The sequence below is a fragment of the Paracoccus sp. TOH genome, from assembly GCF_030388245.1.
Classification (GTDB): Bacteria; Pseudomonadota; Alphaproteobacteria; order Rhodobacterales; family Rhodobacteraceae; genus Paracoccus; species Paracoccus simplex.
Genome location: NZ_CP098360.1, coordinates 898,723 through 947,500 on the forward strand (window position 1 = coordinate 898,723; position 48,778 = coordinate 947,500).

54 protein-coding genes, 1 tRNA gene and 1 riboswitch (1 of these 56 cut by a window edge) are annotated in these 48,778 nt (G+C 68.3%); of the genes, 36 read left to right on the forward strand and 19 right to left on the reverse strand.

Annotation, left to right across the window (positions count from 1 at the left end):
• The 12 genes from NBE95_RS04375 to NBE95_RS04430 form a co-directional block, all read left to right on the forward strand.
• Positions 1 to 239: the 3' portion of a RidA family protein gene (locus NBE95_RS04375; protein ID WP_289894651.1), read on the forward strand. Its footprint begins 136 nt before the window's first position; the window shows 239 of its 375 coding nt (coding positions 137-375); its start codon lies beyond the left edge, outside the window; the stop codon is at positions 237 to 239.
• On the forward strand, positions 236 to 1,444 hold the full coding sequence (gene hemW / locus NBE95_RS04380) for a radical SAM family heme chaperone HemW (RefSeq protein ID WP_289894652.1): 1,209 nt from the start codon (positions 236 to 238) through the stop codon (positions 1,442 to 1,444). The genes NBE95_RS04375 and hemW overlap by 4 nt, the downstream gene beginning before the upstream one ends.
• A 4-nt stretch (positions 1,445 to 1,448) precedes the next feature.
• Entirely contained in the window at positions 1,449 to 1,802 is a 354-nt protein-coding gene (locus tag NBE95_RS04385) for a YbaN family protein (protein WP_289894653.1), read from the forward strand.
• A gap of 116 nt (positions 1,803 to 1,918) precedes the next feature.
• Positions 1,919 to 2,503, forward strand: a complete 585-nt coding sequence (gene gfa / locus NBE95_RS04390; RefSeq protein ID WP_289894654.1) for an S-(hydroxymethyl)glutathione synthase — start codon at positions 1,919 to 1,921, stop codon at positions 2,501 to 2,503.
• A 119-nt stretch (positions 2,504 to 2,622) separates the two neighbouring features.
• Entirely contained in the window at positions 2,623 to 3,750 is a 1,128-nt protein-coding gene (locus NBE95_RS04395) for an S-(hydroxymethyl)glutathione dehydrogenase/class III alcohol dehydrogenase (protein ID WP_289894655.1), read from the forward strand.
• Between the two features lie 75 nt (positions 3,751 to 3,825).
• Positions 3,826 to 4,464, forward strand: a complete 639-nt coding sequence (locus NBE95_RS04400) for an ATP-dependent Clp protease proteolytic subunit (RefSeq protein ID WP_289894656.1) — start codon at positions 3,826 to 3,828, stop codon at positions 4,462 to 4,464.
• 13 nt (positions 4,465 to 4,477) lie between these two features.
• Positions 4,478 to 4,996: a GNAT family N-acetyltransferase gene (locus NBE95_RS04405; RefSeq protein ID WP_289894657.1), complete on the forward strand. Its 519-nt coding sequence runs from the start codon at positions 4,478 to 4,480 to the stop codon at positions 4,994 to 4,996.
• Positions 4,993 to 5,832: an S-formylglutathione hydrolase gene (gene fghA / locus NBE95_RS04410; protein WP_289894658.1), complete on the forward strand. Its 840-nt coding sequence runs from the start codon at positions 4,993 to 4,995 to the stop codon at positions 5,830 to 5,832. Before NBE95_RS04405 ends, fghA begins: the two co-directional genes overlap by 4 nt.
• Before the next feature lie 233 nt (positions 5,833 to 6,065).
• A complete protein-coding gene (locus NBE95_RS04415; protein ID WP_289894833.1) occupies positions 6,066 to 7,811 on the forward strand; it encodes a methanol/ethanol family PQQ-dependent dehydrogenase in 1,746 nt (581 codons plus the stop codon).
• Positions 7,812 to 7,914: 103 nt separating this feature from the next.
• Positions 7,915 to 8,622 carry a c-type cytochrome, methanol metabolism-related gene (locus NBE95_RS22370; protein WP_354670356.1) on the forward strand — a complete coding sequence of 236 codons (708 nt, stop codon included), beginning with the start codon at positions 7,915 to 7,917 and terminating at the stop codon, positions 8,620 to 8,622.
• A gap of 5 nt (positions 8,623 to 8,627) precedes the next feature.
• Positions 8,628 to 9,440, forward strand: coding sequence for a substrate-binding domain-containing protein (locus NBE95_RS04425; RefSeq protein WP_289894659.1), 813 nt, complete (start codon positions 8,628 to 8,630; stop codon positions 9,438 to 9,440).
• Positions 9,437 to 9,979, forward strand: coding sequence for a PQQ-dependent catabolism-associated CXXCW motif protein (locus NBE95_RS04430; protein WP_289894660.1), 543 nt, complete (start codon positions 9,437 to 9,439; stop codon positions 9,977 to 9,979). The genes NBE95_RS04425 and NBE95_RS04430 overlap by 4 nt, the downstream gene beginning before the upstream one ends.
• On the opposite strand, the gene NBE95_RS04435 is transcribed toward NBE95_RS04430, so the two are convergent.
• Together NBE95_RS04435 and NBE95_RS04440 are read right to left on the reverse strand one after the other, a co-directional pair.
• The gene (locus NBE95_RS04435) at positions 9,960 to 10,877 is read right to left on the reverse strand and encodes a PQQ-binding-like beta-propeller repeat protein (protein WP_289894661.1); all 918 of its coding nucleotides are present in this window, start codon (positions 10,875 to 10,877) and stop codon (positions 9,960 to 9,962) included. The genes NBE95_RS04430 and NBE95_RS04435 overlap by 20 nt on opposite strands.
• A complete protein-coding gene (locus tag NBE95_RS04440) occupies positions 10,874 to 11,425 on the reverse strand; it encodes an SRPBCC family protein (RefSeq protein ID WP_289894662.1) in 552 nt (183 codons plus the stop codon). The genes NBE95_RS04435 and NBE95_RS04440 overlap by 4 nt, the downstream gene beginning before the upstream one ends.
• 201 nt (positions 11,426 to 11,626) lie before the next feature.
• On the opposite strand from NBE95_RS04440, the gene NBE95_RS04445 reads away from it, so the two are divergent.
• Genes NBE95_RS04445 through mobA form a run of 7 tightly spaced genes read left to right on the forward strand, consistent with a single transcriptional unit; the run spans position 11,627 to position 17,190 of the window.
• Positions 11,627 to 12,820, forward strand: coding sequence for an ABC transporter substrate-binding protein (locus NBE95_RS04445; RefSeq protein WP_289894663.1), 1,194 nt, complete (start codon positions 11,627 to 11,629; stop codon positions 12,818 to 12,820).
• 8 nt (positions 12,821 to 12,828) lie between these two features.
• A complete protein-coding gene (locus NBE95_RS04450) occupies positions 12,829 to 13,800 on the forward strand; it encodes a YVTN family beta-propeller repeat protein (protein ID WP_019352292.1) in 972 nt (323 codons plus the stop codon).
• A 27-nt stretch (positions 13,801 to 13,827) separates the two neighbouring features.
• Positions 13,828 to 14,406: a hypothetical protein gene (locus NBE95_RS04455; RefSeq protein WP_289894665.1), complete on the forward strand. Its 579-nt coding sequence runs from the start codon at positions 13,828 to 13,830 to the stop codon at positions 14,404 to 14,406.
• Positions 14,407 to 14,439: 33 nt separating this feature from the next.
• Complete coding sequence (locus tag NBE95_RS04460; RefSeq protein WP_289894666.1) at positions 14,440 to 15,159, forward strand: ABC transporter ATP-binding protein; 720 nt, start codon at positions 14,440 to 14,442, stop codon at positions 15,157 to 15,159.
• Positions 15,156 to 15,992, forward strand: coding sequence for an ABC transporter permease (locus tag NBE95_RS04465; protein ID WP_289894667.1), 837 nt, complete (start codon positions 15,156 to 15,158; stop codon positions 15,990 to 15,992). The genes NBE95_RS04460 and NBE95_RS04465 overlap by 4 nt, the downstream gene beginning before the upstream one ends.
• Positions 15,989 to 16,591, forward strand: coding sequence for a hypothetical protein (locus NBE95_RS04470; RefSeq protein ID WP_289894668.1), 603 nt, complete (start codon positions 15,989 to 15,991; stop codon positions 16,589 to 16,591). Before NBE95_RS04465 ends, NBE95_RS04470 begins: the two co-directional genes overlap by 4 nt.
• On the forward strand, positions 16,588 to 17,190 hold the full coding sequence (gene mobA, locus NBE95_RS04475) for a molybdenum cofactor guanylyltransferase MobA (RefSeq protein ID WP_289894669.1): 603 nt from the start codon (positions 16,588 to 16,590) through the stop codon (positions 17,188 to 17,190). Before NBE95_RS04470 ends, mobA begins: the two co-directional genes overlap by 4 nt.
• Here mobA and NBE95_RS04480 read toward each other — a convergent pair.
• The 11 genes from NBE95_RS04480 to NBE95_RS04530 form a co-directional block, all read right to left on the reverse strand.
• Entirely contained in the window at positions 17,187 to 17,918 is a 732-nt protein-coding gene (locus NBE95_RS04480; protein ID WP_289894670.1) for an ABC transporter permease, read from the reverse strand. The two genes, mobA and NBE95_RS04480, sit on opposite strands and share 4 nt — an antisense overlap.
• Positions 17,915 to 18,709, reverse strand: a complete 795-nt coding sequence (locus NBE95_RS04485) for an ATP-binding cassette domain-containing protein (RefSeq protein ID WP_289894671.1) — start codon at positions 18,707 to 18,709, stop codon at positions 17,915 to 17,917. Before NBE95_RS04485 ends, NBE95_RS04480 begins: the two co-directional genes overlap by 4 nt.
• The gene (locus tag NBE95_RS04490; RefSeq protein ID WP_289894672.1) at positions 18,706 to 19,380 is read right to left on the reverse strand and encodes a TenA family protein; all 675 of its coding nucleotides are present in this window, start codon (positions 19,378 to 19,380) and stop codon (positions 18,706 to 18,708) included. Before NBE95_RS04490 ends, NBE95_RS04485 begins: the two co-directional genes overlap by 4 nt.
• Positions 19,377 to 20,348 (reverse strand): ABC transporter substrate-binding protein, encoded by a 972-nt coding sequence (locus NBE95_RS04495; RefSeq protein ID WP_289894673.1) that lies wholly within the window; start codon positions 20,346 to 20,348, stop codon positions 19,377 to 19,379. Before NBE95_RS04495 ends, NBE95_RS04490 begins: the two co-directional genes overlap by 4 nt.
• Positions 20,345 to 21,322 (reverse strand): HesA/MoeB/ThiF family protein, encoded by a 978-nt coding sequence (locus NBE95_RS04500; RefSeq protein ID WP_289894674.1) that lies wholly within the window; start codon positions 21,320 to 21,322, stop codon positions 20,345 to 20,347. The genes NBE95_RS04495 and NBE95_RS04500 overlap by 4 nt, the downstream gene beginning before the upstream one ends.
• Entirely contained in the window at positions 21,319 to 21,915 is a 597-nt protein-coding gene (locus NBE95_RS04505) for a thiamine phosphate synthase (protein ID WP_289894675.1), read from the reverse strand. The genes NBE95_RS04500 and NBE95_RS04505 overlap by 4 nt, the downstream gene beginning before the upstream one ends.
• On the reverse strand, positions 21,912 to 22,676 hold the full coding sequence (locus NBE95_RS04510; protein ID WP_289894676.1) for a thiazole synthase: 765 nt from the start codon (positions 22,674 to 22,676) through the stop codon (positions 21,912 to 21,914). Before NBE95_RS04510 ends, NBE95_RS04505 begins: the two co-directional genes overlap by 4 nt.
• A 1-nt stretch (position 22,677) precedes the next feature.
• Entirely contained in the window at positions 22,678 to 22,875 is a 198-nt protein-coding gene (gene thiS / locus NBE95_RS04515; RefSeq protein WP_024842860.1) for a sulfur carrier protein ThiS, read from the reverse strand.
• Entirely contained in the window at positions 22,859 to 23,836 is a 978-nt protein-coding gene (locus NBE95_RS04520) for an FAD-dependent oxidoreductase (RefSeq protein ID WP_289894677.1), read from the reverse strand. Before NBE95_RS04520 ends, thiS begins: the two co-directional genes overlap by 17 nt.
• Positions 23,833 to 24,660: a bifunctional hydroxymethylpyrimidine kinase/phosphomethylpyrimidine kinase gene (gene thiD, locus NBE95_RS04525; RefSeq protein WP_289894678.1), complete on the reverse strand. Its 828-nt coding sequence runs from the start codon at positions 24,658 to 24,660 to the stop codon at positions 23,833 to 23,835. The genes NBE95_RS04520 and thiD overlap by 4 nt, the downstream gene beginning before the upstream one ends.
• A 72-nt stretch (positions 24,661 to 24,732) precedes the next feature.
• A riboswitch (TPP riboswitch) is annotated at positions 24,733 to 24,837 on the reverse strand.
• A 75-nt stretch (positions 24,838 to 24,912) separates the two neighbouring features.
• Positions 24,913 to 26,079: a nucleotide sugar dehydrogenase gene (locus NBE95_RS04530; protein WP_289894679.1), complete on the reverse strand. Its 1,167-nt coding sequence runs from the start codon at positions 26,077 to 26,079 to the stop codon at positions 24,913 to 24,915.
• A 159-nt stretch (positions 26,080 to 26,238) separates the two neighbouring features.
• On the opposite strand from NBE95_RS04530, the gene NBE95_RS04535 reads away from it, so the two are divergent.
• On the forward strand, positions 26,239 to 26,841 hold the full coding sequence (locus NBE95_RS04535; protein ID WP_289894680.1) for an HAD family phosphatase: 603 nt from the start codon (positions 26,239 to 26,241) through the stop codon (positions 26,839 to 26,841).
• 121 nt (positions 26,842 to 26,962) lie between these two features.
• A complete protein-coding gene (locus NBE95_RS04540; protein ID WP_289894681.1) occupies positions 26,963 to 27,766 on the forward strand; it encodes a glycosyltransferase family 2 protein in 804 nt (267 codons plus the stop codon).
• On the opposite strand, the gene aroQ is transcribed toward NBE95_RS04540, so the two are convergent.
• The 3 genes from aroQ to NBE95_RS04555 are packed head-to-tail and all read right to left on the reverse strand — an operon-like array spanning position 27,763 to position 30,799.
• Entirely contained in the window at positions 27,763 to 28,197 is a 435-nt protein-coding gene (gene aroQ, locus NBE95_RS04545; RefSeq protein WP_289894682.1) for a type II 3-dehydroquinate dehydratase, read from the reverse strand. The two genes, NBE95_RS04540 and aroQ, sit on opposite strands and share 4 nt — an antisense overlap.
• A gap of 27 nt (positions 28,198 to 28,224) precedes the next feature.
• Complete coding sequence (locus NBE95_RS04550) at positions 28,225 to 28,926, reverse strand: response regulator transcription factor (protein WP_289894683.1); 702 nt, start codon at positions 28,924 to 28,926, stop codon at positions 28,225 to 28,227.
• A complete protein-coding gene (locus tag NBE95_RS04555; protein WP_289894684.1) occupies positions 28,919 to 30,799 on the reverse strand; it encodes a PAS-domain containing protein in 1,881 nt (626 codons plus the stop codon). The genes NBE95_RS04550 and NBE95_RS04555 overlap by 8 nt, the downstream gene beginning before the upstream one ends.
• A gap of 112 nt (positions 30,800 to 30,911) precedes the next feature.
• Between NBE95_RS04555 and NBE95_RS04560 the strand changes: the two genes are divergently transcribed.
• The 9 genes from NBE95_RS04560 (at position 30,912) to NBE95_RS04600 (ending at position 41,551) form a co-directional block, all read left to right on the forward strand.
• Positions 30,912 to 32,888, forward strand: coding sequence for an AMP-binding protein (locus NBE95_RS04560; protein WP_289894685.1), 1,977 nt, complete (start codon positions 30,912 to 30,914; stop codon positions 32,886 to 32,888).
• Positions 32,885 to 33,694: an ABC transporter ATP-binding protein gene (locus tag NBE95_RS04565; protein ID WP_289894686.1), complete on the forward strand. Its 810-nt coding sequence runs from the start codon at positions 32,885 to 32,887 to the stop codon at positions 33,692 to 33,694. The genes NBE95_RS04560 and NBE95_RS04565 overlap by 4 nt, the downstream gene beginning before the upstream one ends.
• Before the next feature lie 9 nt (positions 33,695 to 33,703).
• On the forward strand, positions 33,704 to 34,684 hold the full coding sequence (locus NBE95_RS04570; RefSeq protein WP_289894687.1) for a branched-chain amino acid ABC transporter permease: 981 nt from the start codon (positions 33,704 to 33,706) through the stop codon (positions 34,682 to 34,684).
• Positions 34,685 to 34,789: 105 nt separating this feature from the next.
• Positions 34,790 to 35,866 carry a branched-chain amino acid ABC transporter permease gene (locus NBE95_RS04575; protein ID WP_289894688.1) on the forward strand — a complete coding sequence of 359 codons (1,077 nt, stop codon included), beginning with the start codon at positions 34,790 to 34,792 and terminating at the stop codon, positions 35,864 to 35,866.
• A 45-nt stretch (positions 35,867 to 35,911) separates the two neighbouring features.
• Positions 35,912 to 37,192, forward strand: a complete 1,281-nt coding sequence (locus NBE95_RS04580; RefSeq protein ID WP_019351309.1) for an ABC transporter substrate-binding protein — start codon at positions 35,912 to 35,914, stop codon at positions 37,190 to 37,192.
• Between the two features lie 53 nt (positions 37,193 to 37,245).
• The gene (locus NBE95_RS04585; RefSeq protein ID WP_019351308.1) at positions 37,246 to 38,070 is read left to right on the forward strand and encodes an ABC transporter ATP-binding protein; all 825 of its coding nucleotides are present in this window, start codon (positions 37,246 to 37,248) and stop codon (positions 38,068 to 38,070) included.
• 18 nt (positions 38,071 to 38,088) lie between these two features.
• Positions 38,089 to 39,306, forward strand: coding sequence for a phenylacetate--CoA ligase family protein (locus tag NBE95_RS04590; protein ID WP_289894689.1), 1,218 nt, complete (start codon positions 38,089 to 38,091; stop codon positions 39,304 to 39,306).
• Between the two features lie 29 nt (positions 39,307 to 39,335).
• Positions 39,336 to 41,087 (forward strand): peptidoglycan-binding domain-containing protein, encoded by a 1,752-nt coding sequence (locus NBE95_RS04595; protein ID WP_289894690.1) that lies wholly within the window; start codon positions 39,336 to 39,338, stop codon positions 41,085 to 41,087.
• Positions 41,088 to 41,107: 20 nt separating this feature from the next.
• On the forward strand, positions 41,108 to 41,551 hold the full coding sequence (locus NBE95_RS04600; protein ID WP_289894691.1) for a DMT family transporter: 444 nt from the start codon (positions 41,108 to 41,110) through the stop codon (positions 41,549 to 41,551).
• Positions 41,552 to 41,707: 156 nt separating this feature from the next.
• Here NBE95_RS04600 and ykgO read toward each other — a convergent pair whose 3' ends face one another.
• The gene (gene ykgO, locus NBE95_RS04605; RefSeq protein ID WP_017998967.1) at positions 41,708 to 41,833 is read right to left on the reverse strand and encodes a type B 50S ribosomal protein L36; all 126 of its coding nucleotides are present in this window, start codon (positions 41,831 to 41,833) and stop codon (positions 41,708 to 41,710) included.
• A gap of 82 nt (positions 41,834 to 41,915) precedes the next feature.
• Positions 41,916 to 41,990, reverse strand: a tRNA-Val gene (locus NBE95_RS04610).
• A gap of 180 nt (positions 41,991 to 42,170) precedes the next feature.
• On the opposite strand from NBE95_RS04610, the gene NBE95_RS04615 reads away from it, so the two are divergent.
• From NBE95_RS04615 to NBE95_RS04635, 5 genes are read left to right on the forward strand one after another with little or no spacing between them, the layout of a single operon-like run.
• The gene (locus NBE95_RS04615; protein WP_289894692.1) at positions 42,171 to 43,034 is read left to right on the forward strand and encodes an N-formylglutamate amidohydrolase; all 864 of its coding nucleotides are present in this window, start codon (positions 42,171 to 42,173) and stop codon (positions 43,032 to 43,034) included.
• 21 nt (positions 43,035 to 43,055) lie between these two features.
• On the forward strand, positions 43,056 to 43,946 hold the full coding sequence (locus tag NBE95_RS04620; protein ID WP_289894693.1) for an SPFH domain-containing protein: 891 nt from the start codon (positions 43,056 to 43,058) through the stop codon (positions 43,944 to 43,946).
• Entirely contained in the window at positions 43,943 to 44,209 is a 267-nt protein-coding gene (locus NBE95_RS04625) for a hypothetical protein (RefSeq protein ID WP_289894694.1), read from the forward strand. The genes NBE95_RS04620 and NBE95_RS04625 overlap by 4 nt, the downstream gene beginning before the upstream one ends.
• Before the next feature lie 20 nt (positions 44,210 to 44,229).
• The gene (locus NBE95_RS04630) at positions 44,230 to 44,625 is read left to right on the forward strand and encodes an NUDIX hydrolase (RefSeq protein ID WP_289894695.1); all 396 of its coding nucleotides are present in this window, start codon (positions 44,230 to 44,232) and stop codon (positions 44,623 to 44,625) included.
• 49 nt (positions 44,626 to 44,674) lie between these two features.
• Positions 44,675 to 45,304: a glutathione S-transferase family protein gene (locus NBE95_RS04635; RefSeq protein ID WP_289894696.1), complete on the forward strand. Its 630-nt coding sequence runs from the start codon at positions 44,675 to 44,677 to the stop codon at positions 45,302 to 45,304.
• Positions 45,305 to 45,306: 2 nt separating this feature from the next.
• Here the strand turns inward: NBE95_RS04635 and pyrF are convergent, their stop codons facing one another.
• Positions 45,307 to 45,999: an orotidine-5'-phosphate decarboxylase gene (gene pyrF / locus NBE95_RS04640; protein WP_289894697.1), complete on the reverse strand. Its 693-nt coding sequence runs from the start codon at positions 45,997 to 45,999 to the stop codon at positions 45,307 to 45,309.
• Between the two features lie 151 nt (positions 46,000 to 46,150).
• Here pyrF and clpB point away from each other — a divergent pair, with 151 nt between their 5' ends.
• Positions 46,151 to 48,778, forward strand: coding sequence for an ATP-dependent chaperone ClpB (gene clpB / locus NBE95_RS04645; protein ID WP_289894698.1), 2,628 nt, complete (start codon positions 46,151 to 46,153; stop codon positions 48,776 to 48,778).

Consider the following 48,778-nt stretch of genomic DNA (forward strand, 5'->3'; position numbering starts at 1 on the left):
CCGATCAGGCGCGCAACGCCTTCGCCACCATCTTCGCCACCCTGGCCGAGGCCGGATTCGCACCCGCCGACATCGTGCGGGTGCAGTACACCATCACCGACCCGGCGATCCTCGACGCGATCACGCCGGTTCTGGGCGAGGCGATGAAAGATGCGTTACCGGCCGCCACCATGGTTGTGGCCGGGCTGATCAGACCCGAGATGAAGATCGAAATCGAAGTCACCGCGCTGAAGGAATGACCCTGGACCTGCCAGCCGCCCCCCCGCCGGACCCGGCCACCGGCCCCAGCCTGTCCGACGACTGGCGGGCCGGGGGCTTCGCGCTTTACGTCCATTGGCCCTTCTGCGCCGCGAAATGCCCCTATTGCGATTTCAACAGCCATGTTACCGCCAGCATCGACCAGCCGCGCTGGCTGGCCGCCTATCGCGCCGAGATCGCCCGGCTGGGCCGCGAACTGCCCGGCCGGGTGTTGAACAGCATCTTCTTCGGCGGCGGCACCCCCAGCCTGATGGCGCCGGAAACCGTGGCCGGGGTGATCGAGGCCGCCCGCGCCGCCTGGCCCTTTGCCAATGACATCGAGATCACCCTGGAGGCCAACCCGACCAGCGTCGAGACGGGCCGTTTCCGCGCCTATGCCGACGGCGGGGTGAACCGCGTCTCGATGGGCGTGCAGGCGCTGAACGACGATGACCTGCGCCGGCTCGGGCGGATGCATTCGGCGGCCGAGGCCCGCGCCGCCTTCGACATCGCCCGCGACTGTTTCGCGCGCGTGAGCTTCGACCTGATCTATGCCCGCCAGGACCAGGACCGCGCCCATTGGCGGCGCGAGCTCAGCCAGGCGCTCGGCATGGCGGTCGATCACCTCTCGGCCTATCAGCTCACCATCGAGCCGGGCACCGCCTTCGGCGCCCGGCACGCCAAGGGCGGGCTGAAAGGCCTGCCCGACGACGACCTGTCCGCCGACCTGTATCTGGACACGCAAGAGATCTGCGCCACGGCCGGGATGCCAGCCTATGAGGTTTCGAACCACGCCCGGCCCGGGGCGGAAAGCCGGCACAACCTGGTCTATTGGCGGCAGGGGGACTGGGCGGCGGTGGGGCCGGGGGCGCATGGCCGGCTGACGCTGGCCTCGGGCCGCTGGGCGACCGAGGCGCATCCGGCGCCGGGCGCCTGGCTGGACGCCGTCGAGAGCCGCGGCCATGGCGACAGCCGGCGCGAATTGCTCGACCTGCCCGACCGGGCGCTGGAATATCTGCTGATGTCCATGCGGCTGGCCGAGGGCATGGAGATCGCCCGCTATCTCGCCCATGGCGCCCGGCTGCCGCGGCAGAGGGTCGAGGACCTGGCCGGGCTCGGCCTCGTGACCCTGGGGCCCGAGCGGCTGGCGGCGACGGCGGCCGGGCGCCCGGTGTTGAACGGTATCCTGCGTGAACTGGCGGAATAACAAGATGCGTTACCTTTGGCTCGCCACCGGCTGGCTGACCCTGTCGGTGGGGGTGATCGGGGTCTTCCTGCCGGTCATGCCCACCGTGCCCTTCCTGCTGGTCGCGGTCTGGGCCTTCGCCCGCTCCTCGCCGCGACTCGGGGCGCGGATCATGCGGCATCCGAAATTCGGCCCGCCGATCCGGGCCTGGCGCAAGGGTGGCATCATCAGCCGCACCGCCAAGATCTGGGCGGTCGGCGCCATGGCCTGCGGCGTCGGCTGGACGATCCTGCTGGGCCTTGATCCGCGGCTCATCGCCGTGCAGGCGGCGGCCTGCACCGCCGTCGGCATCTGGCTGGTCAGCCGTCCCGAAGCCTGACCCGCCGGGGCCGGCAGCGGCGCGGCGGACAGCGATTACAACCTTTTGCCCACTTGCGGGCGACCGGCCATGGCGCGAACCTCGCCCCATCTAGGTTCGCGGGGAGGATTAGGACCATGGTTGATACCTCTGGGGTGAAGATTCATCCTGCCGTCGATAACGGCATCAAGCCGGCGCAGCCCGGGTTTTCCGGCGGCACGCTGCATTGCAAATGCGCCTCGAACCCGGTTCGGGTCGCGGTGCGGGCGCAGACCGCGCATAATCACGTCTGCGGCTGCACCAAGTGCTGGAAGCCGGACGGCGCGATCTTCTCGCAGGTGGCGGTGGTCGGCCGCGACGCGGTCGAGGTGCTGGAAGGCGCCGGCAAGCTGGAGATCGTCAATGCCGAGGCGCCGATCCAGCGCCATCGCTGCAAGGATTGCGGCGTGCACATGTATGGCCGCATCGAGAACAAGGACCATCCCTTCTACGGGCTGGATTTCGTCCATACCGAACTGTCGGACGAGAATGGCTGGTCGGCGCCGGAATTCGCCGCCTTCGTCAGCTCGGTGATCGAATCGGGTGTCGATCCCAGCCGCATGGACGGCATCCGCGCCCGCCTGCGCGAACTGGGGCTCGAGCCCTACGATGCCCTGTCGCCGCCGCTGATGGACGCCATCGCGACGCATATCGCCAAGCGATCTGGCGCATTGCCGGCTTGACCGGGACCGCCTCGGCAGGGATCAACTTCGGGGGCCGGTTTACCGGCCCCTGTGCCATGAGACGACTGTGACATGAGAAGACCAAGGCCGTCGCGGCCCATATGCAAGGAGAGCAAGCCATGAGAACACGCGCCGCCGTCGCCCTGGAGGCCGGGAAGCCGCTCGAGGTCATGGAGGTCAACCTGGAAGGCCCCAAGGCCGGCGAGGTGATGATCGAGATCAAGGCCACCGGCATCTGCCACACCGACGATTTCACCCGCTCGGGCGCCGACCCCGAGGGCATCTTCCCCGCCATCCTGGGCCATGAGGGCGCCGGCGTGGTGGTCGAGGTCGGCCCCGGCGTCACCTCGGTCAAGCCGGGCGACCATGTCATCCCGCTTTACACCCCGGAATGCCGGCAGTGCCCGTCCTGCCTGTCGCGCAAGACCAACCTTTGCACCGCGATCCGCGCCACCCAGGGCCAGGGCCTGATGCCCGACGGCACCACGCGCTTCTCGATGCTCGACGGCACGCCGATCTATCACTACATGGGCTGCTCGACCTTCTCGAACTACACCGTGCTGCCGGAAATCGCGGTGGCCAAGGTGCGCGAGGACGCACCCTTCGACAAGATCTGCTATATCGGCTGCGGCGTCACCACCGGCATCGGCGCGGTGATCAACACCGCCAAGGTCGAGATCGGCGCCAAGGCGGTGGTCTTCGGCCTGGGCGGCATCGGGCTCAACGTGCTGCAGGGCCTGCGCATGGCCGGCGCCGACATGATCATCGGCGTTGACCTGAACGACGACAAGAAGCCGATGGCCGAGCATTTCGGCATGACGCATTTCATCAACCCGAAGAACTGCGAGAACGTGGTGCAGGAGATCGTGAACCTGACCAAGACCCCGTTCGACCAGATCGGCGGCGCCGATTACAGCTTCGACTGCACCGGCAACGTCAAGGTGATGCGCGACGCGCTGGAATGCACCCATCGCGGCTGGGGCCAGTCGGTGATCATCGGCGTGGCGGCGGCCGGGGCGGAAATCAGCACCCGGCCGTTCCAGCTGGTCACCGGCCGGGTCTGGAAGGGCACGGCCTTCGGCGGCGCCCGCGGCCGCACCGACGTGCCGCAGATCGTCGACTGGTACATGGACGGCAAGATCGAGATCGACCCGATGATCACCCACACCCTGACGCTGGACGAGATCAACAAGGGCTTCGACCTGATGCATTCGGGCGAATCCATCCGCTCGGTCGTCCTTTACTGATCGTAAAGGCCTGCTTAGTTAAAAGGACGGCGGGGGCGGGCGACCGTGCCCGCCGTCAACATGAAAGGACCGATCATGGCAAAGCATTTCCACCTGGACGACGATGACGACGACGATGACGACGAGCGCCGCCAGGAGGGCCAGAAGGACGAGGGGCTCGGCCTGCCCGAGGGGGACAAGATCGGCAAGCTCTATTTCAAGTCGCGCACGGTGATCGTCGCCGGGCCGATCACCGACAAGCTGGCGCAGCGCACCGTGGCGCATCTGCTGGCCCTGGCCGAGGACAGCGACGCCCCGATCAACATGCTGATCTCCTCGCCCGGCGGCCATGTCGAATCCGGCGACATGATCCATGACGTGATCAAGTTCATCCGTCCGACCGTGCGCACCATCGGTTCGGGCTGGGTCGCCTCGGCCGGGGCGCTGATCTTCGTCGGCGCTGAGAAGGAAAACCGCTACTGCCTGCCCAACACCCGCTTCCTGATCCACCAGCCCTCGGGCGGGATCGGCGGCACTTCGACCGACATGATGATCCAGGCCGAACAGGTCCGGCTGATGCGCGACCGGCTGAACCAGATCTTCGCCGAGGCCACCGGCCAGAGCGTCGAGCGGATCGAGAAGGACACCCAGCGCGACTTCTGGCTGAACACGCAGGAGGCGCTGGATTACGGCCTGCTGGGCAAGGTCATCCGCTCGGTGGACGAGCTGAAATGACGGGCCTGCGCTGATGGGGGGCGGGACAGGCACCCTGATCCGTCCCGCCACGCCTTCCGACCACGAGGCGATCTGGACGATCCTGGAACCCGTCTATCGTGCGGGCGAGACCTATTGCATCCCCCCCGACATCGCGCGGGACGAGGCGCTGGCCGACTGGTTCGCCGCGCCCTTCACCGTCTTCGTGGCCGAGTTGGACGGCCGGGTGCTGGGCACCAGCCATGTCGGCCGGAACCGCCCCGGCCCGGCGGCGCATGTCGCCAATGCCAGCTTCGCCACCCATCCCGACGCGCGCGGCCGCGGCATTGCCGGGCGGCTGGTCGCCCATGCCAAGGACTGGGCGCGGGCGCAGGGTTTCCGGGCGATGCAGTTCAATTTCGTCGTCTCGACCAATGCCGATGCCGTTCATTCGTGGCAGAAGGCCGGTTTCGATATTGTCGGCCGGCTGCCCGGCGCGTTTCTTCACCCCAGGCATGGCTATGTCGATGCGCTGGTCATGTTCCACGATCTGACGAAAGGGAATGAGCCATGAGTCTGGCCTATGAGACCGTATCCGAGAACCGCAGCTTCGGCGGCATGCAGGGCGTCTATCGCCACCAGTCGCAGGCCACCGGCACGCCGATGACCTTCGCCGTCTACCTGCCGCCGCAGGCCGAACACGGCAAGGTGCCGGTGCTGTGGTACCTGTCCGGCCTGACCTGCACGCATGAGAACGCCATGACCAAGGCCGGCGCGCAGGAATGGGCGGCGGAATACGGCATCGCGCTGATCTTTCCCGACACCTCGCCGCGCGGCGAGGGCGTGGCCAATGACGAGGCTTACGACCTCGGCCAGGGCGCCGGCTTCTATGTCGATGCGACCGAGGCGCCCTGGGCGCCGCATTTCCGCATGTGGCATTACATCACCCACGAGTTGCCCGAGCTGGTCTTCACCAATTTCCCGCTGGACCGCGACGCGCAGGGCATCACTGGCCATTCCATGGGCGGCCATGGCGCGCTGACCATCGCCATGACCTTCCCGGAACGCTACCGCTCGGTCTCGGCCTTCTCTCCGATCGCCAATCCGACCGAATCCGACTGGGGTCGCAAGCAGTTCCAGGCCTATCTGGGCGCCGACCGCTCGGCCTGGGAAAAGCACGATTCGACGCTGCTGATGCGCGAGAAGGGCTATCCGGGCGAGGTGCTGGTCGACCAGGGCGCCAATGATCAGTTCCTGGACCTGCTGAAGCCCGAATCCCTGGCCCATGCCATGGCCGAGCGTCGCCAGCCCGGCGAATTCCGCATGCATCAGGGCTATGACCACAGCTATTTCTTCGTGCAGACCTTCATGGCCGACCACCTGCGCTGGCACGCCGAGCGGCTGGCCTGACCGGCTGGGGTCGATCCGGGTGATCGACCCCATACCAATTGCCGATTTTCCCTAATACTTTCGTCTCAGCACCCGATCGCGCTCGTTGACGCAAATGCGGTCGGGTCCGAACCTTCCGACATGAAGGTGCGGGCGTGCGAGGAGTGGCGCCAGCACCGATATGGGAGGGAAAATCCATGAAAAAACTAATGAATGGCGCCTGTCTCGCGCTGCTCATGTGCGGTTCGGCGGCGATGGCCAACGAAAGCGTCCTGGCCGAGATCGCCAAGCCCCAGCAATGGGCGATCCAGACCGGCGATTACGCGAACACGCGCTACTCGACCTTGGACCAGATCAACAAGGACAATGTCAAGGACCTGCGCGTCGCCTGGACCTTCTCGACCGGCGTGCTGCGCGGCCATGAAGGCTCGCCGCTGGTGATCGGGGACGTGATGTATGTCCACACGCCGTTCCCGAACAATGTCTTCGCGCTGGACCTGAACGACAACGGCAAGATCCTGTGGCGCTATGAGCCGCAGCAGGATCCGAACGTCATCGCGGTGATGTGCTGCGACACGGTGAACCGCGGCCTCGCCTATGCCGACGGCATGATCCTGCTGTCGCAGGCCGACACCACCGTCGTGGCGCTGGACGCCAAGACCGGCGAGGCGAAATGGTCCGCCAAGGTCGGCGATCCCGCCATCGGCGAGACGCTGACCGCCACGGTCATGCCGGTCAAGGACAAGGTCATGGTCGGCATCTCGGGCGGCGAATACGGCGTGCGCGGCCGCATGACCGCGCTGAACCTCAAGGACGGCAGCGTGGCCTGGAAGGCCTATTCCACCGGCCCGGACGAGGAAATGCTGGTCGATCCGGAAAAGACCACCCATCTGGGCAAGCCGATCGGCAAGGACAGCTCGCTGCAAAGCTGGGAAGGCGACCAGTGGAAGATCGGCGGCGGCACGATCTGGGGCTGGTTCTCCTATGATCCCGACCTGAACCTGATCTATTACGGCACCGGCAACCCCTCGACCTGGAACCCGGCGCAGCGTCCGGGCGACAACAAATGGTCGATGACCATCATGGCCCGCGATGCCGATACCGGCATGGCGAAATGGTTCTATCAGATGACGCCGCATGACGAATGGGACTTCGACGGCGTCAACGAGATGATCCTGACCAACCAGCAGATCGACGGCAAGGACCGCAAGCTGCTGACCCATTTCGACCGCAACGGCCTGGGCTATACCATGGACCGCGAAACCGGCGAGCTGCTGGTGGCCGAGAAGTTCGATCCGGTGGTGAACTGGACCACTGGCGTCGACATGGACCCGAATTCGGAAACCTATGGCCGTCCTGCCGTGGTCGCCGAATACTCGACCGACCAGAACGGCGAGGACGAGAACACCACCGGCGTCTGCCCGGCGGCGCTCGGCTCCAAGGACCAGCAGCCGGCGGCCTTCTCGCCGCAGACCAACCTGTTCTATGTGCCGACCAACCATGTCTGCATGGATTACGAACCGTTCCGCGTCGCCTATACCGCCGGCCAGCCCTATGTCGGCGCCACCCTGTCCATGTATCCGGCGCCGAACAGCCATGGCGGCATGGGCAACTTCATCGCTTGGGACAACACCAAGGGCGAGATCAAGTGGTCGCTGCCCGAACAGTTCTCGGTCTGGTCGGGGGCCCTGGCCACCGCCGGCGGCGTGGTCTTCTACGGCACGCTGGAGGGCTATCTGAAGGCCGTGGACGCCGAGACCGGCAAGGAGCTTTACAAGTTCAAGACCCCGTCCGGCATCATCGGCAACGTGATGACCTATGAGCATGGCGGCAAGCAGTATATCGGCATCCTCTCGGGCGTCGGCGGCTGGGCGGGCATCGGCCTTGCGGCCGGTCTGACCAACCCGAACGAAGGCCTGGGCGCGGTGGGCGGCTATGCCTCGCTGTCGCAATACACCGAACTGGGCGGTCAGCTGACCGTGTTCGAGCTGCCGGGCTAATACTTTGGTGCAGAAATACGAACTGTGACCTCGAAACGTGCCGCCCAAGGGGTACCTTGGGCGGCGCCATCATCTTCGGGTGACAGCCCAGGGAGGAACATTCATGACCAGCAAGATGACCGCCAGTCTGATGGCGATCTGCATCGCCTGCGCGACGGGTGCCATCACCCAGACGGCCATTGCCCAGACCGCTGCTGAACCTGCCACCGAACCCGCAGCCGAAACTCCGCCCGCCCAGGCCGGGGCGGGGGCCGCTGCCGCCACCTCGGGCGACGCGGCGCCGCAAGCCGCGCCCGCAGCCGCCCCGGCCGCCGGCGAGGAGGATCTCGAGGTCAAGGCCGAGGGCGGCAAGCTCGTGCTGCCGAACGGCCAGGACATCACCCCCGATCGCATGGAGAACGGCCGCTGGTACACGGCCGAGGACATCCCGACCTTCAAGATCGCCGAGGACGGGACGGTGGATTACGCGACCTTCTCGGGTTACCGCCGCTATTCGGCGGAATGCCATGTCTGCCACGGTCCGGACGGCGAGGGCTCGACCTATGCGCCGGCGCTGAAGAATTCGGTGCTCAAGCTCGACTATTACGGGTTCCAGGAAATCGTGGCCTCGGGCAAGCAGGACGTGAACACGGCCGCGAACCTGGTCATGCCGGCCTTCGGGACAAACAAGAACGTCTGGTGCTATATCGACGACATCTATGTCTATCTGCTGGCGCGGGGCGTGGGCGACCTGCCGCGCGGCCGTCCGGCGAAGAAGGAAAGCAAGTCCGATGAATTCACGGCGCAGGAAGATTCCTGCATGAACGGATGAGGATGATGAAACGGGCGCTCACCCTTGCCGCCCTGCTGGCCTGTGCCGCGCTGCCCGCGCCGGCGCAGGTCGCCGACCTGCGCTCCACGACCGAGTTCCGGGTCTGCGCCGATCCCGCCGCCGTGCCGATGTCCTCCGAGGACGGGTCCGGCTTCGAGAACCGCATCGCCGAGCTTTTCGGAGAGAAGCTCGGCCTGCCGGTGGTCTATACCTGGTTTCCGCAAGGCTCGGGCTTCATCCGCAAGACCTTGCGGGCCGGGGTCTGCGATGTCGTCATCGGCTATGCCCAGGGTGATGAGCTGGTGCAGAACACCAACCATTATTACACCTCGGCCTATGGCATCGTGACGCGCAAGGACAGCCCGCTGGCCTCGGTCGACATGCTCGAGGATCCGGCGCTGAAGGGCCATCCGATCGGCGTGGTCGCGGGCACGCCGCCGGCGACCAACCTGGCGCGGGCGGGGCTGGCCAAGGACATGCGGGGCTGGGATCTGTTCGTGGACCGCCGGGTCGAGAATCCGGTGGGCGACATGCTGGCGCAGGTGAAGTCGGGCGACTTGGCGGCGGCGGTGATCTGGGGCCCGCTGGCCGGGCCGCTGGTCAAGCAGGACCCCGAGCTGCAATTCACCCCGCTGCTCAAGGAAACCACCGGGCCACGCATGTTCTACCGCATCACCATGGGCGTGCGCCTGGGCGAGGATGTCTGGAAGCGGCAGTTGAACAGCCTGATCCGCCGCCACCAGGACGAGATCGACGCGATCCTGCGCGACGCCGGGGTGCCGCTGCTGGACGATTACGGCAAGGCGCTGAAACCATGAAACGGCTGGGGGCGGTGCTGGCGTTGCTTCTGGCCGTCGCCGCCCCGGCCCAGACCTTGGCGCAGGTGCCCGAACCCAAGGGGTTCCGCGGCGAGCCCTATCGCGCCGAGACCCCGGCGACTCTGGCCGGCGCGCAGGTGATCGACGCGGCCGAGGCGATGCGGCTGCATGCCCGGGGCGTGCCCTTCATCGACGTGCTGCCGCGCCAGGCCCGCCCCGAGGGCCTGCCCGAGGGCACGCTGTGGAATGCGCCGCCGCATCTTTCCATCCCCGGCGCCACCTGGCTTTACGACACCGGCTACGACCGCATCGCCCCGGCCGAGGAGGCGCGGCTGCGCAACGGCCTGATCCGGCTGTCCGGCGGCGACAAGGCGGCGCCGATGGTGATCTTCTGCAAGCGCGCCTGCTGGATGAGCTGGAATGCCGGCAAGCGCGCCGTGGCCCTGGGCTATACCGGCGTGCTGTGGTTCCCCGACGGCGTCGAGGGCTGGCAGGAACAGGGCGGCAGCCTGGAGCCGGTCAGTCCTGCCGGCCCGTGAAGGCGCCGAAGGCGCGCGGGCCGTCCGGTAGCGCGATCTCGCGCGTGATCTCCAGGCTGGCGGCGTCGATCCAGACCAGTGTGTTGCTGTCCCAATGCGCCACCACCACGCCCGAGCCATCGGGCAGGGGGGCGATGCCCTCGGGATAGTCGCCGGTCTCCAGCCGGTCCACGACCTTCAGCGTGACGGGGTCGAAGACCGTCACCGTGCCGGCATATTGGTCGGTGACGAAACCGCGCCCGCCGGCAAAGGCGATGCCATAGGGGTGGCTGCCGGTCGGCACCTGGCCGATACGCTTGCCGGCCTGCGGGTCGATCACGCTGACCGTGTCGCCTTGCACATCCGCCGACCACAGCCGCCCGCCGTGAAAGGCCACCGCATAGGGATGCGTGCCGGTGGCGACGCGGGCCTGCAGCGCCCCGGTTTCGGCATCGTAGATCGAGACCCGGTCGTCGTCGCGATCCGCCACCGCGACCAGCCGGCCGTCGCTGGCCACCCCGGCCGGCGCGCGGCCTGTCGGCACCTGCCACAGCTCGCGCAGTTCGGCATCCAGCCGGATCAGCCGGCCCTGATACCATTCGGTGACGAAGAGCCCGCCATCGGACGCCAGCGCGATGCCGAAGGCGCCCTCGGGCAGGGCGCGGCCGCCGATCACCTTGCCGGTTTCGTCCAGCACCGTCAGCCCGCCGGTCTCGGCGGCGATGACATAGGCGCGGCCCTGCGCCGGGTCATAGGCCACCGGCGCCGGCGCGCCCGGCACCGCCGCCTCGGCCAGCACCGCGCCCGAACCCAGGTCCACGACCGAGACCGCATCGGCGTTCTGCGAGGTCACGAAGGCCAGATCGGCGGCGCCCGCCGGCGCCGCCGCCGCCAGCAACAGGATCAGCGGGCGGATCATTCCGCCTTGCCGAACCTTTCCGCCAGCGCGTCGAGCCCGGCCTGATAGACCCCGGTCACTGCCTTGATCGCCGCCTCGTCGTTCTGGTCGGCGGGCGGGTTGTTGTTGGGATAGCCGCGATAGAAGCCGCCCTTCCAGGTGACCAGCGCCTTGCCGCCCTCGTCCTTGACGCAAAGCGTCGAGGCATAGTTGGTCACCGGCAGCACCGATACCTCGACCTTCTCGATGCGATAGGCATAGCAGCGCTTCTCGGGCTGCCATTTCGACAAAAGCTCGGTGATGGTCGGGTCGCCGCTGTCGGCCTTCAGGTGCAGCACGCGCTCGGACTTCTCGGGCTGGTCGGTCGAGCCGTCGCCGGCGATCTCGGTCTTGGCGATGGCGGGATGCCAGCTCATGTCGTCGAACTTGCCGATCACCGCCCAGACCTCGTCGGGCGTCGCATCCAGTTTCTGGTCCAGCTCGAGCTTGAGCCGGACCGGGCCATGGGCCTGGGCCGCGCCGGCCAGCGCCATGGTGGCAGCCAGGGTCAGGGCCAGAACTCGGGTCATTATCGCTTTCCTCCTCGCGAGGGGCAGCCATGCCGACCTCCTCCGGGGTCGGTGCGCCCAGTATGGGGCGACCATGCGCCCAAGCCGGCGGCCGCGTCCATAAGACAAACGTATCGGGTGATTTTCCCCGCCCGGGCCCGGGTGCTTTGCCGGGTTGGCGCTGGCGCTTTTGCCCGCCATGATACCGGGGGGAGGAAAGCCATGAAAGGCAGAATCATCATACTTTCGGCTGGGTTGGCCTTGGCGGGCCCGGCGCTTGCGCAGGACTCCGCCGCCGGCGGGGCGCAGACCGTGCGCGCCGCGGTGCTGCGTGTGGACGCGCCGCGCCTGCCGCCGATCTCGCGGCTGGACACCCGCGCCGAGGATCTGGGTTTTGCCGGCGCCCGGCTTGCCATCGAGGACAACGACACCACCGGCCGCTTCATGGGCCAGGATTTCGAGGCGCTGGAGGTCGCCGCCACGCCCGAGACCGCCCCGGCCGAGATGGACAAGCTGCTGGCCCAGGGGGTTCCCTTCATCGTCACCCTGGCCGGCGATGCCGATACCCTGGCGCTGGCCGATCAGGCCGGCGACCGGGCGCTGGTGCTGAACGCCGGGGCGCGCGGCGATGCGCTGCGCGGCAAGGATTGCCGGATCAACGTCATCCATACCGCGCCCAGCCACGCCATGCTGGCCGATGCGCTAGCGCAGTTCCTGATGTGGAAGAAATGGCCGGACTGGTTCCTGATCGCCGGCAGCCACCCCGAGGACGTGGCCCTGGCCGATGCCTATCGCCGGGCCGCGACCAAGTTCGGCGCCAAAATCGTCGAGACCCGCACCTATGAGGATACCGGCGGCAGCCGGCGCAGCGACAGCGGCCATGTCCAGGTGCAAAAGCAGATGCCGGTCTTTACCCAGCGCGCGCCGGACCATGATGTGCTGATCGCCGCGGACGAGAACGACGTCTTCGCCAACTGGCTGCCCTATGAGACCTGGGATCCGCGCCCGGTCGCCGGCTCGGCCGGGCTGGTGCCGCGCAGCTGGGCGCCCTCGCTGGAAGCCTGGGGCGCGACGCAGTTCCAGAACCGTTTCGAGGAGCTTGCCGGCCGCCCGATGCGCGAGGAGGATTATCAGGTCTGGCTTGCCCTGCGCATGATCGGCGAAGCCGCGACGCGCACGCAAAGCACCGAACCCGCCAAGCTCAAGGAATTCATGCTGTCCGAGAATTTCGAGGTGGCGGGCTTCAAGGGCCAGAAGCTGACGATCCGCGACTGGGATCACCAGCTGCGCCAGCCAATCCTGCTGGCGACGCCGACCGTGACCGCCTCGGTCAGCCCGCAGGACCAGTATCTGCATCAAAGCTCGGCGCTGGATACCTTGGGCATCGACCGTCCCGAAACCGAATGCAAATTCTGAGGTGAACGATGAAAGCTGCAACCGCCGTCCTGACCTCGGCCCTGTGCCTGGGTTTCGCGCTGCCGGCCGCCGCCAACCGGGTCTTCGTCAGCAACGAAAAGGGCAATGACGTCACCGTGCTCGACAGCGAGACGCTGGAGGTGATCGGCACCTATCCGGTCGGCGCCCGCCCGCGCGGCATCACCATCAGCCCCGACGGGAAAGAGCTTTACGTCTGCGCCTCGGATGACGATCTGGTGCGGGTGTTCAACCCCGAGACCATGGAGGAAACCCACACCCTGCCCTCGGGCCCCGACCCCGAGCTGTTCGTGCTGCACCCCTCGGGCAACCCGCTCTATATCGCCAACGAGGACGACAACCTGGTCACCGTGGTCGACACCCAGACCCACAAGATGCTGGCCGAAATCCCGGTCGGCGTCGAACCCGAAGGCATGGGCGTCAGCCCCGACGGCAAGGTGGTGATCAACACGTCGGAAACCACCAACATGGCGCATTTCATCGACAGCGAGAGCTTCGAGATCTTCGCCAATGTGCTGGTCGATTCCCGCCCGCGCTTCGCGCAATACAACGATGCCGGGACCAAGCTCTATGTCAGCTCGGAAATCGGCGGCACGGTCAGCGTCATCGACCCGGCGAGCCAGCAGATCACCAGGAAGATCAGCTTCGAGATCCCCGGCGTCCTGCCCGAGGCGATCCAGCCGGTCGGCGTGCGGGTGACCAAGGACGGCAAGAAGGTCTTCGTCGCGCTGGGCCCGGCGAACCGCGTCGCGGTGATCAATGGCGAGACCGACGAGGTCGAGGACTACCTGCTGGTCGGCCAGCGCGTCTGGCAGATGGCCTTCACCCCGGACGAGAAATACCTGTTCACCACCAACGGCAATTCCAACGATGTCTCGGTGATCGACGTGGCCGCGAACAAGGTCGTCAAATCCGTCCCCGTGGGCCAGCAGCCCTGGGGCGTCGTCGTCGCGCCGAACTGACCGCATCCAGAGGGAGGAGAGAACCACATGGCCCGTTTGCTGACCGTCCTGCTGATCATCGCAGGCCTTGCCGCACCCGCCGCCGCGCAGGAGCAGAAACCCGAACCCAAGCCCGAGACCGCCGCCGAGGCGCCGGCTGACGCCCCGGCCGAGGCCGATGGCGACGAGGAAGGCGAGGAAGAGGAGGGGGGCGGGACCGCCACCGATGCAGGCGTGCACGAGGCCGGCGCCAAGTTCGACTACGGCTTCTCGGGGATGCTGGCGCGCGACAACCGCACCCAGCTGGCGCCGCTGACGCTGGCCTCGGGCAAGCCGGTGGCGACGGCGGAATACAAGCTGAAATCCGGCGGCTTCTACCGCATCGACATCAATGCGGACGGCAGCCAGGAGCTGGCGCTGTCGGGTGGCGACTTCTTCCGCGCCATCTGGATCAATGAGGTGGTGATCAACGATATCGAGATCCGGCCGATGGGCGTGCATTCGCTGGAATTCGACGATGCCGGCACCGCGACGATCAGCTTCGTCGCCATCGTTCCGGGCCGTTACACGCTGTCGATCCCCGGCTCGCACGGGGAAACCCAGCAGGCCGTGTTCAACATCCAGTAAGAAAGGGGGGCGGAGTCGGCTCCGCCCTGCCAGATGCCGCAGGACGCGCTTTCCATCCAGAATGTCAGCCACAGCTTCGGCCGCGTCGCCGCGCTGAAGGACGTGTCGCTGGCCGTGCCGCGCGGCGGCTTTACCGCGCTTCTGGGCGTGAACGGCGCCGGCAAGACCACGCTGTTTTCGCTGATCACCCGGCTTTACGACAACACCTCGGGCCGGATCGAGGTCGCCGGCCACGACCTGCGGCGCGAGCCGGGCGCGGCGCTGGCGCGGCTGGGGGTGGTGTTCCAGTCCCGGGCGCTGGATGCCGACCTGACCGTGGCGCAGAACCTGGACTATCACGCCGCGCTGCACGGCATTCCCCGGCGCGAGGCCCGGGCCCGCGCCGCCGAGGTGCTGGCTCAGGTCGGCCTGTCGGACCGGCTGGACGCGCGGGTCTCGGCGCTGTCGGGCGGCCAGAGCCGCCGGGCCGAGATCGCCCGCGCCCTGATCCACCGCCCCGAGATCCTGCTTCTGGACGAGCCGACCGTCGGCCTTGACGTGAAATCCCGCGCCGAGGTGGTGGCGCTGACCCGCGCGCTGACGCGCGGCGGGGTCTCGGCGCTTTGGGCCACGCATATCCTGGACGAGATCCGCCCCGAGGACGGGCTGGTGATCCTGCACAAGGGCCAGGTGCTGGCCAGCGGCCCTGCCGGCGCCATCGGCGGCGACGACCTGACCGCCGCTTTCCTGCGCCTGACCGGAGAGCAGGCATGAGCGCGCCTGATCCCACCGGGCCCCGCCTGACGCCGCGCATGTGGCTGACCGCCTTCCTGGGCATCGCCCGGCGCGAGACCCTGCGCTTCGTCAACCAGCGCGGCCGTTTCCTGGCGGCGCTGGTCCGGCCGCTGGTCTGGCTTTTCATCTTCGCCGCCGGGTTCCGGGCGGTGCTGGGCCTGTCGATCACGCCGCCCTACCAGACCTATGTGCTTTACGAGGTCTATGTGACCCCCGGCCTTTGCGCGATGATCCAGCTGTTCAACGGCATGCAGTCGTCGCTGTCGATGGTCTACGACCGCGAGACCGGGGCGATGCGCACCCTGCTGGTCAGCCCGTTTCCGCGCTGGTTCCTTTTGGCCAGCAAGCTGGTGGCGGGGGTGATCGTCTCGATCATCCAGGTCTATACCTTCCTGGCCATCGCCTGGTTCTGGGATGTCGAGCCGCCGCCCATCGGCTATCTGGCCGTGCTGCCGGCGCTGCTGCTTTCGGGGCTGATGCTGGGGGCGATGGGGCTGTTCCTGTCTTCGGCCATCCGGCAGCTGGAGAATTTCGCCGGGGTGATGAATTTCGTGATCTTCCCGATGTTCTTCGCCTCGACGGCGCTTTACCCGCTGTGGCGGATGAACGAAAGCTCGACGCTGCTGCACGACATCTGCGCGGCCAATCCCTTCACCCATGCGGTTGAGTTGATCCGATTTGCCCTTTACGGACGCTTCGATCTTCTGTCCTTTTCGGTGGTGTCGGGTTGCCTGATCCTGTTCTTTGCGGGGGCCGTATTCATGTATGATCCGGCCAAGGGGCTCTGGGCCCGGCGAAAGGGGGGAGCATGAGATACCTGGTTCTGGCGCTTTGCCTTGCCGTGACGGCGACGGCGACGGCGGCGCGGGCGGAAAGCGGCACCGATCCCGACTGGCCCTGCGTGCAGCGCAAGCAGCCGCATCTGTCGCTGGGCCAGATGTGGTCCGGGCCCGAGCCGGACGAGGCCGCGCGCGAACTGGCCCGCACGCCCGAGATCGCGGCGCTGGCCGACCGGCTGGAACAGCGCCGCCTGCCGCTGGCCGAGGCCGAGGCCGAGATCGCCGAATTCGCCAAGAGCGCCGACAACCGGCAGTTGACCGCGCTGATGGTGGCGATCTTCGACCGGATCGACCCGCATCGCGCCGCGCTGATCGCGGGGATCGCGCGCTATGGCAACAAGCAGGTGGATCTGGCAAAGCGCATCCAGGGTCACCGCGACAAGATGGAGACGATGCAGAAGGCCGAGAAGCCCGATTTCGATGCCATCGACGCCGAGGAACAGCAGCTCGACTGGGATACCCGCATTTTCCAGGACCGCCAGCAGGCGCTGACCTATGTCTGCGAGACGCCGGTGATCCTGGAGCAGCGGGTCTTTGCCCTGGCCCGCGCCATCGCCGCGGGGCTGCAATGACCCTGCCGCCCGCCGTGATCCTGGCCGGGGGGCTGTCCACCCGCATGGGCGGCGGCAACAAGGCGCTGCGGATGCTGGCGGGCGAGACCCTGCTGGCGCGGGTGATCGCGCGCATCGGCCCGCAATGCGGCGCGCTGGCGATCAACGCCAATGGCGACCCGGAACAGTTCGCCGCCTATGGCCTGCCGGTGATCGCAGACGGTTTCGCGGGCTTTGCCGGGCCGCTGGCCGGCGTGCTGGCCGGCATGGACTGGGCGGCGGCCGCGGGCGCCGAAAGCGTGGTCAGCGTCAGCGTCGACACGCCCTTCCTGCCCGAGGATCTGGTGCACCGGCTGCGCGAGGCCAGGGGCCGCAGCGGCCTTGCCATCGCCGCCAGCCCCGACGAAAGCGGGCGGCTGCGCGACCATCCGACCTGCGGGCTGTGGCCGGTGGCGCTGGCCGGCGCGTTGCGGGCGGCGCTGGAATCCGGCCTGCACCGCATCGGCCAGTTCGCCGCCGCCTATGATCCGGGCCGGGCGGTCTTCGACAGCCGGCCGGTGGACCCGTTCCTGAACCTGAACACGCCCGAGGATCTGGCCCGCGCCGCCCGGCTGGCCTAGACGCCGTAGCGGCGCAGCAGCCGGTGCAGGGCCATCGCGACCGCCCGGGCAAAGATCACCGTCATCACCGACAGCACCAGCAGCGCGGCGAAGACCAGGTCGGTCTTCATCCGGCCATTGGCATGGATCATCAGCGCGCCCAGGCCGCGGGCGCCGCCGACCCATTCGCCGATCACCGCGCCGATCGGCGCATAGACCGCCGCCAGCCGCAGCCCGGTGGCGAGGCCCGGCAGCGCTGCCGGGATGCGCAGGTGGCGCATGATGCGGATGCGGCCGGCGCCCATGATCCGGGCCAGGTCCAGCGCCGCCTGCGGCGTGCGCATCAACCCGTCCAGAAAGGCGCTGGCCACCGGGAAGAACACGATCAACACCGTCATGGCGATCTTGGGCGCCATGCCGAAGCCCAGCCACAGCGTCAGGATCGGCGCCAGGGCGAAGACCGGGATGGTCTGGCTGAAGGTCAGGATCGGCCGCAAGACGCCGGTCAGCTTCTGCGAAAACCCCATCGCCACCGCCAGGCCCGCGCCGAGGGCCGAGCCGAGCGCGAAGCCCAGCACCACCTCGGCCAGGGTGAAGCCGGCATGGCGGGCGATCTCGGCCCGGTTCAGCCACAGCGATTCCGCCACCGCGGCGGGCGAGGGCAGCAGAAAGGGCGGCATGTCCGCTAGCCAGATCACGCCCTGCCAAAGCGCCAGCACGGTCAGGATCAGCGCGGCAACGGTCCTCATGCCATCATCCCCCGCATCAGCTCGGCCTGCAGCGCCAGGACTTCGGGCGCGTCATAGGGGCGGGCGGCGGCTTGCGGGCGCGGTATCGGGACCGGCCATTCGCTCAGCCCCTGTTCGCGCAGCAGCAGGATGCGGTCGCCCAGCCGCGCCGCCTCGGCCGGGTCGTGGGTGACCAGCAGCACCGTGCGGCCTTCCAGCAGCCTTGCCGCCAGATCCTGCATCTGCGCCCGGGTGCGGGCGTCGAGCGCCGAGAACGGCTCGTCGAGCAGCACCAGCGGCCGGTCCTCGAACAGGGTGCGGGCCAGGGCGGCGCGCTGGCGCTGGCCGCCGGACAGGTTGGCGGGCAGGTGATGGGCGCGGTCGGCCAGGCCCACGGCCGCGATCAGCGCCGCGGCGCGGGCGGCGGGGTCGGCCGGGGGCTCCGTCCCGCGCCGCGGCGTCCCATCGACGGGGCTGCCGCGGCGTCCCCCGGGGTATTGCGGCAACGAAGACGCCCGCAACGTGCCGCGCAGCCGCGCGCCCAGGGTGACATTGCCGGTCACGTCCAGCCAGGGGATCAGGCCGGGATCCTGCGCCATCAGCGCCACGGGCTGGTCGCGCGTCACTTCGCCCTGGAAGCGGGCGCCGGTCTCCAGCCCGGCGATCAGCCGCAGGATGGTGGATTTTCCGACACCCGAAGGGCCCAGCAGGCAGGTCCAGCCCGCGCCGTCCAGCCGCAGGTCGACCGGGGCGAAAAGCGGCGCCCCGCCGACCCAGGCGCGGCCGCGGACCGAGGCCGCGGCGGCGGTCATGTGCCGCCCAGTTCCCAGAAGGCGACCTCGAGCCGGGTGGCGGTGGCGAAACGATCCGACAGCGCGGCCCAGCGGGGGCTTTCCTCGGGGGTCGCACCCAGCCGCTTGCGGATGGCGCTGTCCAGAAGCGCCCCGGCCGAGACGCAGGCGGCCTGGTATTCGGCACCGGCATAGGTGTCGATCCATTCGCGATAGGGCGTGTCCGGCGCCGCCTCGGCCGCCAGCCGCAGCCCGATCTCGCCATAGCCCAGCACGCAGGGCATCAGCGCCGCCAGCAGGTCGAGGAAATCGCCGGAATAGCCGGATTCGAGCACATAGCGGGTATAGGCGATGTTGGTGATCGCCTCTTGCGCATTGGCCAGCACCTCGGGGCCCATGCCGGCGCGGGCGCAGGTCTGCACATGCAGGCCCATCTCGTGATCCAGAAGCGTGTGGACGGTGGCGGAACAGGCCCGCATCTCGTCGAGATCGCCGGCCTTGACCACCGCGAGCGCCCAGGCGCGCGAGAAGTTCTGCAGGAACAGGTAATCCTGCACCAGATAGGTCAGGAAGCCGGATTGCGGCAGCGTACCGTCGCGCAGACCCTCGACGAAGGCGTGGCGGGTATAGGCGTCCCAGTCGGGCTGGGCCGCCGCCCGCCAAACCGCGAAGGCGTGGCCATAGTCGCTCATTCCGCCGCTCCCATGTCCGCCGCTCCCATGTCCGCCGCTCCCACGTCCAGCGCCAGATCCGAGACCGGCAGCACGCTGTCGATCAGCCCGGCGTCATGCAGGAATTGCTCGAACCGGGCATAGCGGCCCTGGTCGAGCGCCGCCGGCGATTGCGAGAAGCGCGGCAGGGTCTCCTTCCAGGCCTCGGCGTTCAGCTCGTCCTTCAGGTCGGGCGCGGTGGCCGAGAACAGCGCCCAGGATTCCTCGGGATGGTTGACCATGTATTGCGCGCCGCGTTCGACCGCATGCAGCAGCCGGCGGGTGCGGTCCAGGTCCAGATTGGCCGGGTTGGCGATGAAGATGAGCTCGTCATAGGTCGGCACGCCCTGTTCCTCGACGAAGAAGCATTTGCCCTCGGCCCCTTCCAGCCGCATCTGCGTCAGCTCGAAATTGCGATAGGCGCCGATGGTGGCATCGACCTGGCCGGCGATCAGTGCCGGCGAAAGCGACCAGTTCACGTTGATCATCTCGACATCGTCCATGGTCAGGCCGGCGGTCCCGAGGATCTGGCCGACCAGCGCCTCTTCGACGCCCGAGACGGAATAGCCGATCTTCTTGCCCTTGAGGTCGGCGATCTCTTGCACCGGGCCGTCGGCCTTGACCATCAGGCAGTTCAGCGGCGTCGCGACCAGCGTGCCGACGCGCTTCAGCGGCAGGCCCTCATGCACCTGCAGATGCAGTTGCGGCTGGTAGCTGATGGCGTAATCGGCCTTGCCGGCGGCGACCAGTTTCGGCGGGTCCGAGGGATCGGCGGGGGCGACGACCTCGACCTCCAGCCCCTCGTCCTTGAAGAAGCCCTTTTCCTGGGCGACGATGATCGGGGCATGGTCGGGGTTCACGAACCAGTCCAGGATCAGCGTGACCTTGTCCTGGGCCAGGGCGGGCTGGGCCAGCAGGGCGAAGGCGGCGGCAAGGGTCAGATGTTTCATCGGTCGTCGTCTCCAAGGGCTAGAAGGGTGATCTCGCCGTCCCAGCGGCGGGAAAGCGCGTCGGCGGCACGCCAGGAGCGCAGGCCGGAACGGCAGGCCAGCACCACGCGCTGGCCGGGTTCGGGCAGGGGGCCGGTGGCGCCGTAGCCGGGGATGCGCAGCGCCTGCGGCGTGGCCTTGCGCGGCGCCTCGTCCTCGGGGCGCAGGTCGATGACCAGATCGGCCGCGCCGATCTCGTCGCGGGCGATGAAGCGCGGGCCGGTCGCCTCGGGCGCGGCGTCGAAGCGGAACTGGGTGAAGCGGCCATTGTCGAAGCGGATGAACTCGCCCAGCGGCGAGGGGGTGGTGCCCAGAAGCAGCCGCAGCGCCATCTGCGCCTGGATGCAACCGAGCATCCCCACCACCGGGCCCAGCACGCCGGCGGTGGCGCAGGTCTGGCCGCTGTCGGGCGGGTCGGGGAACAGCGCGCGCAGGCTGGGGGCGCCCCCGCGCCGCCTGTCACCGCAGAAGCCGCCGACATAGCCCGCAAGCCCCAGCGCCGAGGCCGAGACCAGCGGCTTGCCCGCCGCCAGGCAGGCATCCGAAAGCGTATAGCTGGCGGCGTAGCTGTCGGCGCAATCCAGAACCACATCCGCCGCCGCCGCCAGCGCCGGCGCGTTCAGGGGGGTCAGGCGGTCGGCCAGCGCCTCGATCTCCACCGCAGGGTTCAGCCGGGCCACGGCCTGCGCGGCGGCGCGGACCTTGGGCAGGCCGACATCCTTCATGCGGTAAAGCGGCTGGCGGTGCAGGTTGGTTTCCTCGACCGTGTCGGGATCGACCAGGGTGATGCGGCCGATGCCGCTGCCTGCCAGGTATTGCAGCACCGGCACGCCCAGCCCACCGGCGCCGACGATCAGCGCATGGGCGGCACCGATGCGTTCCTGCCCCTCGGCGCCGATCTCGGGCAGGACCATCTGCCGGACATAGCGGTTCATGCCACCACCCGCAGCCATTCGCGAATCCGGCCCTCGGGGTCGGGGTTGAGCGTGATGTCGGTCACCGCCGAGGCCAGATCGGCGCCGGCGGCGAAGGCTTCGCGGGCGCGCTCGGGGGTGACGCCGCCGATGGCGACCAGGGGCGTCGCGCCGACCAGCTTGCGCCATTCGCGCACCCGGTCCAGCCCCTGCTGTTCCCATTTCATCTTCTTCAGGATCGTCGGCCAGACCGGCCCCAGCGCGATGTAATCCGGCTTCAGCGCCAGCGCCCGGTCCAGCTCGGCATGGTCGTGGGTCGAGACGCCCAGCCGCAGCCCCGCCCGGCGGATCGCCGGCAGGTCGGCCGTGTCCAGATCCTCCTGCCCCAGATGGATGAAGTCGCAGCCCAGGTCGATGGCGGCCTGCCAGTGGTCGTTGACGACCAGCGTGGCGCCGTGTTCGCGGCACAGTTCCTGGCACAGCGCCAGCTCGCCCAGAAGCCGGGCCGGCGGCTGATCCTTGATGCGGATCTGCACCAGCTTCACGCCCAGCGGCAGGGCGCGGTGCAGCCAGTCGCTGCTGTCGAAGATCGGGTAAAAGCGCGGCAATCTCATCCCAGCACCGCCATGCCGAAAAGGGGGGTCGAGGGCGCGGCCATGTCGCGGGCCTCGATCGGGTTGGCGCCATGCGCCAGTTGCCCGGCCTCGATCGCCAGGGCCATGGCCCGGGCCATCGCCACCGGATCGCCGGCCTTGGCGACGGCGGTGTTCAGCAGCACCGCGTCATAGCCCAGCTCCATCGCCTGCGCCGCGTGGCTGGGCAGGCCGATGCCGGCATCCACCACCAGCGGCACATCGGGGAAATGCGCCCTGAGGCTGCGGAGGCCATAGGGGTTGTTCAGCCCCCGGCCCGAGCCGATGGGCGCGCCCCAGGGCATCAGCACCGCGCAGCCCGCATCCAGCAGCCGGCCGCAGACCGACAGGTCCTCGGTGCAATAGGGAAAGACCTGGAAGCCGTCTTCGGACAGCAGCCGCGCCGCCTCGACCAGCGCCATCACGTCGGGACAGAGCGTGTCGTCGTCGCGGATGACTTCCAGCTTGATCCAGGGCGTCCCGAACAGCTCGCGCGCCATCTGCGCGGTCGTCACCGCCTCGCGCACCGAATGGCAGCCGGCGGTATTGGGCAGGACGGGGATGCCCAGCTCCTTGATCAGCCGGTGGAAATCCTGCCCGGCGCCGCCTTCGCGCCGCAGGCTGACCGTGGCGATGCCGGCGCCCGAGGCGCGGAACGCTTGCGCCATGATGGCGGGCGACGGGTATTGCGCCGTGCCCAGCATCAGCGGGCTTGCGACTTCGGTTCCGTAAAAGACCGGCATTTCAGCCCCCCTGCATCGGCGCCACGACTTCCAGCGCGTCGCCATCCTTCAGCGTGGTTGCGGGCCGGGCGGCGGCGGGCAGGAAGGCGCCGTTCAGCGCCGTCGCCACCTTGGCCGCGCCCAGACCGATCTCGGCCAGCGCGTCCTGCACGGTCGGGCCGGTCAGGTCGCGCGCCGCTCCGTTAAGGGTGATCTTCATCCATGAACTCCGGTTTCCGGCCCTCGATAAGGTAGTCGGCGGCCATGCGGGCCACGGCGGGGGCCAGAAGATAGCCGTGGCGGTAAAGGCCGTTTGCGTAAAGCGTGTCGCCGCGCCGGCGCAGGCGGGGCAGGTTGTCGGGAAAGGCCGGTCGCGCATCCGAGCCGAGCTCCAGGATCTCGGCCTCGGCAAAGCCGGGATGCAGGGCATAGGCGGCAGAGAGCATCTCGACCGCCGAGCGGGCGGTGACGCGATACTTGCCGCCCGTCTCCAGCATGGTGGCGCCGATCATGTAGACGCCATCCCCTCGCGGAACAAGATATAGGGGGATGCGCGGATGCAGCAGGCGGATGGTGCGGGTCAGCGTCACCTCGGGGCAGCGGATCACCAGCATCTCGCCGCGCACGCCGCGCAGGTCGGGAAGCTGGTCGCGGGCGGCCAGGCCGCGGGCATCGACCACCATGCCGGCGGGCGTGCCCTCGGTTTCGATGCGGATGCCCTGCGCCTCGAGCCGGTCGCGCAGGGCCAGCAGCGCGGCGCGCGGGTTCAGATGCGCCTCGGTGGCGAAATGCAGCCCGCGCGGGAAGCGGCCGGCCAGTTCCGGCTCGAGCGTCGCGATGTCGTCGCCGCTCACCGGCCGATGCGTCTGGGTCAGGCGGGCGAAGCGGTCGAGTTCCGCCCGATCGCGCGACGGCGCCAGCACCAGCGTGCCGCGGCGGATGACCTCGGCGCCCTGCGCCTGCCACCAATCGGCGGCGTCGAGGCCGAGCCGCAGCACCACCGGTTCGGCGCTTTCGGCCTCGCAATAGGGCGCCAGCATGCCGCCGGCGCGCCAGCTGCAGGCCTGCGAGCCGGGTTTGCCGGCCGGGTCGATGATCCGGGGCAGGGTGCCGCGCGCCGCCAGTTCGGTGGCGATACACAGCCCCATCACCCCGGCGCCCAGAATGGTGATCGCAGTCATGTCCGTCTCCAGAGCGCGTGGAAATGATGCACCGGGCCATGGCCCAGCCCCACCGACAGCTCATCGGCGGCGGCGATGGCGCCTTGCAGCCAGCCATGAGCGCGGGTCACGGCATCGGGCACCGTCATGCCCTGCGCCAGCCCCGCCGCGATGGCCGAGGACAGCGAGCAGCCGGTGCCGTGGGTGTTGTGGGTCTGCTGGCGCGGCGCGGTCAGGACCAGCGGCTGCGGCCCGACCAGCAGGTCGGTGCAGGTATCCTCGGTCGCGTGGCCGCCCTTCATCAGCACATGGGCCGCACCGAGGGCGCGGAGCGCCTCGCCCTGCCGGCGCATCGCTTCGGGCGTCGCGGCGGGATCGCGCCCCAGAAGCTGCGCCGCCTCGGGCAGGTTCGGGGTCAGCACCGTCGCCAGCGGGATCAGCTGCTCGCGCAGCGCCGCGACCGCTGCCTCGGCCAAGAGCGCGTCGCCGGATTTCGCCACCATCACCGGGTCCAGCACCACCGGCACCGGGTTGTCGGCCAGCAGCGCCGCCAGCCGGTCGGCGACGACTGTGATCACATCCGCGCCGCCGACCATGCCGATCTTGACGGCGCGCACCTCGAGATCGCCGAAAACCGCGTCGATCTGCGCCGCGACCATGGCGGGGCTGACCGCCTCGACCGCCGCGACGGTGCGGGTGTTCTGCGCGGTGATCGCTGTGATCACAGAGGCGCCATAGACGCCGAGGGCCGAGAAGCTTTTCAGGTCGGCCTGGATTCCGGCGCCGCCGCCGCTGTCCGAGCCGGCGATGGTCAGCGCGATGGGATAGGGCTGCAATCCCGACATGGCCCGCCTTTCATGCGCCGGGCTGCCGGGCGTCGGGAAAGGGGACGGGTGGCGGCCGATGCACGGGTTCTGCCGCGACACTCTACCCTTCCCTCCGCCGGCATGACCCGGATCAGGTTCGATGGGTCGGTGCCCGGCACCTCTCAGCCCCGTCGCGGGACTCCCCAAGTGTATAAGTCGTGCGCGGGACACTAGGCCTTGGCCGCCGGCTTTGCAAGGGCCGGTTCCGGTCGGCCGGTTCCAGTCGGCGGGTCAGTCGCGGCCGAACAGGTCGCGGGTGTAAACCTTGTCCCGCACGTCGGCCAGCTCGGGCGACTGGCGGTTGGCGATGATCAGGTCGGCCCGGGCCTTGAAGGCGTCCAGGTCGCGCACCACCGGGCTGTTGAAGAAATCCTCGCCGGTCAGCACGGGTTCGTAGACGATGCAGGGGATGCCCCTGGCCTTGATCCGCTTCATGATGCCCTGGATCGAGCTGTCGCGGTAATTGTCGGAACCCGCCTTCATCACCAGCCGATAGACGCCGACCAGCCGGGGCTTGCGGGCGATGATCTGCTCGGCGATGAAATCCTTGCGGGTGCGGTTGCTGTCCACCACCGCCGCGATCAGGCTTTGCGGCACCTGGTCGTAATTGGCCAGCAATTGCTTGGTGTCCTTGGGCAGGCAGTAGCCGCCATAGCCGAAGCTGGGATTGTTGTAATGGTCGCCGATGCGCGGGTCGAGGCCGACGCCCTCGATGATCTCGCGCGGGTCGAGACCGCGCGCCACGGCATAGCTGTCCAGCTCGTTGAAATAGGCGACGCGCATGGCAAGGTAGGTGTTCGAGAACAGCTTGATCGCCTCGGCTTCGGTCGAGCCGGTGAACAGCACCGGCATGTCCTTGCGGATCGCGCCCTCGGCCAGCAGCTCGGCCAGCCGCTGCGCCGCCGGGCCGTGGTCGCCGACCACGATGCGCGAGGGATGCAGGTTGTCGTAAAGCGCCCGCCCCTCGCGCAGGAATTCGGGCGAGAACAGGATGCCCGCATGGCCGGTCTCGTCCCGCATGCGCTGGGTGAAGCCCACCGGCACGGTGGACTTGACGACGATGGTGGCTTGCGGCGCGTGGCGGCGGGCCAGTGCGATCACGCTTTCGACGCTGGAAGTGTCGAAGCGGTTCGAGCGCGAATCGTAATTCGTCGGCGTGGCGATGATGACGAATTCCGCCCCCGCCAGCGCCTCGGCCGCGTCGTCGGTCGCGCGCAGCTTCAGCGGTTTCCCGGCCAGCCAGGCCGAGATGTCGGCATCCTCGATGGGCGAGCGGCCCCCGTTCACCTGGGCCACCCGGGCGGCGTCCACATCCAGCGCCATGACCTGGTGGTGCTGCGCCAGCAGCACGGCGACCGACATGCCCACATAGCCCAGCCCGGCAACCGCAATCGTCATCTGTTCCGCCTTCCTGCGTTTCGGACCGGCTTAGCACGGGTTACGGCCCTGCAGAAGCGGGTGCGTGCCCGGCCGGCAGATCGGCGCCTTTGTCATGGATCGTGCGGCCTTTCCCGATTAGATGGCGGCAGCAGAGCCGAAGGCGAGGAAAGGCAAGCGATGAAACATGTGATCTTCGACCTGGGCGGGGTGCTGATCGACTGGGATCCGGCCCTGGCCTTTGCCGATGTCTTCACCGACCGGGCGGCGGCCGAGACCTGGATGGAGCGCATCGGCTTCCCGGCCTGGAACCGGCTGCAGGATGGCGGGCGCAGTTTTGCCGCGGGGCTGGCCGCCGCCCGCGCCGAACATGGCGACGCGGCACGGCATCTCGAAGGCTATCTGGCGGGATTCCCCCTGACCATCGAGAAGACCATCCCGGGCAGCTGGGAGATCGCCGAGGCGTTGCTGGCGCGCAATGTCGCGCTTTACGCCATCACCAACTGGGCGGCCGAAACCTGGCCCCATGCGCTGGAGCTGCATCCGCGCCTAGGCAGCCTTTTCGCCGATATCGTGGTGTCGGGGCAGGTCGGCGCCCTGAAGCCAGCGCCGGCGATCTTTCGGTTGCTGATGGACCGAAACGGGCTGCTGCCGGCGGACTGCATCTTTGTCGATGACAGCCCCGCCAATGTCGAGGGCGCCCGGGCGCTGGGCATGGACGGCATCCATTTCACCGACGCCGAGGCGCTGGGCGCCGAACTGGCCCGACGCGGGCTGTTCTAGGCGCCGCGGCCGCTGTCAGCGAACTGTAAGCCAGGGGCCTATAAGTCGCCGGGACCGCGCTGTCCCGGCAGCCGCGGCCTGCCTGCGGGCGGAAAAGACGACCAACTGAGGGAAACCCCGCGTGACGCTTGTCATAACCCTGTCCTCGATCCCGTCTCGCTTCGCCGAGCTGGGGCCCACCCTGCGCTCGGTGCTGAACCAGCAGGTGCCGCCCGACCAGGTGCGGCTGTACATTCCCCGGCGCTATCGCCGCTTTCCGGACTGGGACGGCGCCTTGCCCGAGGTGCCGCGCGGCGTCAGCATCCACCGCACCGACGAGGATTTCGGCCCGGCCACCAAGATCCTGCCGGCGGTGCGCGATTTCGCCGGCCAGGATTGCGAGCTGCTGCTTTGCGATGACGACCGCATCTATGACCGCGGCTGGACCGCACGCTTCCTGGCCGCGCGGCGCGCGCATCCCGATTGCGTCATCGCCGAGGCGGGCGGCTTCGTTCCCGGCCATGAAGGCACGGTCCAGCCCCGCGCCCTGCCGCGCCGCAAGGGTTGGGGATACCGGCTGCTGCGGCTGGCGACGCTGGGCCTGCACAAGCCCGCGCCCTGGCTGGGCTCGGGTCATGTCGATATCTTCAAGGGCTATGGCGGCGCCATGCTGCGCCCGGCATTCATGCCCGACAGCGCCTTCGACATTCCCGAGTTGCTGTGGACCGTCGACGATCCCTGGCTGTCGGGCAACCTGGCGCTGAACGGGGTCAGGATCTGGCTGAACGCCGAGGGCATCACCCCCGGCGAGCGCCGGGTGGCCCGTTGCGACGCGCTGCTGCATTTTTCCTGGCAGGGCAAGGGCCGCGGCCCGGCCAATGGCGCCTGCTACGACTGGTTCCGCCAGAATCGCGGCATCTGGGGGCCGGCGGGCGCCGCCCCCTAGCCGACCAGCTTGGCGACGTGGCGCAGCGCCAGCAGGTAGCCGTGGCTGCCGAAGCCGGCGATCACCCCCTCGGCGCGCAGGCTGACATAGGAATGGTGCCGGAAGCTTTCGCGCTTGTGGACGTTCGAGATATGCACCTCGATCACCGGCCCGTCGAAGGTGTTCAGCGCGTCGAGGATCGCGACCGAAGTATGGGTGAAGGCGGCCGGGTTGATGACGATGGCCTGGGCCTTCAGCCGCGCCTGGTGGATCAGGTCGATGATGGCCCCTTCGTGGTTCGACTGGTGGAAGGCGATGTCGAGCCCCAGCTCGGCCCCCAGCGCCTTGCAGTCGCGCTCCACGTCGGCCAGCGTGGTGCTGCCGTAGATCTCGGGCTGGCGCTGGCCCAAGAGGTTCAGGTTCGGGCCGTTCAGGACAAAGACGGTGGGCATGGCATTCTCCGCAAGGATCGGGGCAATCTAGCCCAGTTCGGCCAGAAAGATATAGCCCGCGCCGTAGATCGTCTTGATCAGGCGCGGGTTTTTCGGATCCTCGCCCAGCTTGGTGCGCAGGCGCGAGATGCGCACGTCCATCGCCCGGTCGAAACTTTCGCCCGCCGTGCCGCCCAGCGTCTCCAGCATCTGCGCGCGCGAGATCAGCCGGCGCGGATTGTCGAGAAACAGCCGCAGCACCTCGGCCTCGGCATGGGAGATCGGGGTCTCGGCGCCCTCGGGCGAGGTCAGGGTGTAGCGGTCGAAATCCGCCGCCCAGCCGGCAAAGCGGATCTGCTGGCGGCCGGGGCCGGTCTCGCGCTGCGGCTTGCGCAGCCGGGCGCGGATGCGGGCCACCACCTCGGCCGGCTCGAAGGGCTTGATGATGTAGTCGTCGGCGCCCAGTTCAAGGCCCGTCACCCGGTCCTGCACCTGCGCCCGGCCCGAGATGATGATGATCGCCGCGCCGGATTCGCTGGCCAGCCGGTGCACCAGCGCCAGCCCGTCGCGGTCGGGCAGCCCCAGGTCGATCAGGCAGGCATCGGGCTGGATGCGGCGCAGCGCCGCCTCGAATTCGGTGGCGCGGGCGAAGCCCACGGTGCGGAAGCCCGCCTCCTCCAGCGCGGCGGACAGCAGGCGGCGGATTTCGGGCTCGTCGTCGAGGATGGCGATCAGGGGGGCGTCAGTCATCGGTCTCTGCCATGGCCACGGCCAGTTCGGTGTCGCCAAAGGGCTTGGTCAGGACCGGCCCGTCAAGCCCCGATCTGCGCGGATCGCCCGGCGGCAGCGCCGTCATCAGGATCAGCGGCAGGCCGCGGCCCCGCAGATCGGCGCCCGAACCGTCGCCCAGTTGCAGGTCGGACAGGATCAGCGTCAGGCCGGGAAGATCGGTCAACCCGCGCGCCTCGGACAGCGAGCCGGCCTCGATCACCGAATGGCCCTGGGCGGTCAGCATCTCGCGGATATGGGCGCGGATGGCGTCGTCATCCTCGACCAGCAACACCAGATGCGGGCGGACGGCGCGCAGCGGCAGGCGGATGGTGACCCGCGCGCCACCGGCCTCGGCGTTGGACAGCCGCAATGTGCCGCCCGACAGTTTGATCTGGTCATAGACCATCGACAGGCCCAGGCCGGTGCCGCGGCTGCCCTTGGTGGTGAAGAAGGGCTCGGTGGCCCGCGCCAGCGCCACGGCCGAGAAGCCGGGGCCGGTATCGGTGACCGCGATTTCCAGCCAGCGCCCGGCGGGGCGGATCTCGACGGTGATCCGGCCCCGGCCCTGCATGGCGTCGCGGGCGTTCAGGATCAGGTTGAGCAGCGCGTCCTGCAGCGCGCCGGGATCCAGCATCACCCGTGCCGGCAGCTCGCCGATGCGGCTGTCCAGCGCCACGCCCGCGCCCAGCGTCGGCCGGGTCATCGCCGCCAGATCGTCCAGCATGGCGCGCAGCCCGACCGGCTGCGGCTGGTGCTCGCGCCGTCCGGTCAGCGCCGCCATGCCGTCGAGCAGCCGCACCCCGCGCCGGGCAGCGGCCAGCGTCGCCTGCACGTCCTCGGCCTGCTCCGGCGGCAGCTCGGCGCGGGCCAGCCGGCCCTGCAGGCCCAGGATGATGGTCAGCAGGTTGCCGAAATCATGCGCCAGCCCCGAGGTCATCTGCGCCGCCACCGCACGCTTCGCCGCATGGGTCAGCGCCTCGCGCGCCTGCACCTCGGCGGTGACGTCGGTGGACAGGATATAGACGCCGCGGCCGTTCTGGTCCGGGGTCAGCGCGATGCGGATGCGCCGGCCCGATGGCGGGTGGGTGATCTCGAACACCTGCGGCTGGCCGGCGATGGCGCGATCCAGATGCGGGCGGATGCGGGCGAAGGTCTCGGCCCCCAGCACCGTTTCGCATTGCCGGCCGATGATCGAGGCGTCCGAGCCGGGAAACACCATCGAGATCTGGTTGTTCGAGAAGGTATAGCGATAGTCGCGATCCATATGCGCGATATGGGCCGGGACCATGGCGGTGACATGGCGGGTGCGCGCCTCGGATTCGGTCAGGATGCGCTTGGCCTCCTCCAGCGCGGCATTGGTCGCGGCCAGCGCCCGGTTCGCGGCCGACAGCCGCTCGGCATGGTCCAGCACCAGTTCCGACAGCTCCTCGGAGCGGGCGCGCAGCAGTTCCTCCTGCCGCTTGATCTGGGTGATGTCGGTATAGACCGCGATCCAGCCGCCCTGCGACAGCGGCGCCCCCTCGACCGAGATCCAGCGGCCGTCGGCGCGCTTCCTTTCCATGTAATGCGGCTGGAAGGTGCGGGCCTGGTCGACGCGCTCGCGGATCGCGGTCTCGGGGTCGTCCTGCGGCCCGTATTCGCCGCGATGCACCAGGTAGCGGATGGTGTCCTGGAAGCTGGCGCCGGGCCGGGTCAGTTCGTCCGGCAGGCCGAACATCGCCTGATAGGGACGGTTGCAGACCGCCAGTCGCAACTCGGCGTCGAAGATCGAGATCGCCTGCTGGATCAGGTTCAGCCCCGAACGCGTCAGTTCGGCGTGCCGGTCGTTCGAGGGCATCTCCAATCCTGGCATTGCGCGGTCCCTGTAACAATTCGTAGGATTCGGGAAAAACTGACGCAAGAATTGCCGCTGTAAGCTGTGATTGCCAGAGGGAAGAGGAGTCCGGACGGCAAGGGGAGGAACCATGCAGAACGCTGAGGCGGCCCAGGCCGGTTTGCAGTCTATCCCAGCGTTGCTGGCGCGCAATGCCGAACGGTTCGGCAACCGGCCGGCCTATCGGGAAAAGGAATTCGGGATCTGGCAAAGCTGGACCTGGGCCGAGGCCGCGGCCGAGATCCGCGATCTGGCGCTGGGCTTCCTGGTGCTGGGGCTGAACCGGGGCGATCATGTCGCCATCATCGGCCGCAACCGCCCGGCGCATTACTGGGCCATGGTCGCGGCGCAGATGTGCGGCGCGGTGCCGGTGCCGCTGTATCAGGACGCGGTGGCCGACGAGATGGCCTATGTGCTGGACCATTGCGGCGCCCGCTTCGTCATCTGCGGCGACCAGGAACAGGTGGACAAGGTGCTGGAGGTGGGCGAACGCGCCCCCTCGGTCGAGCATATCGTCTATACCGACAAGCGCGGCATGCGGAAATACGACCATTCCCACATGAACGCGCTGACCGACGTGCAGGCCGAAGGCCGCGCCGCCGCGCAGCGCCTGGGCCATGAGGTGGACGCGCGCACCGCCGCGCTGGGCTATGACGATACCTGCGTGATGCTGTATACCTCGGGCACCACCGGCAAGCCCAAGGGCGTGGTGCTGTCGAACCGCAACATCATCGAGACCGGCCGCAACACCGCCACCTTCGACCATCTGACCGAGCGCGAGGAGGTGCTGGCCTATCTGCCGATGGCCTGGGTCGGCGATTTCATCTTCTCGGTCGGGCAGGCCTATTGGGCCGGCTTCACCGTGAACTGCCCCGAAGGCGCGCATACGATGATGACCGACCTGCGCGAGATCGGCCCGACCTATTTCTTCGCCCCGCCCCGCGTCTTCGAGGGCCAGCTGACCTCGGTGATGATCCGCATGGAGGATGCCGGCCGCATCAAGCGCTGGCTGTTCCGGCATTTCATGGAGGTCGCGCGCCGCGTCGGCCCGGCGCTGCTGGACGGCCGGCCGGTCGGCGGACCGGACCGGCTGCGCTATGCCTTGGGCAATCTGCTGGTCTATGGCCCGCTGAAGAACACCCTGGGCTATTCCCGCATCCGAGTGGGCTATACGGCGGGCGAGGCGATCGGTCCCGAGATCTTCGATTTCTACCGCAGCCTCGGCATCAACCTGAAGCAGCTCTACGGCCAGACCGAGGCCTCGGTCTTTATCACCCAGCAGCCGGACGGGCAGGTGCGCTCGGACACCGTCGGTGTGCCCTCGCCCGGGGTGGAGCTGAGGATCGCCGAGAATGGCGAGGTCTTCTATCGCTCGCCCGGCACTTTTGTGGAATATTACAACAATCCCGACAGCACCGCCTCGACCAAGGATGCCGAGGGCTGGGTGGCGACCGGCGACGCCGGCTTCTTCGAGGAAGGCTCGGGCCATCTGCGCATCATCGACCGCGCCAAGGACGTGGGCCGCATGGCGGACGGCCGGATGTTCGCGCCGAAATATGTCGAGAACAAGCTGAAGTTCTATCCCAACATCCTGGAGGCGGTGGTCTTCGGCGCCGGCCGCGACATGTGCACCGCCTTCATCAACATCGACCTGACCGCGGTCGGCAACTGGGCCGAGCGCAACAACATCGCCTATGCCAGCTATCAGGAACTGGCCGGCCATCCGCAGGTCTATGCCACGATCAAGGACCATGTCGAGGCGGTGAATGAATCCATCGCCCAGGATCCGATGCTCTCGGGTTGCCAGATCAGCCGCTTCCTGGTGCTGCACAAGGAACTGGACCCCGATGATGGCGAGATGACCCGCACCCGCAAGGTGCGCCGCAACATCATCGCCGAGAAATATGCCGACCTGATCGCGGCGCTTTATGACGGGCGCGACACGGTCAGCACCCGCACCGAGGTGACCTACGAGGACGGCCGCAAGGGCGAGATCCGCGCGGTGGTGAAGATCGAGGACGCCCGGACCTTCCCGACCCAAACCATGCAGAAGGTGGCCGCGGAATGACCCAGACGACGACCACTTCCGATGGCCGCCAGATCGGCGGCGTGCTGATGGACCTGAAGAACATCACCCTGCGCTTCGGCGGCGTCACGGCGATCAAGGACATCAGCTTCGACATCCGCGAGGGCGAGATCCGCGCCATCATCGGCCCGAACGGCGCCGGGAAATCCTCGATGCTGAACGTGATCTCGGGCTTCTACGTCCCGCAGGAGGGCGAGATCTGGTTCCGCGGCGCACGGCGCGGTCCGATGAAGCCCTATGAGGTGGCGCGGCTGGGCATCGCCCGCACCTTCCAGAACATCGCGCTGTTCGACGGCATGTCGGTGCTCGACAACATCATGACCGGGCGGCTGAACATGATGAAGGCGCCGATCTGGAGCCAGGCGCTGTGGTGGGGCCGGGCCGAGCGCGAGGAGGTCGCCAACCGCGAGCAGGTCGAGAAGATCATCGACTTCCTCGAGATCCAGAACATCCGCAAGACCCCGGTCGGCCGGCTGCCCTATGGGCTGAAGAAGCGCGTGGAACTGGCCCGGGCGCTGGCGGCCGAGCCGAAGATCCTGCTGCTCGACGAGCCGATGGCCGGCATGAACGTCGAGGAGAAGGAGGACATGTGCCGCTTCATCCTGGACGTGAACGACGAATTCGGCACCACCATCGCGCTGATCGAGCATGACATGGGCGTGGTCATGGACCTGTCGGACCGGGTGGTGGTGATGGATTACGGCCGCAAGATCGGCGACGGCACCCCGGACGAGGTGCGCAGCAATCCCGAGGTCATCAGCGCCTATCTGGGCGTGGAACACGCATAGAGGGCGGGAATGGAGTTTCTTTACGCAAGCGAGATCCTGCTGAACGGCCTGATGGCCGGGGTGATGTATTCGCTGGTCGCCCTGGGCTTCGTGCTGATCTACAAGGCCTCGGGCGTCTTCAACTATGCCCAGGGGGTGATGGCGCTGTTCGCCGCCATGACGCTGGTGGGCATCATGGAGGGCCGGGTGCCTTTCGCGCATCTGATCAACGCCACCTTCGGCGTGCATGTCAGCAGCTTCGGCTGGACCGTGCCGGGGCTGTTCGCCATCGCGCTGACCGCGCTGATCATGGTCGGTCTTGCCATCGCCATCGAGAAGCTGGTGCTGAAGCACCTGGTCGGGCAGGAGCCGATCATCCTGTTCATGGCCACCATCGGCCTGGCCTGGTTCCTGGAGGGCCTGGGCGACGTGATGTGGGGGGCCGACGTCAAGGTGCTGGACGTGGGCCTGCCGCAGGGCATTTCCGAAACCGTCGAGACGGCGACGAACAACTGGCTGGGCTACGGCTTCTTCATCGACCGGCTGGACATCTGGGCCACCCTGATCGCGGCGGTGCTGGTGGCGGCGCTGGTCGGCTTCTCGCAATATACCAAGCAGGGCCGGGCGATGCGCGCCGTGGCCGACGACCACCAGGCGGCGCTGTCGGTGGGCATCAGCCTGCGCTTCATCTGGATCATGGTCTGGTCGATCGCCGGCTTCGTGGCGCTGGTCGCGGGCATCATGTGGGGCACGAAATCGGGGGTGCAGTTCAGCCTGTCGCTGATCGCGCTGAAGGCGCTGCCGGTGCTGATGCTCGGCGGGTTCACCTCGATCCCCGGTGCCATCGTCGGCGGGCTGATCATCGGCATGGGCGAGAAGCTGTTCGAATATTTCGTCGGCCCGATGGTCGGCGGCGCGACCGAGAACTGGTTCGCCTATGTGCTGGCGCTGCTCTTCCTCGTGTTCCGGCCGCAGGGCCTGTTCGGCGAGCGCATCATCGAAAGGGTCTGACCATGGCGCGGGTCGAGGACTCGGGATCGGGTATTTGGAAAACGGTGACACATTCACCGTTTCACAAATACCCGAATGTCGGAACGCACAAGCCGGGAGGGGCGGATGTTTTACCGTGAGGCGGGCGACTTCAAGACGAGCTATCGCGACGATGGCCAGACCTTTCCGATCAGGCTGGATCGCTGGGGCTATTACGCGATCCTGGCCGTGGCCTTCCTGGTCGTGCCCTTGGTCATCGACAGCTACTGGGCCAACGCGGTGCTGGTGCCCTTCCTGATCTATGCCATCGCCGCCATCGGGCTGAACATCCTGACCGGCTATGCCGGGCAGGTCAGCCTGGGCACCGGCGGCTTCATGGCGGTGGGCGCCTATGCGGTCTACAAGCTGATGACCGCCTTTCCCGGCGTGCCGATCGTGATCCATGTCCTGCTGGCCGGGGCGATCACCGCGGTGGTGGGCATGCTTTTCGGCCTGCCCAGCCTGCGGATCAAGGGCTTCTACCTGGCGGTGGCGACGCTGGCGGCGCAGTTCTTCCTGGTCTGGCTGTTCAACAAGGTGCCGTGGTTCTACAACTATTCGGCTTCGGGACAGATCAACGCGCCGGAACGCACCATGTTCGGCTGGGCGGTGACCGGGCCCGCCACCACGGCTTCGGCGAAATACCTGGTCTGCCTGTGTTTCGCCGTGGCCCTGGCCTGGGTGGCGCGCAACCTGACCCGCGGCAGCGTGGGCCGCAAATGGATGGCGATCCGCGACATGGACATCGCGGCCGAGATCATCGGCGTGAACCCGCTGACCGCCAAGCTCTCGGCCTTTGCCGTTTCCAGTTTCTTCGTCGGCATCGCCGGGGCGCTGCTCTTCGCCGTCTATCTGGGCGCGGCCGAGGCCAGCGAGGCCTTCGGCATCAACAAGAGCTTCCTGATCCTGTTCATGGTCATCATCGGCGGCCTGGGCAGCATCTTCGGCAGCTTTGCCGGCGCCGCCTTCCTGGTGCTGCTGCCGGTGTTCCTGAAGAACGTGCTGGTGGCGCAGTTCGGCTGGCCGACCGATCTGGCCGCCCATATCGAGCTGATGATCGTCGGCGCGCTGATCGTCTTCTTCCTGATCGTCGAGCCGCACGGGCTGGCGCGTCTGTGGGCGCTGACGAAGGAGAAGCTGCGGCTCTGGCCGTTCCCGCATTAACGACCGGACAACCGGCGCAACGAAACCCTTGGGGAGGAGACCAAGATGAAACTGAAACTTGCAACTGTCGCGCTGGGCGCCTTCATGGCGGCGGCGCCGGCCATGGCCGATCTGGTGGTGCCGAACCTCAGCTATCGTACCGGGCCCTATGGCGCCAACGGCACGCAGTATGCCGACGGGTTCAACGACTATTTCACCCTGCTGAACGAGCGCGACGGCGGCATCGGCGGCGAGAAGATCCAGACCCCGGAATGCGAGACCGCCTACAATACCGAGAAGGGCGTCGAGTGCTACGAATCGACCAAGGGCTCGGGCGCGCTGGTCTATAACCCGCTGTCCACCGGCATCACCTATCAGCTGATCCCCAAGGTCTCGGCCGACAAGATCCCGCTTTACACGCCGGGCTATGGCCGCACCTCGGCCAAGAACGGCAAGGTCTTCGAATGGGTGTTCAACGCCCCGGCGAACTATTGGGACGGCGCCTCGGTGGCGATCAAGTATCTGCTGGAGCAGAACGGCGGCGATCTGAACGGCAAGAAGATCGCGCTGGTCTATCACAACTCGGCCTATGGCAAGGAGCCGATCCGCACCCTGCAGGACCTGTCGAAGAAACATGGCTTCACCCTGACCGAGCTGCCGGTCGACCCGCCGGGTCAGGAGCAGAAGAGCCAGTGGCTGCAGATCCGCCGCGACAAGCCGGATTACGTGCTGATGTGGGGCTGGGGCGTGATGAACCAGACCGCCATCCAGGAGGCCGCGAACATCCGCTTCCCGATGGAGAATTTCATCGGCATCTGGTGGTCCGGCTCCGAGGTTGACGTGCTGCCGGTGGGCGCCGTCGCCAACGGCTACAAATCGCTGACCTTCAACGGCGTCGGCACCGATTACCCGCTTTACGCCGACATGCAGAAATATGTCGTCGAGCCGGGCAAGGCCTCGCAGGACGGGCAGTTCGTCGGCTCGGCGCTGTATTCGCGCGGCATGTATGCCGCCGTGGTCATCGCCGAGGCGATCAGGAAGGCGCAGGAGCTGGCCGGCACCCCGAAGATCACCGCCGCGCAGCTGCGCGACGGCTTCGAGGCGCTGGACATCACCCCCGCGCGCCTGACCGAGATCGGGCTGCCGGACTTCGGCCCCGAGATCAAGATGAGCTGCGACAACCACGGCGGCAGCGGCATGGCCCGCCTGCAGCAATGGGACGCCTCGGCCAAGAAATGGAGCCTGATCACCGAATTCACCGCCCCCGATCAGGAAATCCTCGATCCGCTGATCCTCGAGGACAGCGAGGCCTATGCCAAGGAAGCCGGCATCACGCCGCGCTGCTGAACCCTTGCCCCGGCGGTGCGCTGCCGGGGCCCATCGACCCGGAGGGAAAGCCCATGTTCGACGCTGCGCCCCAACGCGAGACCCTGCTCGAGGTCAACAATATCGAGGTGATCTACAACCACGTCATCCTGGTGCTGAAGGGCGTCAGCCTGTCGGTGCCCAAGGGCGGCATCACCGCGCTGCTGGGCGGCAACGGCGCGGGCAAGACCACGACGCTGAAGGCGATCTCGAACCTGCTGCATTCCGAGCGCGGCGAGGTCACCAAGGGCACGATCAGCTATCGCGGCGAGCGGGTGCAGGACATGGACCCGGCCAGCCTGGTCAAGAAGGGGGTGATCCAGGTGATGGAGGGCCGCCATTGCTTCGAGCACCTGACCATCGAGGAGAACCTGCTGACCGGCGCCTATACGCGCAGCGACGGCGGCGCGGCGATCCGGCAGGATCTGGAGATGGTCTACAACTATTTCCCCCGCCTCAAGGAGCGGCGGAAAAGCCAGGCCGGCTATACCTCGGGCGGCGAGCAGCAGATGTGCGCCATGGGCCGCGCGCTGATGTCGCGCCCCGAGACCATCCTGCTGGACGAGCCCTCGATGGGGCTGGCGCCGCAGCTGGTCGAGCAGATCTTCGAGATCGTCAAGGCGGTGAACGAGGGCGAGGGCGTGACCTTCCTGCTGGCCGAGCAGAACACCAATGTCGCGCTGCGCTATGCGCATTACGGCTATATCCTGGAAAGCGGCCGGGTGGTGATGGACGGGCCGGCCGAGGCGCTGCGCGAGAACCCGGACGTCAAGGAATTCTATCTCGGCATGTCCGACCAGGGCCGCAAGAGCTTTCGCGACGTGCGGTCCTATCGCCGGCGCAAGCGCTGGCTGGCCTGAGCGCAGAAAGGCATCCCCATGACATTCTATGACGAGCTTGAAACCCGCAGCGCCGACGAGCGGGCACTGTGGCTGGCGGCCGAACTGCCGGCCGCGCTGGCGCGGGCGCGCTCGGCCCCGGCGCTGGCCCGCATCCTGGCCGAGATCGAGCCGGAGGAGATCGCCACGCGCGAGGCGCTGGCCCGGCTGCCGGTGATTCGCAAATCCGAGCTGTCCGAGGCGCAGAAGAAGAAGCCGCCCTTCGGCGGCTTCACCACCCGCCATCCGCACGAGTTCGAGAACATCTACCAAAGCCCCGGCCCGATCTATGAGCCCGGCCGCCGCGGCGAGGACTGGTGGCGCCTCGGTCGCTTCCTGCACGCTGCCGGCGTGGGGGCGGGCGACATCATCCACAATTGCTTCGGCTATCACCTGACCCCGGCCGGGATGATGTTCGAAAGCGCCGCCCGCGCCGTCGGGGCCGCGACCCTGCCGGCCGGGACCGGCCAGACCGAATTGCAGGTGCGGGCCGCGGTCGATATCGGCACCACGGTCTATGCCGGCACCCCGGACTATCTGAAGATCATGCTGGACAAGGCTGCCGAGATGGGCGAGCGGCTGGCGATGACCCGGGCCGTGGTCTCGGGCGGGGCGCTGTTTCCCAGCCTGCGCCAGGCCTATGCGGAACGCGGCATCGCCACCACGCAATGCTATGCCACCGCCGATCTGGGTCTGATCGCCTATGAATCCCCGGCGCAGGAAGGGATGATCGTGGATGAGCGGGTGGTGGTCGAGATCGTCCGTCCCGGCACCGGCGATCCGGTGCCGGATGGCGAGGTGGGCGAAGTCGTCGTCACCACGCTGAACGCCGATTATCCGCTGGTGCGCTTCGCCACCGGCGACCTGTCGGCGGCGATGCCGGGCGAAAGCCCCTGCGGGCGCACCAACATGCGGATTCGCGGCTGGATGGGCCGGGCCGACCAGACCACCAAGATCAAGGGCATGTTCGTCCGGCCCGAGCAGGTCGCGGCCCTGGTCGCCCGCCATCCCGAGATATCACGCGCTCGTGTTGTCGCCGAACGCGCCGGAGAGATGGATGTGATGACGGTGCTGCTGGAAACCCGGGGCGATGATGCGGCAAGATACGAAGGAACGGTGTTGGATACACTGAAACTTCGCGGCCGGGTGGAACTGGTTGCGCCGGGCTCGCTGCCGAATGACGGCAAGGTGATCGAGGACCGGCGCAACTACGACTGAGCACGGCCGCCTCGGAATGAGGTCGCCGCATGCGTATCGTCGCTGTCTGTCTTGCCGTCCTGGCCGGGGCGGCGCCCGCCTGGGCCGAGAATCGCGCCGTCATCATCGGCAATGCCGATTACGAAAGCGCCCCCGACCTGGCCGGCTCGGATACGGCGGCGGCGGCCCGGGCGCTGCGCGAGGCGGGATTCACCACCCAGGACGGCGTCGATCAGCCGGCCGGCGCGCAGCGTCGGGCGCTGGAGGCCCTGGCCCGGGCCGAGGACCGGCCGGGGGCGCGGATCGTCGTGCTGAACGGCCGGTTCCTGCATGACGCGGCCGAGACCTGGTTCATGGGCACCGATGCCGGCGAGCCGGGGGCCCTGGCCGTCGGCCGTCAGGGGGCGCCGCTGTCGCTGGTGATGCGGCTGATGGCCGGGGGCAAGCCGGGTTCGGTGCTGATCCTGGGCACCGACGGGCAGCAGATGCCGCATCGACCGGGGCTGGAGAACGGCATCGGCCTGGCCGAGGCGCCGGCGGGCCTTTCGGTCGTCACCGGCACGCCCGAGGCAGGCGCCCGGGCGCTGGCCGAGCTGCTGCGCGGCCATACGCTGGGCCAGGTGGTGGCTGCAGAGCCGGCGCTGCGGCTGCTGTCGGGTAGCGCCGCCGACCTGGCGCTGCTGGACCGCGGCGGCCGGCGCCCGGTCGTGGTCCCGCAAGCCGCCGAGCGCGAGGCTTGGGCCCGGGCCGCCACCGCCGACAGCGCCGCGGCCTATCGGGATTACCTGTCGGATTTCCCTGGCGGCCTTTATGCCGATGCCGCGCGCGCGCGGCTGGGCCAGGTCGGCGGCGCAGCGGCCCGGCGCGAAAGCGACCGCCAGACCTGGGCCGCGGCGGCGGCCGGGCATACGCCGGCCGGATACGAAACCTATCTGCGGCGCTTCCCCTCGGGCCGTTTCGTCGCGGTGGCCCGCGCCCGGCTGGCCGAGTTGCGGCCGGGGCCCGATACCGCCCCGCAGCCCTCCTCGGCCGCCGCGGCCGAGCGGGCGCTGACCCTGGGCCGGGCCGAGCGCGCCGCCATCCAGCGCCGGCTGGCTGGGCTGGGCCTGCAGCCGGGCCGGGCGGACGGGGTGTTCGGCAGCCGCACCCGCGCGGCCATCGCCGACTGGCAACGGGGAAACCGCCTGCCGGCCACCGGCTACCTGAGCCGGCCGCAGTTGCAGCGACTGGCCGCGCTGGATCAGCAGGCCGAGGCTCAGCAGGATCGCGGCTGGTGGCAGAAGACCGGGGCACATGGCGATGCCGAGGGGCTGCACGCCTATCTGGGCCGCTATCCCCGGGGCATCCATGCCGAAGCCGCCCGCCGCCAGCTGGCCGGGCTGCCCGATGCCGCGCCCGATGCCGCATCCGGTGCCGCACCCGGTGCGCAGGCGCCGCGCGGCGACGAGGCGACCTGGCGCTGGGTGCGCCGGCAGGGCTCGGCCGCGGCGCATGAAACCTATCTGGAACGCTTCCCGGCCGGCCGGCACGCGGAACAGGCACGCGAGCGCCTGGCCACCCTGCGCGCCGGGATCGAGGCGGCCCGGCGCGAGGAACAGGCGTTGCTGCTGAACCCTTCGACCCGCAGGCTGATCGAGGACCGGCTGCGCATCGCCGGCATGCAGCCCGGCGCGGTGGATGGCGAGTTCACCGACGAGACCCGCGAGGCGCTGCGCCGCTATCAGGCGGCGCGCAACCTGCGGGTCACCGGCCATGTCACCCAGCAGACGATATCCAGCCTGCTGTCGGACGTGCTGCGCTGACGCTGACGAAAGGCAGAACTATGCAATTACCGATTTTGGCGGCGATCTTCGTGACCCTGGCGGGGGTCTGCATCGCGGTGCAGGCGCCGATCAACGCGGCGCTGGGGCGCGGGGTGCAAAGCCCGCTGGTCGCGGCGGCGATCTCGTTCGGAGTGGGCTTCGCCATCCTGGCGCTCGCCGCCATCGGCCTGGGGCAGGGCCGGGCCTTCCTGCGCGCCGGCTCGGTCGCGTGGTGGATGTGGGCCGGCGGCGCGCTTGGCGCCTTCTATGTCTGGACCATCGTCTGGACTCTGCCGCGGCTGGGGGCGCTTTCGGCGCTTTGCGCCCTGGCGCTGGGACAGATCGTCGCCGCGATCATCCTGGACCGTAGCGGCGCCTTCGGCCTGCCGCTGCGCGAGATCTCGCTGCCGCGCATCCTGGCGGCGCTGATGGTCGGCGGCGGGCTGGTGCTGTCGCGCTTCTGAGGCTTTCTCCGTTTGGAAAATACCCCGCGGGGGTGCGGGGGCGCGAAGCCCCCGCCAGCGGCCGCGCAGCAGCGGATTGGCTTTGGGGCATGCGCAAAGGAAAACGCCCGCCGCGCGGCCGCGCGACGGGCGTTCCTGATCCGGTGACCGGCGATCTCAGCCCTGGCGGGCCTTGAAGCGCGGGTTGGTCTTGTTGATCACGTAGATGCGGCCCTTGCGGCGCACGATCTGGCAATCGCGGTGGCGGCTCTTGAGCGAGCGGAGCGAATTGCGAACCTTCATCGGTCTTCTCCTATCGCGGCGCATCGCTAGGTCGCGCCTTGGAAACGAAATGCCCCCGGAAAGCCCGGGGGCGCGAATAGAATGGTGGGCGGTACTGGGATCGAACCAGTGGCCACTACGATGTCAACGTAGTGCTCTACCGCTGAGCTAACCGCCCCCTTGACAGGTGATTCTGCCAGCGCCGCTGCCAGATCCCCTTGGTCCGCGTGTCTATATCCACCTCTTTCCGGGGTTTCAAGCCCTCATTCAAGGGCTGTTCACGCTTGCGGATCGCGCTTTAATGGCTTTCATTCCGACTGCCCGCAACGGGCATCGGTTGCAGGCGCGGAACCGAAGGATGAACAGGGAAGAGACCGTCTTCGATCTGATCCGGCCGGGAAAATGGCAGGGCGGGGTGATCTTTGCCTCGCCGCATTCCGGCTGCGCCTATCCCGACTGGTTCCTGGCCGAATCGCGGCTGGACGCGCTGCAGCTGCGCTCCTCCGAGGATGCCTTCGTGGACCGGCTGATCCGGCCGGCGCTGGACCACGGCGCGGCGGTGCTGACGGCGAAGGTGCCGCGCTGCGTCGTGGACCTGAACCGCGGCCCCGAGGAGATCGACCCGCTGGTGGTCGGCGGCACGCTGCCGGGGATGATGAACCCGCGAATCATGGCCGGGCTGGGGGTGATTCCTCGCGTCGTCTCGCAGGGGCGGCCGATCCATGACCGGCCGATCCCGCGCGAGGAGGCCGAACGCCGCATCGCCCGCTTCTGGCATCCCTATCACCGCGCGCTTGCGGCGCTGATCGACGAGGCGGTGGGGCGATTCGGCGGCGCCATCCTGATCGACATGCATTCCATGCCGCGCGACGCGCTGGCACATCTGCCGCGTCCGCGCCCGGACATGGTGCTGGGCGACCGCAACGGCGTGTCGGCCGCGCCCCGGATCAGCGCCGGTGTGGCCGCGGCGGTCGCGGCCGAGGGCTTTCGCGTCCGCCGCAACTCGCCCTTTTCCGGCGCCTATATCACCGCGACCTATGGCCGGCCGCGCAACAATGTCCATGTGGTGCAGTTGGAACTGGACCGCTCTCTCTACATGGACGAGAGCCGGGTCGAGCCGCGCGCCGATTTCGACCTGTTCCAGGCCCGTTTCACCCGCGTCGTCGAAAGGCTGGCGCGGCTGCGCCCGGACGCCGGCGATGCGGCCATCGCCGCCGAATGAACCCAGGGAAAAGGACCGCCGATGCCGCCCGAAATTTCCGACCTGCTGAGCCAGAACATCGCCCTGATCGTCCTGGCGGTGGTGATCTTCCTGGCGGTCAGCACCGCCGTCCGCATCGTCCCGCAATCCGAGAAATACGTGGTCGAGCGCTTCGGCCGGCTGCATGCGGTGCTGGGGCCGGGGATCAACTTCATCGTGCCGTTCCTTGACCGGGTGGCGCATCGCATCTCGGTGCTGGAGCGGCAGCTGCCGACCTCGCGCCAGGATGCGATCACGGCGGACAACGTGCTGGTGCAGGTGGAAACCAGCGTGTTCTACCGCATCATCGAGCCGGAAAAGACCGTCTATCGCATCCGCGACGTGGACGCGGCGATCACCACCACGGTCGCCGGCATCGTGCGCTCGGAAATCGGCACGATGGAGCTGGACCAGGTGCAGTCGAATCGCGCCCGGCTGATCGAGCGCATCCGCGAATCGCTGGCCAATATCGTCGATGACTGGGGCATCGAGGTGACGCGGGCCGAGATCCTGGACGTGAACCTGGACGAGGCCACCCGCGCCGCCATGCTGCAGCAGCTCAATGCCGAGCGCGCCCGCCGCGCCCAGGTCACCGAGGCCGAGGGCAAGCGGCGTGCCGTCGAACTGGCCGCCGATGGCGAGCTTTACGCCGCGGAACAGCAGGCCAAGGCCAAGCGCGTGCTGGCCGATGCCGAGGCCTATGCCACCAATGCCATCGCCGGCGCGATTCGCGACGGCGGCATCGAGGCGGCGCAATACCAGGTCGCCATGCGCCAGGTCGAGGTGCTGGCCGAGGTCGGCAAGGGCCAGGGCAAGCAGACGCTGATCGTCCCCGCCTCGGCCGTCGAGGCGCTTGGCGACGCGTTCAAGCTGTTCCGCGGGGCCAGGCCATGATGAACGGCTGGTTCTGGATTATCGCGGCACTGGTCCTGGCCGGGGCCGAGATCGTGCTGCCCGGCTGGTTCTTCCTGGGCGCCGCCATCGCGGTCGGGCTGATGGGGCTGGCGCTGCTGATCGGGCTCTGGACCGGCGGGCTGCCGATGGCGCTGGTGGTCACGGCGGTGCTGACCGGGGCGATCTGGCTGGTCCTGCGCCGGATCTTCGGCAGCAATCGCGGCGAGGTGCGGCGCTGGACCCGCGACATCAACGACAACTAGGCTTCATCGGTGCCAAGCTGGTGCTGATCCATGCCGGGCGGCTGCTGGCCTGCCTGCGCGACGATTTCGCCTGGATTCCCTTTCCGGCGCATTGGGATCTGCCCGGCGGCGGCGCCGAGCCGGGGGAAACCCCGGTCGAATGCGCCCTGCGCGAATTGCACGAGGAATTCGGTCTGCGGCTTTCCCCCGACCGGCTGCGCGGCCGGGCCTTCGCGTCGTGGAACGATCCGGCGCGGCTGTCCTGGATGTTTCACGGCAGCATCGCGGAGCCCGAGATCGCCGCGATCCGCTTTGGCGACGAGGGGCAGGAATGGCGGATGATGCCGGTGGCGGAATTCGTCCGCCATCCGCGCGCCGTGCCGCATTTTCGGGAAAGGGTGGCGCTGATCCTTGCCGATGCCGGGCCGGGGATTTGAAAAACGCCGCTGCCTGTGCATGATCCCGGCATCAGCAAGGAGGCATGGAATGTCCCGCATGCAGCTATACCGTCGCAACGGCTGGGGCTCGGCCATCGTCGAGTTGCAGCTGGCGCATTACGGGCTGGAGGCCGATGCCGTCGAGGTGGCCGACCTGTTCATCGACCAGGAAGCCCGCCGCGACCTGATGCGGATCAGCCCGGCCGGGCAGATCCCGGTGCTGATCCTGCCTGACGGCCGGGTGCTGTCGGAAAGCGCGGCGATCACCCTGCATCTGGCCGATCTGACCGGGCGCGACGACCTGGTGCCGGCCGCCGCCGCCCAGGAACGGCCGCGCTTCCTGCGCTGGCTGATCTTCCTGGTGGCGCAGGTCTATCCCTGTTTCACCTTCGGCGACGATCCGGCGCGCTTCCTGAGCGACAAGGCGGCGCAGCAGGAACTGGGCGAGGCCACCACCGCGCGGCTGCAGGAGCTGTGGAGCACGCTGGAAGGCGTCGTGGGTGCGCCCTGGTTCCTGGGCGAGCGCTTCTCGGCGCTGGACATCTACCTGGCGGCGATGAGCAACTGGAAACCCGGCCCGGACTGGTTCCGGGCGAACGCGCCCAAGGTCTGGTCCATCGCCAGCGCCACGGCGGCGCGCGAGGATCTGGCGCCGGTCTTCCGGCGCAATTTCGGCTGAGATCAGAGCCCGGCCAGTTCCGCCTGGATCGCCTGCGCCGCGGCACGGGGGTCGGCGGCCTGCCAGATCGGCCGGCCGACGACGATATGGTCGGCGCCGTTGGCGATGGCGGTGGCGGGCGTCTCGATCCGCTTCTGGTCGCCCGCGTCGCTGCCCGCCGGCCGCACGCCGGGGGTGACGATCAGCCGGCCCGCCGATTCCGGCAGGGCGCGGATCAGCGCGGCCTCGCGCGGGCTGGCGATGACGCCGTCGGCCCCGGCCTCGAAGGCGCGGGCGGCGCGGGTCGCGACGATCTCGGCCAGGTCGCCGGGCACGATCAGCCCGGCATCCAGGTCGGCGCGGTCCAGCGAGGTCAGGATGGTCACGGCGAGGATCTTCAGGTTCGACCCGGCCGCGCCCTGTTTCGCCGCCCGCACCACATGCGGATCGCCATGCACGGTCAGGAAGTCGAGGTCGTATTGCGCGATGCCCTTGACCGCCGCCTGCACGGTCGCGCCGATGTCGAAGAACTTCATGTCCAGGAAGATGCGCTTGCCGTGCTCTTGCTTCAGTTCGTTGGCGAGCGCGAGGCCGCCGCCGGTCAGCATGCCCAGCCCGATCTTGTAGAAACTGGCGGCGTCGCCGATCTTCTGGGCCAGCTCCAGCCCGGCCAGCGCATTCGGCACGTCCAGCGCCACGATCAGACGGTCGTCCATGGTTTTCCTCACTGCGACAAACGGCCCGCTTATAGGCGGGAACCGGCTGTCTTGAAACCCCGTTTCGTTCTGCCCATGTGACAGGCAGGACCCGAGCCGGATCGTGCCAATGCGGGCGATCCAAAGCGGGGGCTGAGGAAAGGATTTTCATATGGATATGGAAAAATTCACGGAACGGTCGCGCGGTTTTCTGCAGGCGGCGCAGACCATCGCCATCCGCGAGGAAAACCAGCGCGTGATGCCCGAGCATCTGCTGAAGGCGCTGATGGATGACGATCAGGGCTTTGCCAGCAATCTGATCGCGCGGGCCGGGGGCGACGCCCAGGCCGTGCGCCAGGCCGTCGACCAGGCGGTGGCCAAGCAGCCCAAGGTCAGCGGCGGGCAGGGGCAGGTCTATGTCGATCCCTCGCTGGTGCGCGTGCTGGACGAGGCCGAGAAGCTGGCCAAGAAGGCCGGCGACAGTTTCGTGCCGGCCGAGCGGGTGTTGACCGCGCTGGCCGTCGTCAACACCAATGCGCGCGACGCGCTGACGGCCGGCAAGGTGACGGCGCAGGCGCTGAACGCGGCGATCAACGACATCCGCAAGGGCCGCACCGCCGACACGGCCAGCGCCGAGGACAGCTATGAAGCGTTGTCGAAATACGGCCGCAACCTGACCGAGGCCGCGGCCGAGGGCAAGATCGACCCGATCATCGGCCGGGACGAGGAAATCCGCCGCGCCATGCAGGTGCTGTCGCGTCGCACCAAGAACAACCCGGTGCTGATCGGCGAGCCCGGCGTTGGCAAGACCGCCATCGCCGAGGGCCTGGCGCTGCGCATCATCGACGGCGACGTGCCGGAAAGCCTGCGCAATAAGCAGCTCTGGGCGCTGGACATGGGCGCCCTGATCGCCGGCGCGAAATACCGCGGCGAGTTCGAGGAGCGGCTGAAGGCGGTGCTGAAGGAGATCGAGAGCGCCGCCGGCGAGATCGTGCTGTTCATCGACGAGCTGCATGTGCTGGTCGGTGCCGGCAAGACCGATGGCGCCATGGATGCCGCGAACCTGATCAAGCCGGCGCTGGCGCGGGGCGAATTGCATTGCGTCGGCGCCACCACGCTGGACGAATACCGCAAGTATATCGAAAAGGACGCGGCGCTGGCCCGGCGTTTCCAGCCCGTCATGGTGCTGGAGCCGACGGTCGAGGACACGATCAGCATCCTGCGCGGCATCAAGGAGAAGTATGAGTTGCATCACGGTGTCCGCATCAGCGACGCCGCGCTGGTGGCTGCCGCGACGCTGTCGCATCGCTACATCACCGACCGCTTCCTGCCCGACAAGGCCATCGACCTGGTGGACGAGGCGGCGAGCCGGCTGCGCATGGAGGTGGACAGCAAGCCCGAGGAGCTGGACCAGCTGGATCGCCAGATCCTGCAGATGCAGATCGAGGCCGAGGCGCTGAAGAAGGAAGACGACGCCGCCTCCCAGGACCGGCTGGAGAAGCTGGAGAAGCAGCTCTCCGAGTTGCAGGAGAAATCCGCGACCATGACCGCGCGCTGGCAGGCCGAACGCGACCGGCTGGAGGGCTCGCGCCACCTGAAGGAACAGCTCGACCGCGCCCGCGCCGAGCTGGACCAGGCCAAGCGCGAGGGCAACCTGGCCCGCGCCGGCGAGCTCAGCTATGGCATCATTCCCGGCCTCGAGCGGCAACTGGCCGAATCCGAAGGCAGCGAGGACGGTCCGATGGTCGAGGAAGCCGTGCGCCCCGAGCAGATTGCCGAGGTGGTGGAACGCTGGACCGGCATCCCCACCAGCAAGATGCTGGAGGGCGAGCGCGAGAAGCTGTTGAAGATGGAGGAGGTGCTGGGCAAGCGCGTCATCGGCCAGTCCGAGGCGGTGACGGCCGTCTCCAACGCCGTGCGCCGGGCGCGGGCCGGGCTGAACGATCCCAAGCGGCCGCTGGGCAGCTTCCTGTTCCTGGGTCCGACCGGGGTCGGCAAGACCGAGCTGACCAAGGCCATCGCCGAATACCTGTTCGACGATGACTCGGCGATGGTCCGCATCGACATGTCCGAGTTCATGGAGAAACACTCGGTCGCGCGGCTGATCGGCGCGCCTCCGGGCTATGTCGGCTATGACGAGGGCGGCGTGCTGACCGAGGCGGTGCGGCGGCGTCCCTATCAGGTGATCCTGTTCGACGAGGTCGAAAAGGCGCATCCGGACGTGTTCAACGTGCTGCTGCAGGTGCTGGACGACGGCCAGCTGACCGACGGCCAGGGTCGGACGGTGGACTTCAAGCAGACGCTGATCGTGCTGACCTCGAACCTGGGGGCGCAGGCGCTGTCGGCGCTGCCCGAGGGGGCCGATTCGAGCCAGGCGCGGACGCAGGTGATGGATGCGGTGCGGGCGCATTTCCGGCCCGAATTCCTGAACCGGCTGGACGAGATCATCATCTTCCACCGGCTGACGCGCGAAAACATGGACGGCATCGTCAAGATCCAGCTCTGGCAGCTGGAAAGCCGGCTGGCGCAGCACAAGATCGGGCTGGAGCTGGACGAGGCGGCGCTGAAATGGCTGGCGGACGAGGGCTACGACCCGGTCTTCGGTGCCCGGCCGCTGAAGCGGGTGATGCAGCGCAGCCTGCAGAACCCGCTGGCCGAGATGATCCTGGCCGGAGAGGTTCTGGATGGCCAGACCGTGCATGTCAGCGCCGGCCCCGAAGGGCTGATGGTGGGCAACCGTGTGACCACGGCGCATCTGGGTTCCGCGGGTGACAGCGGGCCGCGGGTGCCGCTGCACTGA

Excerpts from the sequence above, each read along its gene's own strand:
- NBE95_RS04440 (WP_289894662.1), bottom strand. The coding sequence starts at position 11,425 with ATGACCCGAGTTCTGGCCCTGACCCTGGCTGCCACCATGGCGCTGGCC.
- NBE95_RS04495 (WP_289894673.1), bottom strand. The coding sequence starts at position 20,348 with ATGAAACATCTGACCCTTGCCGCCGCCTTCGCCCTGCTGGCCCAGCCC.
- NBE95_RS04585 (WP_019351308.1), top strand. The coding sequence starts at position 37,246 with ATGTTCGACGCTGCGCCCCAACGCGAGACCCTGCTCGAGGTCAACAAT.
- clpB (WP_289894698.1), top strand. The coding sequence starts at position 46,151 with ATGGATATGGAAAAATTCACGGAACGGTCGCGCGGTTTTCTGCAGGCG.
- ykgO (WP_017998967.1), bottom strand. The coding sequence starts at position 41,833 with ATGAAGGTTCGCAATTCGCTCCGCTCGCTCAAGAGCCGCCACCGCGAT.
- NBE95_RS04395 (WP_289894655.1), top strand. The coding sequence starts at position 2,623 with ATGAGAACACGCGCCGCCGTCGCCCTGGAGGCCGGGAAGCCGCTCGAG.
- NBE95_RS04550 (WP_289894683.1), bottom strand. The coding sequence starts at position 28,926 with ATGACTGACGCCCCCCTGATCGCCATCCTCGACGACGAGCCCGAAATC.
- NBE95_RS04530 (WP_289894679.1), bottom strand. The coding sequence starts at position 26,079 with ATGACGATTGCGGTTGCCGGGCTGGGCTATGTGGGCATGTCGGTCGCC.
- NBE95_RS04580 (WP_019351309.1), top strand. The coding sequence starts at position 35,912 with ATGAAACTGAAACTTGCAACTGTCGCGCTGGGCGCCTTCATGGCGGCG.
- NBE95_RS04430 (WP_289894660.1), top strand. The coding sequence starts at position 9,437 with ATGAAACGGCTGGGGGCGGTGCTGGCGTTGCTTCTGGCCGTCGCCGCC.
- NBE95_RS04510 (WP_289894676.1), bottom strand. The coding sequence starts at position 22,676 with ATGCCGGTCTTTTACGGAACCGAAGTCGCAAGCCCGCTGATGCTGGGC.
- NBE95_RS04505 (WP_289894675.1), bottom strand. The coding sequence starts at position 21,915 with ATGAGATTGCCGCGCTTTTACCCGATCTTCGACAGCAGCGACTGGCTG.
- NBE95_RS04400 (WP_289894656.1), top strand. The coding sequence starts at position 3,826 with ATGGCAAAGCATTTCCACCTGGACGACGATGACGACGACGATGACGAC.
- NBE95_RS04425 (WP_289894659.1), top strand. The coding sequence starts at position 8,628 with ATGAAACGGGCGCTCACCCTTGCCGCCCTGCTGGCCTGTGCCGCGCTG.
- NBE95_RS04415 (WP_289894833.1), top strand. The coding sequence starts at position 6,066 with ATGGCCAACGAAAGCGTCCTGGCCGAGATCGCCAAGCCCCAGCAATGG.
- thiS (WP_024842860.1), bottom strand. The coding sequence starts at position 22,875 with ATGAAGATCACCCTTAACGGAGCGGCGCGCGACCTGACCGGCCCGACC.
- mobA (WP_289894669.1), top strand. The coding sequence starts at position 16,588 with ATGACCCTGCCGCCCGCCGTGATCCTGGCCGGGGGGCTGTCCACCCGC.
- NBE95_RS04460 (WP_289894666.1), top strand. The coding sequence starts at position 14,440 with ATGCCGCAGGACGCGCTTTCCATCCAGAATGTCAGCCACAGCTTCGGC.
- NBE95_RS04575 (WP_289894688.1), top strand. The coding sequence starts at position 34,790 with ATGTTTTACCGTGAGGCGGGCGACTTCAAGACGAGCTATCGCGACGAT.
- NBE95_RS04555 (WP_289894684.1), bottom strand. The coding sequence starts at position 30,799 with ATGCCAGGATTGGAGATGCCCTCGAACGACCGGCACGCCGAACTGACG.
- thiD (WP_289894678.1), bottom strand. The coding sequence starts at position 24,660 with ATGTCGGGATTGCAGCCCTATCCCATCGCGCTGACCATCGCCGGCTCG.
- gfa (WP_289894654.1), top strand. The coding sequence starts at position 1,919 with ATGGTTGATACCTCTGGGGTGAAGATTCATCCTGCCGTCGATAACGGC.
- NBE95_RS04450 (WP_019352292.1), top strand. The coding sequence starts at position 12,829 with ATGAAAGCTGCAACCGCCGTCCTGACCTCGGCCCTGTGCCTGGGTTTC.
- NBE95_RS04480 (WP_289894670.1), bottom strand. The coding sequence starts at position 17,918 with ATGAGGACCGTTGCCGCGCTGATCCTGACCGTGCTGGCGCTTTGGCAG.
- NBE95_RS04595 (WP_289894690.1), top strand. The coding sequence starts at position 39,336 with ATGCGTATCGTCGCTGTCTGTCTTGCCGTCCTGGCCGGGGCGGCGCCC.
- NBE95_RS04615 (WP_289894692.1), top strand. The coding sequence starts at position 42,171 with ATGAACAGGGAAGAGACCGTCTTCGATCTGATCCGGCCGGGAAAATGG.
- NBE95_RS04565 (WP_289894686.1), top strand. The coding sequence starts at position 32,885 with ATGACCCAGACGACGACCACTTCCGATGGCCGCCAGATCGGCGGCGTG.
- NBE95_RS04500 (WP_289894674.1), bottom strand. The coding sequence starts at position 21,322 with ATGAACCGCTATGTCCGGCAGATGGTCCTGCCCGAGATCGGCGCCGAG.
- NBE95_RS04620 (WP_289894693.1), top strand. The coding sequence starts at position 43,056 with ATGCCGCCCGAAATTTCCGACCTGCTGAGCCAGAACATCGCCCTGATC.
- NBE95_RS04625 (WP_289894694.1), top strand. The coding sequence starts at position 43,943 with ATGATGAACGGCTGGTTCTGGATTATCGCGGCACTGGTCCTGGCCGGG.
- NBE95_RS04535 (WP_289894680.1), top strand. The coding sequence starts at position 26,239 with ATGAAACATGTGATCTTCGACCTGGGCGGGGTGCTGATCGACTGGGAT.
- NBE95_RS04485 (WP_289894671.1), bottom strand. The coding sequence starts at position 18,709 with ATGACCGCCGCCGCGGCCTCGGTCCGCGGCCGCGCCTGGGTCGGCGGG.
- NBE95_RS04635 (WP_289894696.1), top strand. The coding sequence starts at position 44,675 with ATGTCCCGCATGCAGCTATACCGTCGCAACGGCTGGGGCTCGGCCATC.
- NBE95_RS04405 (WP_289894657.1), top strand. The coding sequence starts at position 4,478 with ATGGGGGGCGGGACAGGCACCCTGATCCGTCCCGCCACGCCTTCCGAC.
- NBE95_RS04455 (WP_289894665.1), top strand. The coding sequence starts at position 13,828 with ATGGCCCGTTTGCTGACCGTCCTGCTGATCATCGCAGGCCTTGCCGCA.
- NBE95_RS04470 (WP_289894668.1), top strand. The coding sequence starts at position 15,989 with ATGAGATACCTGGTTCTGGCGCTTTGCCTTGCCGTGACGGCGACGGCG.
- hemW (WP_289894652.1), top strand. The coding sequence starts at position 236 with ATGACCCTGGACCTGCCAGCCGCCCCCCCGCCGGACCCGGCCACCGGC.
- NBE95_RS04600 (WP_289894691.1), top strand. The coding sequence starts at position 41,108 with ATGCAATTACCGATTTTGGCGGCGATCTTCGTGACCCTGGCGGGGGTC.
- NBE95_RS04570 (WP_289894687.1), top strand. The coding sequence starts at position 33,704 with ATGGAGTTTCTTTACGCAAGCGAGATCCTGCTGAACGGCCTGATGGCC.
- NBE95_RS04590 (WP_289894689.1), top strand. The coding sequence starts at position 38,089 with ATGACATTCTATGACGAGCTTGAAACCCGCAGCGCCGACGAGCGGGCA.
- NBE95_RS04385 (WP_289894653.1), top strand. The coding sequence starts at position 1,449 with ATGCGTTACCTTTGGCTCGCCACCGGCTGGCTGACCCTGTCGGTGGGG.
- NBE95_RS04465 (WP_289894667.1), top strand. The coding sequence starts at position 15,156 with ATGAGCGCGCCTGATCCCACCGGGCCCCGCCTGACGCCGCGCATGTGG.
- fghA (WP_289894658.1), top strand. The coding sequence starts at position 4,993 with ATGAGTCTGGCCTATGAGACCGTATCCGAGAACCGCAGCTTCGGCGGC.
- NBE95_RS04445 (WP_289894663.1), top strand. The coding sequence starts at position 11,627 with ATGAAAGGCAGAATCATCATACTTTCGGCTGGGTTGGCCTTGGCGGGC.
- pyrF (WP_289894697.1), bottom strand. The coding sequence starts at position 45,999 with ATGGACGACCGTCTGATCGTGGCGCTGGACGTGCCGAATGCGCTGGCC.
- aroQ (WP_289894682.1), bottom strand. The coding sequence starts at position 28,197 with ATGCCCACCGTCTTTGTCCTGAACGGCCCGAACCTGAACCTCTTGGGC.
- NBE95_RS04435 (WP_289894661.1), bottom strand. The coding sequence starts at position 10,877 with ATGATCCGCCCGCTGATCCTGTTGCTGGCGGCGGCGGCGCCGGCGGGC.
- NBE95_RS04520 (WP_289894677.1), bottom strand. The coding sequence starts at position 23,836 with ATGACTGCGATCACCATTCTGGGCGCCGGGGTGATGGGGCTGTGTATC.
- NBE95_RS04560 (WP_289894685.1), top strand. The coding sequence starts at position 30,912 with ATGCAGAACGCTGAGGCGGCCCAGGCCGGTTTGCAGTCTATCCCAGCG.
- NBE95_RS22370 (WP_354670356.1), top strand. The coding sequence starts at position 7,915 with ATGACCAGCAAGATGACCGCCAGTCTGATGGCGATCTGCATCGCCTGC.
- NBE95_RS04490 (WP_289894672.1), bottom strand. The coding sequence starts at position 19,380 with ATGAGCGACTATGGCCACGCCTTCGCGGTTTGGCGGGCGGCGGCCCAG.